The organism is Micromonospora sp. NPDC023956, assembly GCF_040639195.1.
GTDB lineage: Bacteria > Actinomycetota > Actinomycetes > Mycobacteriales > Micromonosporaceae > Micromonospora.
Genome location: NZ_JBEZZN010000018.1, coordinates 1 through 57,671, shown reverse-complemented (window position 1 = coordinate 57,671; position 57,671 = coordinate 1). Strand labels below are relative to the sequence as shown.

At 71.9% G+C, this 57,671-nt stretch carries 51 protein-coding genes, 1 tRNA gene and 2 pseudogenes (1 of these 54 running past the window's edge); 13 read left to right on the top strand and 41 right to left on the bottom strand.

Annotated elements, in window-relative coordinates:
• A protein-coding gene (locus AB0F58_RS26330) for a hypothetical protein (protein ID WP_357148222.1) crosses the window boundary here: on the bottom strand, window positions 1–174 show its 5' portion. 93 nt of this gene lie to the left of the window's left edge; 174 of the gene's 267 nt are visible here — the first part of the coding sequence; the start codon lies at window positions 172–174; its stop codon lies beyond the left edge, outside the window.
• A gap of 421 nt (window positions 175–595) precedes the next feature.
• Between AB0F58_RS26330 and AB0F58_RS26325 the strand changes: the two genes are divergently transcribed.
• Both AB0F58_RS26325 and AB0F58_RS26320 read left to right on the top strand, forming a co-directional pair.
• Window positions 596–943: a hypothetical protein gene (locus AB0F58_RS26325; protein ID WP_357148219.1), complete on the top strand. Its 348-nt coding sequence runs from the start codon at window positions 596–598 to the stop codon at window positions 941–943.
• 558 nt (window positions 944–1,501) lie between these two features.
• The gene (locus tag AB0F58_RS26320; protein WP_357148358.1) at window positions 1,502–1,747 is read left to right on the top strand and encodes a hypothetical protein; all 246 of its coding nucleotides are present in this window, start codon (window positions 1,502–1,504) and stop codon (window positions 1,745–1,747) included.
• A 49-nt stretch (window positions 1,748–1,796) separates the two neighbouring features.
• Here AB0F58_RS26320 and AB0F58_RS26315 read toward each other — a convergent pair whose 3' ends face one another.
• The 5 genes from AB0F58_RS26315 to AB0F58_RS26295 all read right to left on the bottom strand — a co-directional run bounded on the left by AB0F58_RS26315 (window position 1,797) and on the right by AB0F58_RS26295 (window position 4,827).
• Complete coding sequence (locus AB0F58_RS26315; protein ID WP_357148216.1) at window positions 1,797–2,618, bottom strand: SAM-dependent methyltransferase; 822 nt, start codon at window positions 2,616–2,618, stop codon at window positions 1,797–1,799.
• Window positions 2,619–2,980: 362 nt separating this feature from the next.
• The gene (locus AB0F58_RS26310; protein ID WP_357148213.1) at window positions 2,981–3,373 is read right to left on the bottom strand and encodes a hypothetical protein; all 393 of its coding nucleotides are present in this window, start codon (window positions 3,371–3,373) and stop codon (window positions 2,981–2,983) included.
• A gap of 327 nt (window positions 3,374–3,700) precedes the next feature.
• Window positions 3,701–3,829: a hypothetical protein gene (locus AB0F58_RS26305; protein WP_357148210.1), complete on the bottom strand. Its 129-nt coding sequence runs from the start codon at window positions 3,827–3,829 to the stop codon at window positions 3,701–3,703.
• Between the two features lie 111 nt (window positions 3,830–3,940).
• Window positions 3,941–4,363: an immunity 22 family protein gene (locus AB0F58_RS26300; RefSeq protein WP_357148206.1), complete on the bottom strand. Its 423-nt coding sequence runs from the start codon at window positions 4,361–4,363 to the stop codon at window positions 3,941–3,943.
• Window positions 4,360–4,827, bottom strand: coding sequence for a hypothetical protein (locus AB0F58_RS26295; protein ID WP_357148203.1), 468 nt, complete (start codon window positions 4,825–4,827; stop codon window positions 4,360–4,362). Before AB0F58_RS26295 ends, AB0F58_RS26300 begins: the two co-directional genes overlap by 4 nt.
• Window positions 4,828–4,957: 130 nt before the next feature.
• Here AB0F58_RS26295 and AB0F58_RS26290 point away from each other — a divergent pair, with 130 nt between their 5' ends.
• From AB0F58_RS26290 to AB0F58_RS26265, 6 genes and pseudogenes are all read left to right on the top strand, one after another.
• Window positions 4,958–5,158, top strand: coding sequence for a hypothetical protein (locus AB0F58_RS26290; protein WP_357148200.1), 201 nt, complete (start codon window positions 4,958–4,960; stop codon window positions 5,156–5,158).
• Window positions 5,159–5,281: 123 nt separating this feature from the next.
• Entirely contained in the window at window positions 5,282–6,763 is a 1,482-nt protein-coding gene (locus AB0F58_RS26285; protein ID WP_357148197.1) for a fibronectin type III domain-containing protein, read from the top strand.
• 105 nt (window positions 6,764–6,868) lie between these two features.
• Window positions 6,869–7,105: pseudogene (locus tag AB0F58_RS26280) on the top strand (aminoglycoside phosphotransferase); the annotation flags it as partial.
• A 952-nt stretch (window positions 7,106–8,057) separates the two neighbouring features.
• Window positions 8,058–9,215: a peptidoglycan DD-metalloendopeptidase family protein gene (locus tag AB0F58_RS26275; protein WP_357148195.1), complete on the top strand. Its 1,158-nt coding sequence runs from the start codon at window positions 8,058–8,060 to the stop codon at window positions 9,213–9,215.
• A 647-nt stretch (window positions 9,216–9,862) separates the two neighbouring features.
• Window positions 9,863–10,144, top strand: a complete 282-nt coding sequence (locus tag AB0F58_RS26270) for a hypothetical protein (RefSeq protein WP_357148192.1) — start codon at window positions 9,863–9,865, stop codon at window positions 10,142–10,144.
• A gap of 37 nt (window positions 10,145–10,181) precedes the next feature.
• Window positions 10,182–10,472 (top strand): hypothetical protein, encoded by a 291-nt coding sequence (locus AB0F58_RS26265; RefSeq protein WP_357148189.1) that lies wholly within the window; start codon window positions 10,182–10,184, stop codon window positions 10,470–10,472.
• A gap of 416 nt (window positions 10,473–10,888) precedes the next feature.
• On the opposite strand, the gene AB0F58_RS26260 is transcribed toward AB0F58_RS26265, so the two are convergent.
• From AB0F58_RS26260 to AB0F58_RS26215, 10 genes are all read right to left on the bottom strand, one after another.
• Entirely contained in the window at window positions 10,889–12,067 is a 1,179-nt protein-coding gene (locus tag AB0F58_RS26260; RefSeq protein WP_357148186.1) for a right-handed parallel beta-helix repeat-containing protein, read from the bottom strand.
• 134 nt (window positions 12,068–12,201) lie between these two features.
• Window positions 12,202–13,953, bottom strand: coding sequence for a cellulose-binding protein (locus tag AB0F58_RS26255; RefSeq protein ID WP_357148183.1), 1,752 nt, complete (start codon window positions 13,951–13,953; stop codon window positions 12,202–12,204).
• An 825-nt stretch (window positions 13,954–14,778) separates the two neighbouring features.
• Window positions 14,779–16,020 carry an ROK family transcriptional regulator gene (locus AB0F58_RS26250; RefSeq protein ID WP_357148180.1) on the bottom strand — a complete coding sequence of 414 codons (1,242 nt, stop codon included), beginning with the start codon at window positions 16,018–16,020 and terminating at the stop codon, window positions 14,779–14,781.
• Window positions 16,017–16,913, bottom strand: coding sequence for a PmoA family protein (locus AB0F58_RS26245; protein WP_357148177.1), 897 nt, complete (start codon window positions 16,911–16,913; stop codon window positions 16,017–16,019). The genes AB0F58_RS26250 and AB0F58_RS26245 overlap by 4 nt, the downstream gene beginning before the upstream one ends.
• Window positions 16,914–17,029: 116 nt before the next feature.
• A complete protein-coding gene (locus AB0F58_RS26240) occupies window positions 17,030–17,914 on the bottom strand; it encodes a PmoA family protein (RefSeq protein WP_357148175.1) in 885 nt (294 codons plus the stop codon).
• A gap of 46 nt (window positions 17,915–17,960) precedes the next feature.
• Window positions 17,961–19,595, bottom strand: coding sequence for a glycoside hydrolase 43 family protein (locus AB0F58_RS26235; protein ID WP_357148172.1), 1,635 nt, complete (start codon window positions 19,593–19,595; stop codon window positions 17,961–17,963).
• The gene (locus tag AB0F58_RS26230; RefSeq protein ID WP_357148170.1) at window positions 19,592–21,004 is read right to left on the bottom strand and encodes a Gfo/Idh/MocA family oxidoreductase; all 1,413 of its coding nucleotides are present in this window, start codon (window positions 21,002–21,004) and stop codon (window positions 19,592–19,594) included. The genes AB0F58_RS26235 and AB0F58_RS26230 overlap by 4 nt, the downstream gene beginning before the upstream one ends.
• A gap of 30 nt (window positions 21,005–21,034) precedes the next feature.
• On the bottom strand, window positions 21,035–21,931 hold the full coding sequence (locus AB0F58_RS26225; RefSeq protein ID WP_357148168.1) for a carbohydrate ABC transporter permease: 897 nt from the start codon (window positions 21,929–21,931) through the stop codon (window positions 21,035–21,037).
• Between the two features lie 9 nt (window positions 21,932–21,940).
• Window positions 21,941–22,894 carry a sugar ABC transporter permease gene (locus AB0F58_RS26220; protein ID WP_357148165.1) on the bottom strand — a complete coding sequence of 318 codons (954 nt, stop codon included), beginning with the start codon at window positions 22,892–22,894 and terminating at the stop codon, window positions 21,941–21,943.
• 31 nt (window positions 22,895–22,925) lie between these two features.
• Window positions 22,926–24,206 carry an extracellular solute-binding protein gene (locus tag AB0F58_RS26215; RefSeq protein ID WP_357148162.1) on the bottom strand — a complete coding sequence of 427 codons (1,281 nt, stop codon included), beginning with the start codon at window positions 24,204–24,206 and terminating at the stop codon, window positions 22,926–22,928.
• A gap of 516 nt (window positions 24,207–24,722) precedes the next feature.
• On the opposite strand from AB0F58_RS26215, the gene AB0F58_RS26210 reads away from it, so the two are divergent.
• The gene (locus AB0F58_RS26210) at window positions 24,723–25,775 is read left to right on the top strand and encodes a pectinesterase family protein (protein WP_357148160.1); all 1,053 of its coding nucleotides are present in this window, start codon (window positions 24,723–24,725) and stop codon (window positions 25,773–25,775) included.
• Window positions 25,776–25,811: 36 nt separating this feature from the next.
• The gene (locus tag AB0F58_RS26205; RefSeq protein WP_357148157.1) at window positions 25,812–27,416 is read left to right on the top strand and encodes a LamG-like jellyroll fold domain-containing protein; all 1,605 of its coding nucleotides are present in this window, start codon (window positions 25,812–25,814) and stop codon (window positions 27,414–27,416) included.
• 551 nt (window positions 27,417–27,967) lie between these two features.
• Here AB0F58_RS26205 and AB0F58_RS26200 read toward each other — a convergent pair.
• From AB0F58_RS26200 to ald, 10 genes are all read right to left on the bottom strand, one after another.
• Window positions 27,968–28,552, bottom strand: a complete 585-nt coding sequence (locus AB0F58_RS26200; RefSeq protein ID WP_357148154.1) for a DinB family protein — start codon at window positions 28,550–28,552, stop codon at window positions 27,968–27,970.
• A gap of 477 nt (window positions 28,553–29,029) precedes the next feature.
• Window positions 29,030–29,103 (bottom strand) — tRNA-Pro (locus AB0F58_RS26195).
• Between the two features lie 193 nt (window positions 29,104–29,296).
• Entirely contained in the window at window positions 29,297–30,697 is a 1,401-nt protein-coding gene (gene der / locus AB0F58_RS26190; protein WP_357148151.1) for a ribosome biogenesis GTPase Der, read from the bottom strand.
• Complete coding sequence (gene cmk / locus AB0F58_RS26185) at window positions 30,694–31,374, bottom strand: (d)CMP kinase (protein WP_357148149.1); 681 nt, start codon at window positions 31,372–31,374, stop codon at window positions 30,694–30,696. The genes der and cmk overlap by 4 nt, the downstream gene beginning before the upstream one ends.
• A 194-nt stretch (window positions 31,375–31,568) precedes the next feature.
• Window positions 31,569–32,339, bottom strand: coding sequence for a pseudouridine synthase (locus AB0F58_RS26180; protein ID WP_357148146.1), 771 nt, complete (start codon window positions 32,337–32,339; stop codon window positions 31,569–31,571).
• Window positions 32,326–33,342, bottom strand: coding sequence for an SMC-Scp complex subunit ScpB (scpB, locus tag AB0F58_RS26175; protein WP_357148144.1), 1,017 nt, complete (start codon window positions 33,340–33,342; stop codon window positions 32,326–32,328). Before scpB ends, AB0F58_RS26180 begins: the two co-directional genes overlap by 14 nt.
• The gene (locus AB0F58_RS26170; protein WP_357148141.1) at window positions 33,339–34,391 is read right to left on the bottom strand and encodes a segregation/condensation protein A; all 1,053 of its coding nucleotides are present in this window, start codon (window positions 34,389–34,391) and stop codon (window positions 33,339–33,341) included. Before AB0F58_RS26170 ends, scpB begins: the two co-directional genes overlap by 4 nt.
• Before the next feature lie 34 nt (window positions 34,392–34,425).
• Window positions 34,426–35,349 (bottom strand): AAA family ATPase, encoded by a 924-nt coding sequence (locus tag AB0F58_RS26165; RefSeq protein WP_357148138.1) that lies wholly within the window; start codon window positions 35,347–35,349, stop codon window positions 34,426–34,428.
• 318 nt (window positions 35,350–35,667) lie between these two features.
• Complete coding sequence (locus AB0F58_RS26160) at window positions 35,668–36,642, bottom strand: site-specific tyrosine recombinase XerD (RefSeq protein WP_357148353.1); 975 nt, start codon at window positions 36,640–36,642, stop codon at window positions 35,668–35,670.
• A gap of 23 nt (window positions 36,643–36,665) precedes the next feature.
• The gene (ald, locus tag AB0F58_RS26155) at window positions 36,666–37,781 is read right to left on the bottom strand and encodes an alanine dehydrogenase (RefSeq protein WP_357148135.1); all 1,116 of its coding nucleotides are present in this window, start codon (window positions 37,779–37,781) and stop codon (window positions 36,666–36,668) included.
• Between the two features lie 288 nt (window positions 37,782–38,069).
• Between ald and AB0F58_RS26150 the strand changes: the two genes are divergently transcribed.
• Window positions 38,070–38,324, top strand: coding sequence for a TM2 domain-containing protein (locus AB0F58_RS26150; protein WP_357148132.1), 255 nt, complete (start codon window positions 38,070–38,072; stop codon window positions 38,322–38,324).
• Window positions 38,325–38,406: 82 nt separating this feature from the next.
• Here AB0F58_RS26150 and AB0F58_RS26145 read toward each other — a convergent pair whose 3' ends face one another.
• From AB0F58_RS26145 to AB0F58_RS26085, 13 genes are all read right to left on the bottom strand, one after another.
• A complete protein-coding gene (locus AB0F58_RS26145; protein WP_357148130.1) occupies window positions 38,407–39,006 on the bottom strand; it encodes an NUDIX hydrolase in 600 nt (199 codons plus the stop codon).
• Window positions 39,003–40,760 carry a CTP synthase gene (locus AB0F58_RS26140; RefSeq protein WP_357148127.1) on the bottom strand — a complete coding sequence of 586 codons (1,758 nt, stop codon included), beginning with the start codon at window positions 40,758–40,760 and terminating at the stop codon, window positions 39,003–39,005. The genes AB0F58_RS26145 and AB0F58_RS26140 overlap by 4 nt, the downstream gene beginning before the upstream one ends.
• 137 nt (window positions 40,761–40,897) lie before the next feature.
• Window positions 40,898–43,228 carry a hypothetical protein gene (locus tag AB0F58_RS26135; protein WP_357148124.1) on the bottom strand — a complete coding sequence of 777 codons (2,331 nt, stop codon included), beginning with the start codon at window positions 43,226–43,228 and terminating at the stop codon, window positions 40,898–40,900.
• Window positions 43,228–44,388: a glycosyltransferase family 4 protein gene (locus AB0F58_RS26130; RefSeq protein ID WP_357148121.1), complete on the bottom strand. Its 1,161-nt coding sequence runs from the start codon at window positions 44,386–44,388 to the stop codon at window positions 43,228–43,230. The genes AB0F58_RS26135 and AB0F58_RS26130 overlap by 1 nt, the downstream gene beginning before the upstream one ends.
• Window positions 44,385–46,049 (bottom strand): lipid II flippase MurJ, encoded by a 1,665-nt coding sequence (locus AB0F58_RS26125; protein ID WP_357148119.1) that lies wholly within the window; start codon window positions 46,047–46,049, stop codon window positions 44,385–44,387. Before AB0F58_RS26125 ends, AB0F58_RS26130 begins: the two co-directional genes overlap by 4 nt.
• Window position 46,050: 1 nt before the next feature.
• Entirely contained in the window at window positions 46,051–46,926 is an 876-nt protein-coding gene (locus AB0F58_RS26120; RefSeq protein ID WP_357148116.1) for a hypothetical protein, read from the bottom strand.
• 61 nt (window positions 46,927–46,987) lie between these two features.
• The gene (locus AB0F58_RS26115) at window positions 46,988–47,920 is read right to left on the bottom strand and encodes a copper transporter (RefSeq protein ID WP_357148114.1); all 933 of its coding nucleotides are present in this window, start codon (window positions 47,918–47,920) and stop codon (window positions 46,988–46,990) included.
• Between the two features lie 27 nt (window positions 47,921–47,947).
• Entirely contained in the window at window positions 47,948–49,126 is a 1,179-nt protein-coding gene (steA, locus tag AB0F58_RS26110; RefSeq protein WP_357148111.1) for a putative cytokinetic ring protein SteA, read from the bottom strand.
• 118 nt (window positions 49,127–49,244) lie between these two features.
• Entirely contained in the window at window positions 49,245–51,002 is a 1,758-nt protein-coding gene (gene recN / locus AB0F58_RS26105) for a DNA repair protein RecN (RefSeq protein ID WP_357148109.1), read from the bottom strand.
• 94 nt (window positions 51,003–51,096) lie between these two features.
• Window positions 51,097–51,981, bottom strand: coding sequence for an NAD kinase (locus AB0F58_RS26100; protein ID WP_357148350.1), 885 nt, complete (start codon window positions 51,979–51,981; stop codon window positions 51,097–51,099).
• Between the two features lie 111 nt (window positions 51,982–52,092).
• The gene (locus AB0F58_RS26095) at window positions 52,093–52,965 is read right to left on the bottom strand and encodes a TlyA family RNA methyltransferase (protein ID WP_357148106.1); all 873 of its coding nucleotides are present in this window, start codon (window positions 52,963–52,965) and stop codon (window positions 52,093–52,095) included.
• A gap of 19 nt (window positions 52,966–52,984) precedes the next feature.
• Window positions 52,985–53,296 (bottom strand): hypothetical protein, encoded by a 312-nt coding sequence (locus tag AB0F58_RS26090; RefSeq protein WP_357148103.1) that lies wholly within the window; start codon window positions 53,294–53,296, stop codon window positions 52,985–52,987.
• 25 nt (window positions 53,297–53,321) lie between these two features.
• On the bottom strand, window positions 53,322–53,879 hold the full coding sequence (locus AB0F58_RS26085) for a hypothetical protein (RefSeq protein ID WP_357148100.1): 558 nt from the start codon (window positions 53,877–53,879) through the stop codon (window positions 53,322–53,324).
• 114 nt (window positions 53,880–53,993) lie between these two features.
• Here AB0F58_RS26085 and AB0F58_RS26080 point away from each other — a divergent pair, with 114 nt between their 5' ends.
• Window positions 53,994–54,332 carry an SCP2 sterol-binding domain-containing protein gene (locus AB0F58_RS26080; protein WP_357148097.1) on the top strand — a complete coding sequence of 113 codons (339 nt, stop codon included), beginning with the start codon at window positions 53,994–53,996 and terminating at the stop codon, window positions 54,330–54,332.
• Between the two features lie 142 nt (window positions 54,333–54,474).
• Here the strand turns inward: AB0F58_RS26080 and AB0F58_RS26075 are convergent, their stop codons facing one another.
• Window positions 54,475–55,500 (bottom strand): HAD-IIA family hydrolase, encoded by a 1,026-nt coding sequence (locus AB0F58_RS26075; protein WP_357148095.1) that lies wholly within the window; start codon window positions 55,498–55,500, stop codon window positions 54,475–54,477.
• Window positions 55,497–56,486, bottom strand: coding sequence for a Replicase polyprotein 1ab (locus AB0F58_RS26070; protein WP_357148348.1), 990 nt, complete (start codon window positions 56,484–56,486; stop codon window positions 55,497–55,499). Before AB0F58_RS26070 ends, AB0F58_RS26075 begins: the two co-directional genes overlap by 4 nt.
• Here AB0F58_RS26070 and AB0F58_RS26065 point away from each other — a divergent pair.
• Window positions 56,388–57,671, top strand: a pseudogene (locus tag AB0F58_RS26065) (hypothetical protein); the annotation flags it as partial. The gene AB0F58_RS26070 and the pseudogene AB0F58_RS26065 overlap by 99 nt on opposite strands.

The window sequence follows — 57,671 nt, the reverse complement described above, 5'->3', positions numbered from 1 at the left end:
CGACGAGCCCTGCCGGTTGGTGAGGCCACCCTCGCACTGGAGGGTCACATCCTCGCCGAGGTCGCGCTTGACCGCAGTGGCCCCGTCCTTCTGTAGCTGCTCGTTGGACCAGTCGCCCTCGTGTCCGCCACCACAGCCAGCAAGAACGAGGGCCATGCTAACGGCAATGATCACGCGCGATGTTCTCATGACAGCTCCTTCAGACGGGGACGGCTGATCTTAACGATCAGGTCCGACATGACCGTGCGCCTCGAACCCCGCATCAGGACAACCCACGACCAGACACCACTGCCACCCATCTCAACACCGACTCAACCTTTTCAGCGGAGCCGACAAGGCTGCCGACGGTGAACCGGTGATGACCGCAATCGGCATTGCTCTGATTGCTCTTGCACCTGCAATCGTCTTCCTGCTCTGGCGGTCGTACCGCAGGACATGGGCGCGCGGGCACCCAGGTTGTACTGCTTCGAAGCTGGCTCCGGCGCGGCACGCCGACCACGAAGACTATCCGTTGACCATCATGGATGAGCTGCTCTAAGCTCTTGGAAAGCGCTTTCCCCGCACTGCCGTCGATCCGGCCAAGGAAGGAAAACCTGTGGGACGCGTACTCTCATCGGCACTGACCGCAGCGCTGGTGGTCGGCACCGTGGCCATCGCCCAACCCGCTCAGGCCGCCCCCTACTTCACGACGACCCCGCCTGACGGCTGCTATCTCGACGTCTACACACACCAGGGCTTCGTCTACAGCTCGATGACCTCCTGCACGAGGGGGCACGGCTTACACAGGGCGGCGGCGCGGTGCGCCGACGGGCAGACTGTCTACGGCTTCACCCAGGAGATGGAGTACTCCCGTACGTCCATCGCCGAGTGTCGGTCCTCCGTCTATCCCTGGGAACCGAAGCCGGCCGTCGAGGTGTGGGGCGAGTACTTGATCGACTTCTGAGCGGCTCGAGGCTGCAAGTATCGCTGCCCCGACCCCCCGCGACGATCTGGAGGTCGACTCACCCCCATGCACCCCGAGCGCCGGAAACGCCGTCGCCCAGCGGATAACGGTGGCGCCGGTGTCACCAGTACTGGTGACACCGGCGTCACCGTTCCCGGGTCGTCCCTGACGCCGAGGGTCGGCCAGCCGTGGCGGGCTCATGGGCGGGCATCCGGAGCGAGTTGGGTCTAGGGGTCACCACCCTGCCGCCGAAGGTGACGACGAGGCGGCCGTCGGAGACGAAAGACCAGACAAGGACGCCGGTGTACTGGGCGCATCGGGATCCGTCGGAGCCGGACCAGAACTCGTTCGAGCTGTCGGAGTTGCCGATGATCTTTAGCTGACCCGGCACCACGGCTCGGTCTGGCCGGTGGTCTGGCGGCCGGACCAGGCCCAGGTGGCGACCAACAGCAACGACGGCACCACCCGGCTCTGGGACATACGGACCGGGCAGCTTCAGCCCACCCTTCGCGGACACGGACGGCGGGTCACCTCGCTGGCTTTCCGGACGACGGCGAGGTGCTGGCCGCCTGCGGCAACGACGGCGTGGTGCACCGCCATTGGCACGTGGTGCGCCTCACCGACAGCGGCGCCGAGCGTCTCAACGAGGCCGAGTGCCCGCTGGCCGCCGCGGAGGACGAGGTGCTGGGCGCGCTGGATCCGGCCGAACGCGACAGCCGCTACGAACTGCTCCGGCGGGCCACCAGCGGAGCGTCGGTGACGTGCGTCGAGCCGACCAGAGACGACCCGGGCACCGGCTGCTGACCCGGCGGCGCGGGGCCAGCGCCTCCGCCGGCCCGGCCCGGGTGGGCGCTCAGGGCTTGCGGGCGACCCCGCCGAGAATGGTGTGGTAGGTGTCGGTCTGCCGGGAGCCCTCATCGCCGTCCGGGCGCCAGTCAGCGAGGGGGACCAGCCCGGGAGGCAGCAGCTCCAGGCCCCCGAAGAAACCGGTGATCTCCTCACGGGTGCGCCACCGGCCGGTGCCCAGAGTTTCGTTGAAGACCTTCTCCACCGCCCGCGCCCGCCGTGAGACCTCGGGCTGTGCCTCGCCAGGGTCGTGGAAGTGCGAAATCGCCAGGTAACTCCCGGCGGGCAGGGCGGCGGTGAGCCGGCGGGTGATGCCCCGTGGGTCGTCGTTGTCGTGCAGATGGTGCAGGATCGCCAAGAGCAACAGCCCGACCGGCTGGTCGAAGTCGATCAGTTTCCGCACCTCAGGGTGCGCCAGCAACTCCTCCGGCTGCCGGACATCGCCCCCGACCACGGTGGTGGTCCGGGCGTCCGCGAGCAGGACCCGACCGTGCGTAAGCGCCATCGGATCGTTGTCCACGTAGACCACCCGCGCGGTCCGGTCCACCTGGTGGGCGATCTCGTGCACATTGCCCTGGCTGGGCAGCCCTGAGCCGAGGTCGAGGAACTGCCGGATGCCGGCCTCCGCGGCCAGGTACCGCACCGCCCGACGGAGGAAGGTCCGGCAGGCCCGAGCCGCTTCCAAGCCGTCCGGCGTAACCTGCAACGCCATCTGAGCCGCCTGCCGGTCGACCGCGAAGTTGTCCTTACCGCCCAGGTAATAGTCGTAGATCCGGGCGATGCTGGGCCGGGTGGTGTCGACACCGGGCGCAGGAACCTTGCTCGTCAACGCTTCGATCCTCCGTACGGCAATGTCGTTCGCCGGCTGGCGCGAGCGACCACAGCAGGGGCAGCGCACCGACACCGGACCAACCCACCACTGTAGACATGCCTGAGGGTAGATGAGGCGTTGCCGGCCGAGCGATCCCGTGCCGCAGCAGGGCCGCGCGGCCGCACGACGACACTGCCTAAACGGCCGACCTGCACGAGGGCGCTGATCCGCCGCGAGCAACTGGCAGCGTCGAGCGCACAACGGTGGACCACCGGTTACGACACGGACTCACCCTTCACGTCATCCACCGACGACCCTCTGGCGAGGACCCTCAGACCGTCTACAAACCCGCAGTGGACATACGCTCTCAAATCACCCACTCAGGCATGTCGGGCGCTGAGTCGTCGCGACACGGTCAGTCGTTGTGCGGGGCCGATGCCGTTCGAGGCGACGAAGCCGGAGAAGACCAGCAGCCCGTCCGGCCGGACGGTCAGTGTTCCCTGTACGTCTCGGTGCTCGATGAAATAGAGCGCGATGTCGTAGGCGTCCAACGCCTCGTCGTCGACCGTCAAGGTCATGGTGTCGCCCGCGGTGGTGAGGGGCACGCCTCGGAAATACAGAAGCGGCGGCGCGAGAGCCCACTGCGACGTTCCGGCGGGCGTTGCCGCAGCGCTCAGCTCGGCGGTGAGCAGGCCGGAATCGCCGATCACGACCGAACTGCGGTCGCCGTCCACCCCCAGATCAACACCGCCCAGCCGAAACTCTTCCCTCACCGACGCAGCGTATCCGCCGTGAGCGGCTGAGCCGAAAGTCGCGGCCAACTGTCGGGCGTTGCCCGTTTCGCGGCCCTTGCCGCGATCAGGATGGCATCAACCGCGGCGGTTGCGTTGCGTTGCACGTACACGCGTCGTTGATCGATCGAAGTCTCACCGACCTTCTCTCCCTCGGCTACGTGGAGTTCCTTCCAGCCGACCCGGAGAAGCCCGATCCTCTCGCCCGCCAGCTCGCGCCCCTCGCTCCGCTCGGGCTCCCCATGATCGCCACCGGCTTCGTGCTCGGAAGGACGACCTCTCCCTGCTCGAGCATGGCTCCCACCTCGATCAGCTCGCCGCCGCAGGAGCGCGCATCCCCAAGCCGCGCTCGACTTCGTCGTAGACATCGAGTTCCGGATCGGCCCTGCCAGCGGAAGCGGGATCGCGGATCGCCTGGCCCGCTTTTCCGGTGCTCATCACCGATACCTTCACCGCCCTGGATGTCGGGACCGGTCTGGGGAAACCGGCGCGTACCTCGAACTCGGCGACGGACGAACCCGGCCGCAGACCTTCGCGTTCTCCGCCGCGCTACGCCTGCTGCGGTCCCGCTGAGAGCCACAGGGCGGCACGCTGTTTGCAATACGGGTACGCACCGAGGAACGCCAGCAGGGCGGATCCGGAGACCAGCGCCGCGCTCGCGTCGAAGTCGTACACGAGGTACACGCTGTTCGCCTCCGGGAACCGTCGGGCGAGGTCCACGTCCGCGGCCGCCGCGAACGAGCCGCCGTAGCTGTGACCGGCCAGCGAGTACGCGCCGCCGGCGAACCAGGCTGCCTCCGCCTGGTCCTCGTCCACCCACCCGAGCCCGTGATCGCGGGTGAACGGACTCCAGCTCTCACCGTCGGGCGGGTAGCGGAAGCTCACGTAGTCGTCGAGGGCACCCTCGTCAGATAGCCGGCCTGCCCAGATCGACACGAGCCCCGGGACCTGGAGGGCACCGTCCTTCCTCATGTCAGGCTCTCGTCCCGCACGAGCGACTCGAAGTCCGGGGCCACTGGGCGGTGGTCTTCCGGGTGCCATCCGAGGCTGCCGGAGTGGGACCACACGACCGGCTGCCGTCCGTTGTTGTGACCGGCGCGCGCGTCCAGCAGGTAGAGGCCACCGCCGCCGTCGAAGGCGAGCGGTACCGCCGCTGGCATGTACTCGGCGAGCTCATAACCGCGGAAGGCCTCGGCCATCTCGGCGCCGCACCAGCCGAACTCCGCATACCGGTCACCCGCAGTGCGGGAACACCAGAGGACACCCGCTCCGAGCATCTCGGCGAGCAGAGGCGGCAGAACGAACGGCTCGGCGAAACCCAGACCGCTTCCGAGCTCCGCTCGGGCTCGCGCGACACCGGCCGCGTCGGGCGCGGCCGCATCGATCCGCACGGACGCGAAACGGGTGTGCCACCAGGGATACGAGACAACACCCACGCGTTCATCGTATCCAGCGGCCCCGACGGGCTCGCGGGTAACCTCATGGCGTGCGCGCCACCCGGCCCGCCCGGCTTGACCACGGACGAGATCCCGGATCCCCCACCGGAGCGGGACAAGGGTTAGCTGGTTGTGGGTTGTGGGTTGCGGGGCGGGGTTCGGCATCGAGCAGGCGAACTACGGTGTCGAGCAGCTTCCGTCGGGCGGCGGCGAACTGCGCGACGCCGACTTCTTCGAGACGACCACGCTGACCGGCGCCCGCCTCTACGTCCTCGCGGTCATCGACCATGCCACCCGCCGGGCGGATGGGCCACAGGAGCCTACGTCCTGACGGCGGACGCGCCGGAGGTCCGGCACACCGATACCAGTGGAGCGCTCCCAATGGCCAATTGACAGGGCGTCACGGCGCGGCTTCGATGAATTCATCGAACTTCGCAGATCTGAGAGGATCTCTGTGAGCCCACCGCTCCGTCACCGTGGCACCGTCCTGCTCGCCGTCGTACTCGGCACCGTGGCCACCACCGCACCCGCCGCCTCGGCCGGCTCCTCCGGCCCCGCCACGCCTGCCGCCCTCTGGGCGAGTACGACCGGGAGCAGCATCTCGCTCACCTGGGAACAACCGCGTACCGGCTCCCGGGCCGTCGCCTTCCGGGTGTACGAGGACGACCAGGTGGTGGCGCGGACCACGACGACCGCCACCTACCTGGAGGTCCCGTTCGGCTCCACGCACACCTACACCGTCACGGCGGTCGACCGCCGGGGCCGGGAGTCCGTCCGCGCCACTCCGGCCACCGGGCGGTCCTGGCAGTACGGCTACAACCCCGAGTGCATGCCCGATCCCGGGGTGTCGATCTCGGTCCGGGAGGTCACCGCCTCGGCGGTCGCCGTCGCCTGGACGCGGCACCCGCTCGGCGGTGACCTGGAACTGCGTGTCGACGGCCGTAGCCTCGGCCCGGTCTCGGGGACCAGCGCCCGTGTCGGTGGCCTGGCACCGGCAGCCTCCCACCAGTTCGCCCTCTACCGCTACAGCCGGTGCCCCGGCAGCGGCGGCCCCCGGCTGGCCGGCTCCATCACCGCCACCACCGCACCGGGTGACCCGGCCCGGCTGGCGGCGCCCACCGGGCTCACCGTGACCGGTCGGACCGACTCCACCGTCGGCCTGTCCTGGACCGCTCCGCCCGGCACCCCGCCGACCCGGTACGCGGTCCACGACGGCGCGACGCCGGTCGCCGTCACCACCGGGACGACCGTCACGGTGGACCGGCTCTACCACGCCACCTGGCACCGGTTCACGGTCGCCGCCGTGGACGCGGCGGGCAACGAGTCCACCCACAGCGCCGCCACCACAGTCGCCACCGAGACCTGCCTGACCGAACCGCCCCGGCCGGTGGACCTGCGGGTCACCGGGGTGTCGCCGTCGTCGGTGCGCCTCGCTTGGATCTTCGCCTCCACCGCCGCCTCGTACACCGTGCTCGACGGGGACACCCCGGTCGCCACCACCCGGTACCCGGAGGTCGTCCTCACCGGACTGCCCTCCGCGTCGGCACACGCGTACCGGGTGGTCGCGAACCTCGCGCAGGGCTGCGGTGAGAGCCCCCGCAGCCGGCGGGTCGGGGTGACCACCCCGGACGGTCCGGCCACCCGACCGGCGGCGCCCGCCTCCCTCGTCGTCTCCGGCAACGTCCCGGCCGTGTGGCCGTCCTCGGCACAGGTGACCCTGACCTGGTCTCCCCCGACCGGAGGCGAGCCACCGACCGGCTACCGGTTGTACGAGGGAGCCACGGTGGTCGGCGAGACCGCCGGCACGTCGCTGACGCTTCCCGTGGGAGCGGGCACCACCCACGAGTACGTCGTCCTCGCGGTCGACGCGGGCGGCCACGAGTCGGCGCCCAGCCCACGCGTCACCGTCCGGGCCATGTACCTGCCCCCGCCGTAACGATCAGCGGCCGGGGGCCGTGACAGCGCCGTGCTGCGGCCCCCGACCGCGAGCCCGTGGTGATCCCGTCGCCCGGCGGCACCGCCGGCGTCCGGTGGGAGCGCCGACCGTCGCTTCGGTCGACCTGGCGCCCACACCCGTCTCGCCGCAGCCTACGGCTACGACGTCACCACCGACCCCGCCTGGCCGATCCTCAAAGAAACCCGCGAGCTGAAGATGGTCGCCGCCGCCGTGCCGCTGCTCGCCTCGGGGCCCCACATCGCACGGGAGTTCACAGTCCGGCTGCAATCCATCCACCAACGCGACGACACCGCACGCTGGACCCCGTTCGCCGACCTGTAACGATCGCCAGCGGTCGGCGGCAGCAAATCCGCGACCAGCGCGTCACCACCGCCTTGATGCTGGCCGTACCAGCGACATTGGTGGGCCCAAGGCCCATCTGGCCAGGAGCGAGGGGCCGTGTGAGGGCTTGTCTACGGTCGTGTGTGGTCCAGCGATGGGTGGGGCCATTGCCTTCGCTTTGGAAACCTTCAACCGCAGTGACGTCACGAGACTCTATGGCATCGCGGTCCAGGTACACCGGCTCGGTGACGGCCTCGGCCTGCCGGATGCCGGCCACCGGCGCGGGCAGGTCCAGTCAGGCCCTGACGCATCCCCAGCTATGGATTGGCGGCGTCGCACCCAAGCGATAGATGCACATGTATCGTGTGCCCGGCGCTGGACGCTCCCGCGCGTTGGACTCGTCACACAAGGGCGGCACCGTCCGACCCGGCAAGGGACCGAATGATCAATCCTTTGACACCTCAGCCGGTAGCCGGGCGGAGTCCGAACGGCCGGTGGCTGTGGCGCTGCTCGACGCGAACCCGCCGCCGCAGGGCCGGTAGGGCAACCGCACCGTCGGCCCGAGGTGCGCCACCTCGGGCCGACGGCACAGGACTTCCACGGTACGTCCGCGCTGGGCGGCGGTGACCGCGCCGTCCTCGGCCGGGCGTCATCGGAGCCACCCTCGCCGCTCAGCCGGACCTCTGCCGGATGCCACAGGGCAGCGACCCCGGTTGACCGACGTTCGGCGACCGTATCGATCAGCTCGAACCCGGGCTCGACGCGCTCCATCAGAATCGACGACCGCGCCGACACCTCCACGGGTGCCGGCTGCGGACGCGGACCGGACGAACCGCCAGACCCTCGCCGCAGAACCGGTGAGACCACGTTCCGGGGCAGCGGCCCGGGACCCCTGAGGAGACGAACAGTGACAACAACACGATGGCGGCGCGCGGTCGCCGGAGCCGTGTCGGTGGCAATCATGACGGTCGGCGTGATCGCCGCCGTCGCATCGCCCGTCCAGGCGGCTCACGGCACCCGCCTATTGGGCCCTGGCGAGCGACTCACCGGCGGGCAGCATCTGGTCTCCAGCAACCGGCAGCACAGGTTGGCCATGCAGTCCGACGGCAACCTGGTCCTCTACCGGCCGGACGGCTCGTACTCGTGGCAGACCGACACTGATGGCCATCCGGGCGCCTACCTGGACATGCAGACCGACGGCAACCTGGTCCTGTACCGGGCCAACGGCACGTTCATCTGGCAGACCAACACGCCCGGCCGGGCCGGAGCCCGCCTCGAACTGCAGGACGACGGCAACCTCGTGCTACTGCAGTCCGGCCGGGTGCTGTGGCAGACCGACACCTGGATCCCCAAGAGTGTCCTGTCGGCGGGTGAGCGGTTGACGCCCGGTCAGGACATGTATTCGGCGGACAGGCGCCACAAGCTGGCCATGCAGACCGACGGCAACCTGGTCCTGTACCGGCCGGACGGCTCGTACTCGTGGCAGACCGACACTGATGGCCATCCGGGCGCCTACCTGGTCATGCAGACCGACGGCAACCTGGTGATGTACCGAGCCAACAACACGTCCCTCTGGCAGACGAGCACACCCGGCCGGGCCGGAGTCCACCTCGTACTGCAGAACGACGGCAACCTCGTGCTGTACCAGGGCGCCACGGCGATCTGGTACACCAACACCGTCGTGGGGCAGCACTCGCTTCCGCTGCCGCGCAGCGCCGCGCCCCGCAGCAAGTACGACGACCCGCATCATGACTACCCGGCCATCGACATCGGGGTCCCGACGGGAACGCCGGCCCTGGCCGTGGCGAGCGGCACCGTCCAGACGTTCTACAACGCCAGCTGCGGCAATGGCGCCACGCTCACCGCGCTCGGCGCGATCTTCACGTACTGCCACTTCTCCGCCCACCGTGTCGGGTCTGGTGCGCAGGTGTCCGCAGGTCAGCAGATCGGCGACACGGGCAACACCGGCAACTCCACCGGGCCACACCTGCACCTGGCGATCCAGGTGGGCGGCGGCCGCCGCTGCCCCCAGCCGTGGCTTCTGGCCGTGTACGACGGGGCCGCGCCCCCGCCGGTGACCAGCCTGCCGACTTCGGGCTGCAGCTACTGACGAGCGACGGTGCGAGCGCCACGGCTCCCGGCCCTGGCGTTCGCGCCACCGACTCGCCCGGTGAGCCGGAGAGCTACCGGGGCAGCCCGCCGTGAGTCTCCCCCGCTTGATGGAGCGGTGGCTACCTGCTGCCGGTTGGTGCAGGGGTGATGACGTCTGGCTCGGCCGGGTTGGTCTGTTGGTGGTGCCAGGCGGTCTCGTACTCGTCGGGGCTGCGGTCGCCGAGTTCCTTTGGACACGGCGGGCGTCGTACCAGCCGTCAACGTAGGCGAAGATTGCGTGCTCGGCCTCGTCTCACTGGACGTTTGTTTCGCCTTCGCGGCAGTAGCGACCGATCTACGTCTCAGCCTCGGTAGTGCAAGATGCCGGACCTGACCTGGAATAGACGTTTCTCGTAGCGGGTGGCCAGGGCTCGGTTGCGTTTGAGCTGGTGGATACCGCACTCCACGGCATGGCACCGCAGTCCAGCAGGGTGACCAGGTCACGGGCTCATCACACCGGGAGGTTCCTCCGGTCGAGGCTTCCAGTCGCGGTTCGTGTGGGTGCCGCGACAAGGACACCGGAATCCTCGCACTGCGGCACCAGATCATGGTCCTGCAACGACAACTGCACCGTGACCGGGTCCGGTTCACCCCAGCCGACCGGGCGTGGCTGGCAGTCCTCCTACACCCGCCCGCCTCTACGTCCTCGCGGTCATCGACCATGCCACCCCCCGGGTCCGGGTCCTCGGTTCGACCGCGCACCCGACCGCGGCGTGGGTGGCCCAGATCGCCCGCAACCTGGTCATGGACCTCAAAGACGCGGGCTGCCCGGTGAAGTACCTGATCCGCGACAGGGACGGCAAGTACCCGGCCGCGTTCGACACGATTCTCGCCGACGCCGGCAGATCAGGTACTCCGTTGGGACTTCGGTGGGTGGGGTTTCGATAGGCTGAGGCCCGTCCTGCCGTCGATCGCTGGAGACGACATGTGGTGGTCGGGCGTTGGCATCCTGGCGGTCATCTTTCCCGCCGTCACGGTCGCCGTGGGATACCAGCTCGGCGGCTACCCCGGCGTACCCTGCGGCTTCCTCGTGGCCGGTATCGCGACGTGGTTCGTCGGGCGGCGGATGAACCGCACCGACGACCCGAAGGCCTACCACAATGAACACCGCTTGTACTCGATCCCCATGCAGTACTGGGCGTTCCTCTGGGCGTTCTTCGCGCTGACGCAGACCGTTCTGGGGCTCCTGGGAAAGGCGGGCTGGCAGCAGGAGTGACGGATAAGATCACTTTCCTGCGGACGATGGGGGCCGCCGGCAACCACTCGGCGACTGTCGGTCCTTTGCGGCAACGGCGGGCTCTTCCTCGACTTCGAACTCGAACGCGGCGCGGACGGCGCGATGACCGGGTACTGCTTCCCCGGGCTGTTAGTCGACCTGGTCGCCCTGTTGGGCAAGGGCCGACGCGACGAGACCCACGACCTGTTCGACGCACACCTGCCGCTGGTGCGCCACGAACAGCAGCCCGGAGCCGGGCCGGCCGTCCGTTCCGGGGACGGTGCGAGAAACGGGCCGCAGCGACAGACCGGCCGTATGGAGCCGGCCGACCGCTGCGGCCCGATCGCAGACCGCCCTCGGCGGCGGTCACCGTGGTACGGGTACGGATCACCGTGGTACGGGTACGGAGAGGATGCCTACGGTGTCACGTCGACCACGCCGACGCCGGTGTTCTGAACAGCCTGCGTCCTGGCATCCTGCGGGCTGAGCGTGTCGTAGGCGTAGGGGACCGTGAAATCGGTGGTCGACCTCAGGTGCGCGTTCGGCGTGTTCACGTAGACGTTGTCCACCAGGTTCCAGTACCCGGTCGTGTTGCTGCCGTAGAACCAGCCGACCGGGCCGTGGATGTCGCCGGTCACCTCGTCGACCGCCCCGGTGCCGACGTTCTCGAAGTAGTTGCCCTCGACCAGCACCTGCGCGCCCATCCGGGCGTTGATCGCGGTGTCGGCCACGTCCTGGAAGTAGTTGTTCAGCATGTGCACGTGCGAGCGGCGGATGAGCGGGACGCGGGAGTTCACGTTCTGGAACCAGTTGTTCGCGTACGTGATGAAGTCGCCCGCCGAGCTCTCGCTGTCGCCGCCGGCGGTCAGCCCGGTCTTCCACGAGTCGTGCAGGTGGTTCCACGAGACGGTGACGTACCGCGCGCCGTCCTTAATGTCGATCAGGCCGTCGTAGTAGTCCTTGTCGACGCCCTGGAACACGTTGTAGATCTCGTTGTGGTCGATCCAGACGTTGGAGCTGTGCTTTTGGACGGTGATCCCGTCCCGTTCCCCGGTGTCGACGTGGTGGATCTTCAGGTTCCGGATCACGACGTTGTGGGAGTTGCGGAGGCTCAGCCCGACCCCGTCGAACTCGCCCTGGGTGCCGACCCCGAGGATGGAGACGTTCTCGACGTCGTTGACGTGCATCTTGGCGTCGCTGAACTCGGACGACCTGATCGTCTGGTCGACATAGATGACCAGGCCCTCGTTGGACGGCCGGTCGTCGTGTTCCTTGATCAGGTCGTACATCGCGTCACCCGGGTTCGAGTATCCGGCGCTGGGCCAGTACTCGCTGAGGGTGTACTCGTGGACCACCTTGGCCCCGAATCCGCCGGTGGTGCCACCGTTCATCGAGGCGTACCCGACCGGCTGCTCGGTCTGCGCGGGAGACGTCGGGCTCGCGCTCAGCGAACCGCTCTCCGGGTTGCCGCTGAGCGGTGTGGCAGCACTCGTGGACGGGGCGGACATGGTGACGGCCACGACAGCCAGGGTGGTGATCCCCGCTGCCAGGGTGGCCGGGCCCCGGCGTTGCCGGAAGGTGGCAAGCAATCTCACGGGTGGGCTTCCTTTCGGGAGGAGGTACGCGCGGGAAACTCGGGGGAAGGTACGTGCGGGAACGAATCCGGCTCTCCCGGGCCGGACGGGCACCGTTCCGCGGTGCCCGTCCGGCCCGGCTCGGCCAAGAGCGGCTAGGGCGTCACCGGCTTGCCGCCGAAGGTCACGACGAGGCGGCCGTCCGCGGCGAAGGACCAGCCCAGCGCGCCGGTCAGAGCGGAGCAACGGGATCCGTTCGAGCCAGCCCAGAACTGGTTCGACCCGTCGGCATCACCGATCACGCGGTCGTTCGTGCCGCTGCTGCTGAAGCAGGAGACGTTGTTGCGGAACACCGACGTGCCGCCGTCGAACTGGAAGTTGCGCTCACTGTTGTCGATGCTGATGTTGTTCGACACGGACATCGTGCCGAGGTTGCGGTTGTAGGTGAAGCCGTGTTTGCCGTTGTTGTAGGCGATGTTGCGCCGGATGACGTGGTTGACCCCGATGTCCTCGCCACCGAGCTTGTAGCCGTTGCGGTCACCGTTGCCGGCCTGGCTGCCGTCGCTGAGGGTGCCGTTGTCGTAGCTGAGGGAGTCCTCGATGGTGACGATGCCGATGGGACCGGTGTCCGGCTTGGTGAAGAGATCCCAGCCGTCGTCGATGTTGTGGTGCGACACCGCGTAGCGGAAGACGTTCCCGGGGCCGACGGTGAGCTTGGGGGCGAACCCGTCGGCGTCCTCGCCGTCGGAGTCGGCGTTGTCGTGCGACTCCGCGCTCAGCACGAGGTTGTTCGCCGGCCACTGGTCCTTGGGGGTGTCAGCGGTGGCCCGCGAAATCTGCAGCCCCGAGTCGCGGTTGAACCGCGTCACGGTGCGCTCGAAGATGTTGTTGCTGCCGCCGACGAAGATCCCGTTGTCGCCGGCACGCTCGACGACGATGCCGTGGACGTGCCAGAACGACCCGTTCACGGCGAGCCCCCGGTTGGCCGGGTCCTCGCTCTGCGCCGAGAAGTTCAGCACCGGGGTCTCCCCCGGGTAGGCGGACAGCTTCTTGCGGGCGGTCGAGGTGCCGTTGTTGCCCTGCGCGATGGTGACCGTCTGGGCGAACCGGTAGGTCCCACCCCGCAGGTAGATCGTGCCGCCGGCACCGATCCGGGTGATCGCCGTGGTGAGCGTCGTCGGGTCCGACTCCGTTCCGGATGCGCTGTCGCTACCGGTCGGGGACACGTACAAGGTCTGGCCGGTGGGCGGCGGGGTCGTGGGCGGTGGAGTGGTCGGCGGTGGAGTGGTCGGCGGCGGAGTCGTGGGCGGTGGGGTGGTGGGCGGGGTGGTGCCGGAGTCGGTGACCGTGATGTCGTCGAAGCGGGCGCTGGCGTAGCCGGTGAACAGACCCACCCGGCCGGCCGGGATGGCGGTGCTGGTGGCGGTCCCAACCAGGGTGCCGTCGAGATAGCCGGAAACAGTGCTGCCGGTGGTGTCCAGCCGCAGGGTGTACCAGGTGTTGGTGGCGACGGGCCGCGACACCGAGGCCAGAACGGTGATGGCGCTACCGTTCATGTACTGCAGCTCGACGCGGTTGGTGCCGGTCAGGGCCAGGCGGTACATCTTGGTGGAGCCGGCGGCCCGGGAGGCCAGCGCGGCGACGCCGCCGGAGCCGAAGGCCAGCGGCTTGACCCGACCCTGTACGGAGTAGTCCGTCCAGCTGGTGGAGCCGGCGAACTGGCGGGCCCGGTCGGTGCCAGTGTTGGTCTGCTGGAGGGCCTTGGACCCGTCGGCGACGACGGTCCAATCGCCACCGGACTTCGACCAGCCACTGATGCCGGACTCGAAGTCGGCGCTGAACAGCGTGGCGGCGTTGGCGGGTGTGGTCGCGATGGTGGCGGTGAGTGCCGCCAGGGGGAGGGTCATGGCTGCCGCCACGAGGCTCCCGACGCGGCGGCGCCGCGAAGGTGTCGACGTCTTCATGGTGTTGGTGGGGTCCTTCCTGCGGGTGGTCTCCGGTGGTGCCGCTACGCGGGTAGGTCAGGGCCGATGGAGCTGGTGCCGTGATGAGCGGGGGTGGCTGCTGGTAACGACCACGCCCGGTCCGGTGGGCGTACGCGAACGAGCGAGCACCGCGTCCTTCGACCGGACCGGACGGGGGGGGGTGGGACCAGGGCGCAGTGGGTGGGCATCGACGGCGTGCCGACGGCTGCCTCAGCCGCCGCGTGGCGCTCGACCTGGTGGGGGCACGGTTCCCGGCCCGGCTCTCCACCGTGGAGTGGCTGTGGGGCACCACTGTAGGGAGCGGCACCGATTACAGTCAATGGCTTTCGGTAACTCCGCCGCTTTTTTGTTTCACGGATTGACGTAAACGGAAATGTGGTCGTAACCTGTCCGGCAACGTCGGGCCGGCGCCCGAGTCGTCGCGTCGAACGAGGAGGTGCGATCACCCGATCGAGGGAGCGGCGTCCCAGTGCTCGACTCCCCCGCCCACCCACCACCACCGCCACCGGCCGCCGACCATCCCCGGCCCGGGTCACCCGCGCTCGACGTCACCCGTCCGCGCCGCGACCACCGGCCCCGGCCGCGCATCCACCCCGGCCACCGGGCCGTCCGCTGAAACGTGACAAACATTGACAATGCCGGCTCGTCCGGCTACTGTCCGGGATGCGGAAAGCGCTTTCCGAGAGCAGCCGTCGGGACGACGGGCAGCGTTTCGACAGCGCCTCCCGAGGCGCACCGCGCACCCGATCAGGCGTGGTTCGACGGTGCCGCCCGAAGCAGCCAGATGCCGGGGCGCTGGCGGATCTGGTCGATAGAGGTCAACGCGGCCCCGATGACTGCGCCGTCGGGGCCGAGGAGTGCGGGTCGGACGCTGACCGGAGCCCAGTCGGTGGTGAGGACGCGCCGGCTGATCTGGTCCCTGGCTCCGTCGGTCAGCCAGGACGCGAGGAGGGCGAAGCTTCCGCCGAGCAGAACGGTGTCGCTGTCGAGGATGTTGAGGGTGTCGGACAGGGCGACACCCAGGGCGGTGCCGGCGGTGTCGAGCGCGGCGAGCGTTTCGGGTTGGCCGCTCTCGGCCCGGATGGTGATCGCGGTTTCGGGGGTGGTGCCGGCCGGCGCTGGCTCGTCGCCGAGGATGGCCTCCAGGCTGGCGTACGTTTGCAGGCAGCCCTGGGAACCACAGGGGCACGGTCTGCCGTCGGGGTAGACGGTGACGTGCCCGAGTTCGCCGCTCCAGCCGCGCATGCCGCGCATCAGCCGCCCGTCGAGGACGATGCCGGCACCGATACCGAGGCCGCCGGAGACGTACACGAAGCTGCTGAGCGTGTTGTCGCTGGCATAGAGTTCGCCCAGTGCGGCGAGGTTGGCTTCGTTGTCGACGGTGATGGGCAAGTCGAGGTGCGCGGTCGCTTCGCGCAACAGGGCGCCGGCGTCCACGTTCCGCCACCCCAGGACGGGGGCGGATCTGACCAGGCCCGAGTCGACCGGGCCGGGCACCGCGAGGGTGGCGGTCACCACCGTCAGGTCGGCGGCGGCTGCGGCTTCGACCGCGGCGTCGGCCATCCGGGCGAGGTCGGCCAGCACGGCCGGTGCGGTGGGATCGGCGTAGGTCGTCGGGGTGAAGGCGAGGTGCCGAAGGGTGCCGGTGAGGTCGACGATGCAGGCGGCGAGGCCGTCGGCGCGGATGTCGAGGCCCAGCCCGGCCGGTCCCTTGTCGGACACGGTCAGGCCGACGCGGGGGCGGCCGGCGCGTCCGTCGTGGGTGTAGCCGACCTCGCTGACGAGCTGGCCGGCGATGAGTTCCTCGACGATCCGGGTGATGGTCGGTCTGGTCAGGCCGGTGACCGAGGCGAGTTCGGTGCGGGAGATCGGCCGGGCGGCGGCCAGGATGTGGCGGAAGACCAACTCGATGTTGAGGGTACGCAGGCTCTCCTGCCGGGCCGGTTCGACGCGCGACTGAGGGCTGCTGGGTCGGATGGGCGGGGTCATGGCGCCTGCCGCACGCTGTCGGCAAGCTCGGTGGCTGCCGCGAACGACGGGCTGCCATCGACGATCAGGGTGGTGACGCGTTTGATGATCATTTCTCCGGGTGCGAGGACCAACGGTCGGTCCCACGTTACTGAGGAACAGACGCCGAGGTAGTCGCGGGCTCGGACGAACCAGCGGTCGTGCACGGTGGTTTCGTCCGGGTGTACGAACAGCATCGTCCAGGAGCCGTCGGCGCCGGTGCCGGTGACCGCGACCCAGGCGGCGGTGCTTCCGTGGACGGATCGGACGTCGGTGCCGGCCGGGCTGAGGATACGGACCCGGTCGGCGGTGGGGCCACGCCAGAAGAAGCCGCCGTAGCCGGCGCCGACGCGGCCGTGCGCGATCGGGCTGCGGATGGGCAGCGGCCCGTCGGTGGCGTTGGTGAGCTGGGTGTGGACGCTCAACGACCAGGCGGTCCGGTCGATCGGACGGCAGGTGATCGACCGGCGCTCGTGCAGCAGGACGGTGTCGCGCGCGTCCGTCCAGCGCAGGGTGTGAGCGAGTGCATCCGGAGCGTGGCGGAGCCACCGCTGGTGGTGTTGGATGCCGTGGTTGTCCAGCCAGGCGGGGCCGTGGCCGGCGACGAAGGTCCGACCGCCCCAGAAGTTGCGGCCGGCGACGTCGGGGGCGGCGATACTGATGCCGAACTGGTGCCGGTGCGAGTCGGGCGCGGCATCGGTGACGGTGATACCGGCCAGCGTCCGTACGGGGTGCAGGTAGGGGCGTGGGGACATGGCCAGGGGCACGTCGGGCTTCCACACGTACCGGGCCACGTCGTGTCCCTGGCTCCGCAGGACGGCGGTACCGCGTGGCTGGTCGGTGAGCACCGAGTGGGGTACGTCCGAACCCGCCATCGCTTCCTCGCTGCCTCTCGTCGCCTGGCCGCCCTGGTCGGTCCGCCGCCACGATCCGCGTCCGAGCCGGCTGGCTGCGCCTGTCGGGTCCACTCGACGCCTGGCGGTCATCGCAGCTAGTCCGCGTCGGCCGCGAATTCCGCGACGGCGGTGGCGAGGGCGGCGACTTCTCGAGAGCGTAGCCTGCCGTCGGCCACGATGGTCAGGACCCGGCGGCGCACCCGTTCGCCGGGGCCGACCAGCAGGGGCTGGGACCAGGCCAGCGACGAGCCGACGCCGACGTAGTCGCGGCTGCGCACGAACCACGGGTCGATCGGCTGTGGTCGCCCGACCGGGACGAAGACCAACGTCCAGGGTGCGGGGTTGCCGCCGGTCAGGGCCAGCCAGGCGGTCCGCCGGCCGTGCAGGTGTCGTTCGCCGGTCCGGTCCGGCCCGAGCACGTTGACCTGCCGGTCGCCGCGCCGGGCCCGCCAGAAGAAGCCGCCGTATCCGGCACCGGGTCGGCCGTTGGTGGCCGGGCTCGCGAAGGCGAGTGGCTCGCTGGTCACGTTGGTCAACTCGAAGCCGAAGTCGAGGGTCCAGGCGTCGTCGCGCAGCGGCCGGGCGGCGATGCGGCGCCGTTCGCGTACCAGGTCCTTGCCGGCCGGACCGATCCACCGCAACTCGTGGTCGACGGCGGTGTCGGTGCAGTCGGTCCACTGGTGATGCTGCTGGATCCCGTGGTTGGGCAGGTGGGTCGGTCCGCGACCGCTCACGAAGGTGCGGCCGCCCCAGAAGTTCGCGCCGTCGAGGTCGGGGACGGCGACGCTGACCCCGAGGTGGTGCAGGTGGTCGGCGGGCATCGACTCGGTCACCTCGGTGTCGGCGAGGGTGCGCACCGGATGGAGGAACGGCCGTGGGGACACGGTCTTGGGCAGGCTCGGCTTCCAGACGTAGTCAGCGACCGGGCGCCCGTCCACGGTCATGCTGATCGTGTCGGAGAGTGTGGCCAGTTCGTGCATCGGTGGCCTCCTAGTGGACTGGTGGCTGGTGGGGCCGGCGGCGCGCCTACCCGGCCCGGTGGAAAGCGTCCTCGCGGATCGTTGGCGGAGCGGTCACCCGGAACGCGCCCACCTCCGCGGTACCGGCGGCGCCCGCCGTCGGGGGTACGGTCGCGAACAGTCCGAGGGTGGCGCCAACCCACCGCCCTTCGGTCGCGGTGAACGCAGGCCCGATCGGGCGCGGCGGCTCGAGCCGGGCGGAGGCGAGGAACTGGCACCGTCCGTCCCGGTCGACCTCGACACCGACGGACACGGCCGCGCACGTCCCATCCCCGAACGTGGGGACGGGTACGGGGGGCGCGGCGTCCGCTTCGGGGGCTCCGTCGGCTGCCGTGCGGTGGACCAGAGCGATGCCCTGCGGGGTGCGTTCCAGCCCGGTCCAGGCGTAGCTGTCGCCGAGGACGGTCAGGCCGGCCCGCGCCCCCACGGTCGCGCCGGTCAGGCGCAGGGTGGTGGTGACGTGGAACCGTTCGGCGGGTAGCCGTTGGCCGAGCAGGTTGGGTAGCTGGCGCAGGTCGCCGGTGTCGTCGTCGGCGGGCACGCAGGTCAGCCGTAGGCCCTGGCCGGGCCGCAGGGTCCACCAGCCGGGTCGCGGGTTGGCGGCCCACGTCCACTGCGGGCCGAGGGTGGGTCCGGTGAAGTCGTCGCCGGCGGCGGGTGCCACGGGGGCAGCGGTGCTGGGCACCGGTTTCGGGTGGCACAGCACCGGTTCGCCGGGCCCGGCGCCGGTGTGGGTGCCGATCGCGGGCCAGCCGTCCGCGCCCCATCGCATCGGTTGCAGATGCACGACCCGGCCGTACGCGCCCTTGTCCTGGAAGTGCAGGAACCAGTCCTGACCGCTCGTGGTGGTCACCCAGGCGCCCTGATGGGGGCCGTTGACCGTGGTGTCGCCCTGGACCAGGACGATGCGCTCCTCGTACGGGCCGAAGACGTGCCGGGACCGGAAGACGGACTGCCAGCCGGTGGCGACCCCGCCGGCCGGGGCGAAGATCCAGTACCAGCCGTCCCGTCGGTGGAACTTGGGGCCCTCGAGGGTGCGGTAACCGGGCAGGGCGTCCCCGTCGATGATCTGCCGGCCGTCGTCGAGGAGCGTGGTGCCGAGCGGGCTCATGCGGTGGCAGGTGAGCCTGTTGTTGAAGCCGGCCCGGCTCTTGGCCCAGGCGTGCACGAGGTAGGCCGAGCCGTCGTCGTCCCACAGCGGACAGGGGTCGATGAGGCCTCGGCCGGCCTTGAGCAGGTGGGGTCGGGACCAGGGACCGGCGGGGTCGGTGGCGGTGACGACGAAGATGCCGCGGTCCGGGTCGGGGTAGAAGATCCAGAACCGGCCGGCGTGGTGCCGGATGGCCGGCGCCCACACGCCGCAGCCGGGTTGCGGGCGGCGGAACACCTCCTCCGGCTCGAGGCGGGGCAGGCCGTGGCCGATGATGGTCCAGTTGACGAGGTCGCGGCTGTGCAGGACCGGCAGCCCCGGTACCCGGTGGAAGCTGGAGGCGACGAGATAGAAGTCGTCACCGACCCGGATGGCGTCCGGGTCGGACCAGTCGGCGTGCAGGACCGGGTTGCGGTAGGTCCCGTCGCCGTTGTCGGCGAGCCAGGGCGGCCGGCTCGCCGTTGACGCCTCGGGGCTCGGGGTCGGGCTCATGCCGCAGACCCGTGACGGTCGGCGGTCGTGGCTGCCAGCGGCACCCCCAACTCGTCCAGGTAGACAGCCTGACCGGTCCGCAGGGACCGGTTGCCGGCAATGCCGACCAGCACGCTGGCGGCGCCCTCGGAGAAGCCCGCCTGCCGGCCCAGTGGGTCGCGGCCCGGTCCACGGAACACGTCGTCAAGCAGCATCGCGTCCCCGCCGCCGTGGCCGCCCCGGCCGGTCGGGATGGGTATCTCCCGGGCCGGTTCCCAGTGGCGTTGCAGCAGCAGTCGCGCTCCGGACGGACGCAACTGGCCCGCACCGTCGAGGTGGGCGTCCTCGTCCGCGGTGGGATCGACGACGGCCGCCGCGGTGGCCGCCCCGATCGTGGCGGCCGGCGCGGCGGCCGTGACGTGGCCCCTCTCGACGACGTCGAGTTCGATCCGCCCCGCCGTGCCGTTGATGGCGACCCGGTATCCCTCCCACGGGCTGTGCGCGTGCAGGGTGTACGACATCGACGCCCCGCCCCGGTAGCCGACGACGACGTTGAGGTTGTCCTCGATGGTGATCCCGCCGGAGAAGACGTCCCGGTCCCGGACGTAGCCGTCGAGGTACTCGCCGTCGTAGTACAGCTGCCGGAGCCGGTCGTCGGCGGTGATGTCCAACCGGAACGGGTCGTCGACCCCGACGGCGTCCCGGCTGCGGTCCGGACGCGGCGCCAGCCCTCGGCGGCGGGCGTTGTCCGCGCCGTAGAACCGGAGGCCGCCCCGCGCGAACACGACCTCCGGCCGGTCGGCGAGCCACCAGTTCACCAGGTCGAAGTGATGGCTCGCCTTGTGGACCAGCAGCCCGCCCGAGATGTCCTTGTCCCGGTGCCACCGCCGGAAGTAGTCGGCACCGTGCACGGTGTCCAGGCACCACTCGAACGCCACCGAAGTCACCTCGCCGATCGCGCCGTCGGCGACGAGCTGACGCACCAGGCTGTTGCGCGGCGAGTACCGGTAGTTGAAGGTGACGGTCAGGCCGCCGGTGCCGGCGGCCAGCGCGTCGCCGATCTGCCGTAGCCCGGCCACGTCGGTGGTCATGGGCTTTTCCACCACCACGTCCGCGCCGTGCCGCAGCGCCGCGTCGACGTACCCGGCGTGGGTGGCGTCCGGGGAGGTCACGACCACCACGTCCGGCCGTTCCCGGGCCAGCAACGCGGCGAAGTCGCCGGGCGCGTAGTGCGGCACCGTCAGGTTGCGGTGGGCCTGGCGCACGATCCGGTCGTGGTACGCCATCCGCACCTCGTTCGTGTCGCAGAACGCCACCGGATGCCCGACGTCGGCGTGCGTGCCCAGGAGCGCGGTCAGGTACATGCGCGCTCGCGAGCCGGTGCCGACGAACGCGTACCGGCGCCCCGGCAGTGGTCGCTGCTGTCCCATGGGTGTCAGATCCTCGATCTCGTGCTGGGCCTACTTCAGGCCGGTGGTGGCGATGCCTTTGACCAGGTACTTCTGCCCGGCGATGAAGAATCCGATGACCGGGGCGAGAGACAGGAACGACATGGCGAACATCTGTCCCCACTGGGACTGGCCCTCGGAGTCGACGAACTGCCGCAGCGCCAGGGGCACCGTGTACAGCTCGGAGTCGGTCAGGTAGATCAGCGGGCCGAAGAACTCGTTCCACACCGAGATGAACGTGAAGATCGCGGTGGTGGCGAACGCCGGCATGCAGAGGGGCATGATCACGCTCCAGAAGGTGCGGAACGGCCCGCACCCGTCGATCCGCGCCGCCTCGTCCAGTTCCCGGGGTAGCGACCGCATGAACTGCACCATCAGGAAGATGTAGAACGCGTTGGTGGCCAGGAAGTTCGGTACCAGCAGCGGGTAGTACGTGTTGATCCAGTCCAGCTTGGCGAAGACGATGTACTGGGGCACCAGCAACACGTGGCCGGGAAGCATCATGGTGCCGAGCATCAGCGCGAAGAAGAGCTTGCGGCCGGTGAACTTCAGTCGGGCGAAGCCGTACGCCGCCAGCGAGCAGGAGATCAGGTTACCGAGGATGCTCAGCACCACGATCACCAGAGAATTGACCAGGTAGACACTGAACGGTTGCTCCAGGGCGAACCAGCCGTCGGGATAGTTGCCCGGCTCCCATTCGGCCGGCCACAGCGACAGGTCGGTGAAGATGATCCGGCTCGGCTTGAGCGAGCTGGAGACCATCCACAGCAGCGGGTACATCATCACTGCGCCGACGAGGCAGAGCAGCACGTGCCGGGTGAACCGGGATCGCCTGCTGCGGCTGGCACGCTCGAGGTGGTGGTCCTCGTCAGGCTGCGGTGGAGCCGCGGCCGGCGGGGCGATCGACATGGCGTGACCTCAGTTGTCGTAGAAGACCCAGTACTTGGCGGCCAGGAAGTTCAGCGCGGTGAAGGCGGCGATGATGACCAGCAGCATCCAGGCCATGGCCGAGGCGTAGCCCATGTTGAACTGCGAGAATCCCTGCTGGTACAGGTACAGGTTGTAGAAGAGCGTGGACTGCGCCGGGCCCCCGGTGCCGCCGCTCATGATGAAGCCCTGGGTGAACGTCTGGAACGACGAGATCAGGGACTGGATCAGGTTGAAGAAGATGATCGGACTGAGCAGGGGCAGGGTGATCGAGCGGAACTGGTGCCACCTCGTCGCGCCGTCCACCGCGGCGGCCTCGTAGTACATCGACGGGATCTGCCGCAGCCCGGCCAGGAAGATCACCATCGGTGAGCCGAACGTCCAGATGTGCAGGATGATCAGCGTGGTGAGCGCGTGGTCGGGGTCCGACGTCCATCCCGGGCCGTCGATGCCGAACCAGCCCAGGAAGCTGTTGACGATGCCCTCGAGGCCGAAGATGTACTTCCACAGCAGCACGATCGCGACGCTGCCGCCGAGCAGCGAGGGCAGGTAGAAGATCGCCCGGTAGACGGGCAGGCCCTTGATGCCGCGGTTGAGCAGCATCGCCACGCCCAACGCGACGACCAGCGACAGCGGCACCGAGACGAACGTGTAGACGAAGGTGACCTTCAGCGACTGGCGCAGCAGTGGGTCCCGGAGCATCTCCTGGAAGTTGTCCAGGCCGATCCACTGCGGAGCGTTGAGCAGGTTGTAGTCGGTGAAGGCCAGGTACAGGGAGGCGAAGAAGGGGATGACCGTGAAGAGCATCCCGATGAACCAGGGCAGCAGGAAGAGGTACCCGGCCCGGTCCCGGCGACGCCTGGGTCGCCGCCGGGACGGCGGTACGGTTCGCCGGGCCGGGCCTGCGGATGCCGCCGGCCCGGCCGTTGCGCGTGTCGTGCTCACGGTCGACCGCTCCGGAGCCCGGCTGCCGTCGTCACCTGCCGAGCGCCTTCCGACCGGCGTCGACGAACGCCCGGGCGGCCTGCTGCGGCGTCTGCCGTTTGAACTCGACCTCCGTGGCGATCGATTCCAGGCTCGACTGGATCTTGCTGGAGCCCGGCGGGTACGTGTAGGAGCGGGGCAGGTTCTCCTTCTGCAGGTTCGTCAGGTACTCGGTGGCGACCTGGTCTTCCGGCGCGAGCGTGGGCTTGAGCTCCTCGGCGATCTTCGTGCTGGCCGGAACGCCCCGGGTGGTGCCGGTGGCCTTTGCCGCCTCGAGGTCGTTGACCAGGAAGTTCAGCAGCTTCAGCGCCTCGTCCCGATGCTTGGACGCGGCGGCGACCGACCACAGGTGCGGGCAGTCGACGGACTGTCCCCGCCGCTTGCCCTGGGTCTCCCCCGGCAGACGCAGCAGCGTCAGGTTGCCGCCCGCCGCCTCGTCGTACGACAGGAAGTTGTTCGTCGGGATGATCTGCGACGCGATCGAGCCCTTGGCCAGGTACGACTGCGCGGCGGAGGAGCCCACCTCCTCGATGAACCCGGCCGGCGGGAACGCGCCGTCGGTCCGCATCCGGTTGCCCAGCTCGAACCAGGCGGCGACGGTGGCCTCGCTCGCGCCCAAGGTGCCGTCGGCGGTGTAGAAATCCTCACCCTGCTGGCGGGTGAAGGCGATGAGGTTGGCCAGGGTCGCATGGTCGAAGTGGGTGCCGTACACCTTCCGGCCACTGGCCCTGGTGACGTCCCGGGCGAACGCGGCCAGGTCGTCCCAGCTCCACGTGTCGCCGTCCGGGATCCTTACACCGAACCTGTCGGTCAAGGTCTTGTTGACCACGAAGCCGAGCGCGTTGAGGCCGGCCGGTGCCCCGTAGGTCTTGTCGCCGACCGCGGCCAGCGTCCGGGCGCTCTCGCTCAGGCCGGACAGGTCCACCGCGCTGGAGTGCTGGTTCAGGTCGAGCAGCGCGCCGCGGTCGGCGTACTCGCGGAGGCTGTCCATCCGCATCGCCATGACGTCCGGCGGATCGCCGGCCGCGAAGCGGGTGGCCAGCTTGTCCTTGTACGGCCCACTGTCCTGGTACTCGACCTTGACGGTGATGCCCGCGTTCTCGCGCTGGAAGATGTCCAGGGCCGCCTGGGTCTTCGCGGCGCGCTTGGCGTCTCCCCACCAGACCATGTTCAGCTGGACGGTGCCGCCTTCGGGCTCGTCGTCGCCGCCACCGAAGCCGGCGCACCCGGTCAGGCCGAGCCCGAGGCCGGTGAGCCCCGCCATCCTGATCATGTCTCGGCGGCTCACCCGCGACTGGGTGAATCGTGCAGGTAGATCGGTCATCGGGAGTCGCAGCCCCTTCAGTAAAGGCCGGCGGACCGGCGTCACGACAGGTAGTCGGCAAGCTTGATTTCACGGCCGGAGCACGGGCAGCCACACCTCGGTCAGGTGGACGACAGGGGCGAGGCAGACACCCGATTTTGGGACTCGGGCACTGGTCCCGACGTTGCCGGACAGGTTACGACCAAGTTTCCGGTTACGTCAATCCATGAAACAAACAGTGGACGAAGTTACCGAAAGCCATTGACTGTAATCGGCGTCCATCTCTACAGTGGTGCCCCAGAACCACCCATGGTCAAGGACCGCGCCGAGAGCCGCGCCCGCACCAGGTCACCCCCGCCACACGGCAGCCGTCGAGCACCACACGACAACCGAGGCCGTCGTCGGCGGACCGTACGCCACCGATCCCCCAGCCGGCCGCGCCTGGTCCCGCCGTCATTCGTCGCGGCCCTGTCGAAGGAAGCCCCCGTGAGCCCTCTGCTGCCGTACGCCCGCCGTCGCGCCGTCGCGCTCGCCGTAGGAACAGCGTTGCTGCCACTGGCCACGATCGCCACCGTCGCCGTCCTGACCCCCCGGCCCGCCGCCGGCCACACCCCGCCCGGACCGACCATCGTCGTCGCCGCCGACGGCTCCGGCGACCACCGGACCGTCCAGGCCGCGATCGACGCCGTCGCCGACCACGGCACGGTCCAGATCACCATCCTGATCAGACCGGGCACCTACCGGGGAGCCGTCACGCTTCCGGCCAGCAAGACCAACGTCCGACTGCGCGGCGCCGGACGAGAACCGGCCGCCGTCGTCATCGTCGACAACCGGTCGGCGGGAACGACCAAGCCGGACGGCACCACCTACGGCACCTCGGGCAGTGCCACCGCGACCATCGTCGGCAACGGCTTCGTGGCCGAGAACCTCACCATCGCCAACGACTTCGACGAAGAGGCACACGCCGACCAGCCCGGCCACCAGGCCGTCGCCCTCAACCTCAGCTCCGACCGCGCGCACCTGCACAACGTCCGGCTCCTCGGCAACCAGGACACGTTCTACGTCAAGGACGCCGCCCGCGTGTACGTCACGCAGTCGTACGTCGAAGGCGACGTCGACTTCGTCTTCGGTGGCGGGATCGCCGTCTTCGAGCGCAGCCGCATCCACACGCTGCCCCGGGGTGGTGCCATCACCGCCGCCAGCACACCGGCCGACCGCGGCTACGGCTTCCTGTTCACCCACTGCCGGTTCACCGGCACGGCCAGCACCGGATCCACCCACCTCGGCCGGCCCTGGCGGCCGCACGGTCACGTGGTCGTGCGGGAGTCCTCCCTCGACCGGCACATCGCCGCCGCCCAGCCCTGGACCGACATGTCCGGCAATCCGTGGACCGGCGCCCGGTTCTTCGAGTACCGCAACACCGGTCCGGGCGCGGACGTCAACGCCAACCGCCCCCAACTCACCCAGGCACAGGCCCGCACCCACACCCCCCGGCACTACCTCGCCGGCACCGACGGCTGGAACCCCACCCGGCCCTGACCCACCGCACCACCACACACCAGAAGGGAACAGACCGTGAGAACGTCCCCACCCTCGCGGCGTCGCCGCATCACCGCCCTCACCGCGGCCGCGCTGACACTGCCACTGGCCCTGGTCGCCGCCACCCTGACGACGACCCCGGCCAGCGCCGCCACCGTCTTCACCGAGGACTTCCAGAGCGGAAGCCTCTCCGCCTGGTCCAAGTCCGGCGGCGACTGGAGCATCACCACCGACGGCTCACAGGTCGTCCGGCAGACCAACACCACCAGCGGCAACGCCCGGTTCTTCGCGGGCGACACCACCTGGACCGCCTACACCGTCCAGGCACGGGTCAAGCCCATCACCCTCGGCGCCAACGGCCACGCCAGCCTCCTCGCCCGGGTCACCGGCTCCACCAAGTACTACCGACTCGCCCTGCTCCCGGCGAACCGGGTCCAGTTGCAGGCCGTCGACGGCAGCACCGTCACCACCCTCGCCAGTGCCACCCGCACCGTCACCACCGGCACCTGGCACACCCTCGCCATCGACGTTTCCGGTACCACCATCCGCGCCAGCGTCGACGGCACCACCATCGGCCAGGGCACCAGCACCCTCGTCGGCACCGGCCGGATCGGCCTCCAGACCGGCTACTCCTCGGCCGCCTTCGACGACATCACCGTCACCACCAACACCACCACGCCGCCCACCACCACACCTCCCACCAGCCAGCCCCCCACCACGCCTCCGCCCACCACGCCTCCGCCCGGTGGCGTTCCGTACTCGAACGCGCCGGACGGCTTCGCGCAGGGCGTCACCGGTGGTGCCGGCGGACAGACCGTCACCGTCACCAACCAGGAACAGCTCAACCAGTACGTCACCGCCGCCGAGCCGTACGTCATCCGCGTCGCCGGCACGATCACCATCAGCCCGAAGGGCACCGAACTCCGCGTCTCCTCGAACAAGACCATCATCGGCGTGGGCACCAGCGGCCACATCGTCGGCGGTGGCTTCTTCCTCCGCGCCGGGGTCTCCAACGTCATCATCCGAAACCTCACCATCCGGGACACCCTGATGCCCGACGACGACCCGGGTGACGACAGTTACGACTACGACGCCATCCAGATCGACACCGCGGAGCGCATCTGGATCGACCACAACCGGCTCTCCCGGATGAACGACGGTCTGCTGGACAGCCGGAAGGACACCACGAAGATCACCGTGTCCTGGAACCACTTCGACACCAACAACAAGACCTTCGGCATCGGCTGGACCGACAATGTCACCGCGCAGATGACCGTGCACCACAACTGGTTCCAGAACACCAGGACCCGCAACCCCAGCGCGGACAACCTGGCGAACATCCACTTCTACAACAACTACCTGCAGAACACCGGCAGCGGCCACTTCGTACGCGGCCTGACCAAGGCCGTGGTCGAGAACAGCTACTTCGACACCGTGCCGGACCCGTACTACGTCGAGGCGGGCGAACTCGTCCAGCGCGGCAACGTCGTCGTCAACAGCAGCTGGGGCAGCGGGAAGGTCAAGGAGAAGGGCACCGCGTTCGACCCGCGCAGCTTCTACTCCTACACGCTCCACCCCGCCGCCGACGTACCGGCACTGCTGCGCACCTACGCCGGCCCCCAGGCCAGCATCGGCAACTGAAGACACCACGCACCAACATCGCGCGGGCCGGCCGGCGGGAAGTCCCCCAACGACGGTCGGCCCGCCCGGTCGCCGGACGGGATGCGGCGGGCTTTACGTCTGTCGGGACGGCCGGATTCGAACCGACGACCCCTTGCCCCCCAGGACGATTCGCCACACGTCCACGCACGCTATCCCCAAGATCAGGCCGTGCGGTCGACGTCGTGCCGCGCACCATCGCGCAGGCCGTGTGGTCCCTACGTGGTCCCCGGGACGCCGACACGCTCGATGACTGCAGGGCGCGGTTGAGGAAGTGTGGACACAGCCAAAAGTCGCGGGTCGCTGGCCTGGCTTGACCTGCGCCACCACGTCGGCCACCACGTCTAGGAGGTGACCGCCGTCGACCCTCGATCCCGGTCCCGACGGGCACGCAACGGCACGGCGACCGACGGATTACGAGGTCAAGATGGGCGACCTGTCGAGCTGCCCATATGACCTTCTAGCAGCGAAGACACCTCTCGGCACCTCTCATTACTTTCCCGCCGGCCGCTTGCGGACCGAATGCTGACCGCTCACCAGCGAGCAGCGGCCTCCCGCGCATGCTGCTCCACCATGTCTCGATGGGCGGCCCATGTCGTCGCATCCGACGGCGGCATATTGGTCGACGTGCTGAGAAGGCCGACCGAGCCATCGATCAACTCTCGGACGATGTCGGCATGACCAGCATGGCGCTGCGTCTCAGCAGTCATGTGGACCAAGATCTGATGCAGCGTCACCTCGCCGCCATCGCCCCACCACGGCACCCGGCCGGCCGCATCCAGCGGCAGCGCCTCGATCGTCGCGTCCGCGTGGGCCCAGGCCTGGCGGTATAGACCGATGATGGATTCGCGCGACTCTGTCGGCCGGGCCCACGCCTCCCAAGCCTGCTCGTCCTCCGGCCACCGTGCTACCGCGTCACTTGGGCGCCCGAAGGCTTCGCCGAAGTACCCGAACTCGCCACGTGCCAAATGCTTGACCAGCCCCAGCAGGTTGGTCCCGGTGGACGTCAGCGGGCGCCGGACGTCGTACTCGGTCAGCCCTTCGAGCTTCCACAACATCGCACCGCGAGCCCCTTGCAGGTAGTCGCGCAGGTCTGCCTTGGGGTCGGAGATCGTCATGGGCGGACATCATGCCAGGGCCCAGCTAAACCACGCCGCCCGTGAATGCCCCCGACGATGCCGCCCCTTGTCGCACGCGGACTGCACGCTGGATTTGCCTTGCTTCCTCAACGCGAATGATTGGCCGAGCTAGTCACTCTGCCCCGAATCGCTGCTGTCGCCTAGAAGCGGATCTTTGAGGAGGGCCGGGGTTCGGGCCGGAGCCCTGAGGTCTTCACGATCGTGTGTCTCATAAGCGTGGCCGGCCGGCCCGGCCGCTGCCGGTCGAAGGTCGCCAGCAGGACGGGGCCGGGCCGGCTCGGCCCGCTTGCGGGCCGCCTTGATCCAGAGAACGAACAATTCGGCAAATGACCCGGGTAGCCACCTGAAACTTGACCAACGGTCAAGGAGCGCTACTGGGCGGCGCAGTTGACCGGCGTGGTCCCCAGAACGCCAATAAGGGCCGACCCGATATCCGGATCAGCCCTCTGACCTGCGTCGGGACGGCCGGATTCGAACCGACGACCCCTTGACCCCCAGTCAAGTGCGCTACCAAGCTGCGCCACGTCCCGATGCCACCGCCAAGTCTCCCCTGCGGCAGCCGGTACAGCTTAGCGCAGGATCTTCCCGATGCACGCACAGGCCCCTCCGGCTCCGGCGAGCACGGCCACACCCCCTCAAGCTTCCTAGGAGGGTGGGTGGTGGCGGGAGAGACGAACGCCGGGTCGGGAGATCCCGGCCCGGCGTTCGTGGTGCTGCGGAGCGTCAGCCGTGCGCCTTGCCCCGGCCGCCCGGGCCGAGCTTCTTGCGCGGGCGTACCGAGATTTCCACCGGACTGCCCTCGAAGCCGAACTCCTCGCGGAGCTTGCGCTCGACGAAGCGCTGGTAGCCGGCGTCCAGCGGCGCGGTGGTGAAGAGAACGAACCGCGGCGGGCAGGTGCCCGCCTGGGTGGCGAAGAGGATCTTCGGGGCCCGCCCGCCGCGCACCGGGTGCGGGGTGGCCTGGACCAGCGCGGTGAGCCACGCGTTGAGCTGCGCGGTGGGCACCCGCGTCTCCCAGCTCGCCAGGGCCTTGCGCAGCGCCGGGGCGAGCTTGTCCACCGCCCGGCCGGTCATCGCGGAGAGGTTGAGCCGGATCGCCCACGGGATCCGGCGCAGCTCCCGCTCGATCTCCTTGTCCAGGTAGTACCGGCGGTCGCCGTCGACCAGGTCCCACTTGTTGAAGGCGATGACCAGCGCCCGGCCGGTTTCCGTGACCATCGACAGGATCCGCTGGTCCTGCTCGCTGATCGGTTCGCTGGAGTCGAGCAGCACCACCGCGACCTCGGCCGCCTCGATCGCGGAGGCGGTGCGCAGGCTGGCGTAGTACTCGGTGCCGCTGGCCTTGCCGACCCGCTTGCGCAGCCCGGCGGTGTCCACCAGGTGCCAGGTTTCGCCACCGATGCGCACCAGGCTGTCCACCGGGTCGACGGTGGTGCCGGCGACCGAGTCGACCACCGCCCGCTCCTCGCCGGAGAACCGGTTGAGCAAACTCGACTTGCCGACGTTGGGGCGGCCGACCAGGGCCACCCGACGTGGGCCGCGCGGCCGGTCCTCCACGATCTTCGGAGCATCGGGCAGCGCGTCCATGATGGCGTCGAGGATCTCGCCCGCGCCTCGACCGTGCAGCGCCGACACCGGGTGCGGCTCGCCCAACCCGAGCGACCAGAGCGAGGTCGCCTCCACCTCGATGGCCGCGTTGTCGGCCTTGTTCGCCACCAGGATCACCGGTTTGGCGCTGCGCCGCAGCATCCGTACCGCCGCCTCGTCCACGTCGGTGGAGCCGACCACCGCGTCCACCACGAAGAGGACCACGTCGGCGGTGGCGACGGCCGTCTCGGCCTGCGCGGCGATGGCCGCCGCCCGGTCCTTGGCGTCCGGTTCCCAACCGCCGGTGTCCACCACGGTGAACTCCCGGCCGGCCCACTGGGCGTCGTACGGTACGCGGTCCCGGGTGACCCCGGGGACGTCCTCGACGACCGCCTGCCGCCGGCCGATGATCCGGTTGACCAGCGTCGACTTGCCCACGTTCGGGCGGCCGACCACGGCCACCACGGGCACCGGTCCGGTCTGCTCCTCGTCGACGTCGGGCTCGCGCAGCTCGACCCAGCCGTTGTCGTCGGTCATGCCACTCCCCGCTCCACCAGCAGTGCCCGCAGCCGGGCCACCACCTCGTCGATGCCCAGCTCGGTGGTGTCCAGCACGACCGCGTCCGCCGACTGCTGCAACGGGTCGGCCTTGCGGGTCGAGTCCAGCCGGTCCCGCCGGGCCAGGTCGGCGGCGGTGGCCGTCACGTCGGCGGCGTCCTGCGCGCTGCGGCGCTGCGCGCGGGCGGCCTCGGAGGCGGTCAGGTAGACCTTCAGCTCGGCGTCGGGAGCGACGACCGAGCCGATGTCGCGCCCCTCGACCACGATCCGGCCGGCGTGGGTGATCATGTCGCGCTGACGGGCCACCAGCAGCGCCCGGACGGCCGGTACGGCGGCCACCGCGGACACCGCGCCGGTCACCTCCGGGCCCCGGATGTCGGCGTCGACGGTGTGCCCGTCGACGGTCACCCCGTACCCCTGGGGGTCGGTGCCGATCCGCAGGTCGATCTCACCGGCGACCTTCGCGACCGCCTCGGCGTCGGCCGGGTCGACCCCGCTGCGCAGCACTGCCCAGGTCACCGCCCGGTACATGGCGCCGGTGTCGAGATAACGGGCGTCGACTCCGACGGCCAGCCGCCGGGAGACGGTGGACTTACCCGAACCGGATGGCCCGTCGACAGCGACCACACATCGCCCGGTCCGTACCTTCTCCGCCACCGCGTGTCCTCCTCAGCCCGTACCCCGCCGACCGTCGTCGTTGCGACGTTCCGCGAGCGGTTACCCATCGTGGTCCATCATGCCCGGCGGTCCGATCCGCCCCCACCGGCATCGCCGCCGGGCGCGGGTGCGCCTCCCCGGCGACCCACGGGTCGCCTGGGAGCCTACCGGGACCGCTTTCCCGAACCGCCGGGTCAGTCACCCACCGCGCGGAACAGGGCCGCGACCTCGGCGTTGGTGAGCCGGCGGGTCCGCCCGGACCGGAGGTCGCCCAGCCGGATCGGCCCGATCGAGGTACGTACCAGCCGGCTCACCGGGTGCCCGGCCTCGCCCAGCAACCGCCGCACGATGTGTTTGCGCCCCTCGTGCAGGGTCACCTCCACCTGGGCGGTCTTGCCCAGGGTGTCCACCACCTTGAACGAGTCGACCTTCGCCGGCCCGTCCTCCAGCTCCACCCCGGCCATCAGCCGCTTGCCCAGGTTGCGCGGGATCGGCCCGGCGACCTGGCAGAGGTAGGTCTTCTGCACCGCGTACGACGGGTGCATGAGCTTGTGCGCGAGGGTGCCGTCGTTGGTGAGCAGCAACAGGCCCTCACTGTCGGCGTCCAGCCGCCCGACGTGGTAGACCCGCTGCTCGACCCGGTTGCCGAGGAAGTCGGCGAGTGCGGTGCGCCCCTTCTCGTCGGCCATCGTCGAGACCACCCCGCGCGGCTTGTTCATCGCCAGGTAGACCAGCCGGGTGTCGACCTGGAGGCGTTCGCCGTCGACGTGGATGACGTCCTGGGTCGGATCGGCCCGGTCACCGAGCTGGGCCACCTGGCCGTTGACGGTGACCCGGCGGCGGAAGATCAGGTCCTCGCAGGCCCGTCGGGAGCCCACACCCGCGGCGGCGAGCACCTTCTGGAGGCGTTCGGGCCCCTCGTAGGCGGGCGCGTCGGGGCGGGGGGCGCGGTCATCGCGTGGCATCGGCAAACTCTTCTACGTCGTCGGGGAGGAACGGGGCCAGCGGCGGCAGATCGGCGACGCTGTTCAACCCGAGCTTCTCCAGGAACAGGGTGGTGGTCCGGTAGAGGAACGCACCGCTTTCCGGCTCGGCGCCGCACTCCTCGACCAGGCCGCGAGAGACCAGGGTACGGATCACCCCGTCACAGTTGACACCCCGGATGGCGGAGATCCGGGACCGGGTCACCGGCTGCTTGTAGGCGACCACCGCCAGGGTCTCCAGGGCGGCCTGGGTGAGCCGGACGGTCTGCCCGTCGAGGATGAACCGCTCCACGTGGGCGGCGTACTCGGGTCGGGTGTAGAGCCGCCAGCCGCCAGCCGCCCGGCGCAGCTCGAACCCGTGCCCGGCCTCGGTGTAGCCGGTCGCGATCCGGTCGAGGACGGGGCCGATCCGTTCGGCCGGTTGCTGCAGGACCTGGGCGAGGGTCAGCTCGCTGACCGGCTCGTCGACGACCAGCAGGATCGCCTCCAGCGCTCCGCGCAGTTCCTGCTCCCCCATCGGATTCGACGCCCCGACGCTCTCCCGCGCCGCCCCGGCGTCCCGCCGGGCACCCCTGGCCGGGGTCATGGTGGCGACCGGCCCCTCCAGGGCCCGTTTCCCACCATGGTCCGCCGCCGCCTCCGCCGGGGCGGGCCGCGCGGTCGGAGCCGGGAGGTCCGGTGGCACGGCCGAAGCCGGAAGATCCGGTGGTACCACCGGCGCCTCATGCGGTGCGGCCGGGGGTCCCGCGTCGGGTGGTGCCGCCGGGGTGGACGGTGCAGCGTCGGTGCCGGCGTCGTGGGTCGCGTCGAGGGCGTGGGTCGGGTCGACGTCGTGGATCGGGTCGACGTCGTGGATCGGGTCGACGGCGGGGGTCGGGTCGACAGCAGGAGTCGGGTCCGGGGTGGGGCGGGGCCGGCGTTCCCACGGGGGGACCCACGCGGCGGCCTGGTCGGCGAGGGATTCGCTGCGGTCCTCGTTGCTCATCCCGGTCCCTCCTCCGTCGTCGTCCCGGCACCGGCCGCCTGACCACCGGCGTCCACCGGTGCGGCCACGTCCGCTGATCCGGCGGCGTCGACCGGTACGCCTTCACCGACCGGTGCGGCTCCACCGACCGGTTCGGCGGCGTCGACCGACGGCGGGGCGTCGGCCGGGGAGGGTGCGCCGGCGTACTCGTCGACCTGGAGGTCGGTGTCGCCGTCGGCCGGGCCGGTCCAGCGTACGGTCAGCTCGCCGAGCGCCTGCTCCTGGGTGAAGGCGACCAGCCCTTCCCGGTACAGCTCCAGCAGGGCCAGGAACCGGGCCACCACCTCCAGGGTGGCCGCACAGTCGGCGCAGAGCAGGGAGAAGGTGGCGATGCCGGCGCGACGCAGCCGCGTGGCCAGAATCTGCGCGTGTTCCCGGACACTGACCCGGACCATGTGCACGTGGTCGATGGAGACCACCGGGACCGGTTTCGGGGTCATCGCCTTCACCGCGAGGGTGAGCAGCCGCTCCGGGCCGATGCCGAGCACCAGGTCCGGCAGGGCCTGCGCGTACCGGGGTTCCAGGGTGACCGCGCGGGGGTAGCGCCGGCCGCCCTCGGCCTCCAACGCGGCGATGTACGCCGCCGCCTCCTTGAACGCCTTGTACTGCAACAGCCGGGCGAAGAGCAGGTCCCGGGCCTCCAGCAGGGCCAGGTCCTCCTCGTTCTCGACCTCGGCGGAGGGCAGCAGCCGCGCGGCCTTCAGGTCGAGCAGGGTGGCGGCGATCAGCAGGAACTCGCTGGCCTCGTCGAGGTCCCACTCGTCGCCCATCGCCCGGATGTACGCGATGAACTCGTCGGTGACCCGGTGCAGGGCCACCTCGGTCACGTCGAGCTTGTGCTTGCCGATCAGTTGCAGCAGGAGGTCGAACGGGCCGGTGAAGTTGGCCAGCCGCACCGTGAAGCCGGTGCTCTCCTCCGTGGGGACCGACTCGACGCCGGACGCGGGCTCGACCGGCGTCGCCGGGTCGGCCGGCGCGGGAGCGGCGGGGTCGAGCGGTGGTGCGGTCACCGGACGACCGTAGTCCACGCCCCGGACGCCCGGACTATCGCTCCGCCTGTGCGGCGATCACCTCGCGGGCGAGCTGACGGTAGTTGCGCGCGCCGGACGAGGCCGGGTCGAGGGTGGTGATGGGGGCGCCGGCCACCGTCGACTCGGGGAACTTGACCGTCTTGGTGATCACCGTCTGGTAGACCTTGTCGCCGAACGCCTCGACGACCCGCTGGAGCACCTGCCGACAGTGGGTGGTGCGGCTGTCGTACATGGTGGCCAGGATGCCCTCGAGTTCGAGGTCGAAGTTGAGCCGCTCACGCACCTTGTCGATGGTGTCCAGCAGCAGCGCCACACCCCGGAGGCTGAAGAACTCGCACTCCAGCGGGATCAGCACGCCGTGCGCGACGGTCAGCGCGTTGATGGCGAGCAGGCCGAGCGAGGGCTGGCAGTCGATCAGGATGTAGTCGTACTCCTTGCGGACCGTGCGCAGCACCCGCGCCAGCGCCATCTCTCGGGCCACCTCGTTGACGAGCTGGATCTCGGCGGCGGAGAGGTCGATGTTGGCCGGCAGGATGTGCAGTCCGGCGACGTCCGTCTTGATCAGGACGTCCTCGGCGGTCACGTCGTCCTGCATGAGCAGGTTGTAGACAGACAGGTCGAGGTTGTGCGGGTTGACCCCGAGGCCGACCGAGAGCGCGCCCTGCGGGTCGAAGTCCACCAGCAGCACCTTGCGGCCGTACTCGGCCAGGGCCGCGCCCAGGTTGATGGTGGTGGTGGTCTTTCCGACGCCGCCCTTCTGGTTGGCCATCGCGATGATCCGGGCCGGGCCGTGCCGGTCGGTGGGCATCGGCTCGGGGATGGGTTTGCGCATGGTGTACGCGGCCGGGTCCGCCGGACCGAGGTCCGCGCCCAGTGTGGCCTGCTGCTCACGGAGCTCGGATGTCCACGTCTCGGCACGGTCGCTGTTGCCAGCCATGTCCTGTTGCCCCCTCCCGACGACCACCCGGCGTCGGAGCCGTCCGACGTCCTTCTGCGGCGCCGCCGCGCACCCCGGTTGTCGCCCCAGGAGGTCCGCGCCGATGCCGACTGTACGGCACGTTCGAGCAGGCCGGTCGGCACCGGGTCGGCGTGTCGGGCCCGCCGACGGTCGCCACCGGCCCCGGGTGGGCGGGGGTGACGATGGCCACAGTGTCCCGCCCCGGCCGCCGGTCGTCACGCACCGCGCGCGCGGCCCGTCCGGAGCCGCCGCCGGCGCGCCACGCCCCCGCCCGGTACGCCGGGGAGGGGCCGCCGCTCAGCCGAGCGCCCGGGGGTGGGCGGTGGCGTAGACCTCCCGTAGCCGTTCCACCGTGACCAACGTGTAGACCTGGGTGGTGGTGACCGAGGCGTGGCCGAGGAGTTCCTGCACCACCCGGACGTCCGCCCCGCCGTCGAGCAGGTGGGTGGCGTAGGAGTGGCGCAGGGTGTGGGGGCTGACCGCGTTCGGCCCGTCCACCGGCAGCCCGGCCCGCTCGGCGGTGCGCCGCAGGATGGTCCACGCTCCCTGCCGGGAGAGCGCACCGCCCCGGGCGTTGAGGAAGACCGCCGGGGTGCCCCGCCCCGCGGCGACCAGACCGGGGCGGGCCCGGACCAGGTAGGCCCGGAGCGCCTCGGTGGCGTACCCGCCGATCGGCACCAGCCGGGACCGGCCGCCCTTGCCGCGCAGCAGCACGGTGCCCTCTGCCGGGTCCAGGTCGTCGACGGCCGCGCCGACCGCCTCCGAGATCCGCGCCCCGGTGCCGTACAGGAACTCCAGCAACGCCCGGTCCCGCAGGGCCAGGGGCGCGTCCGCGCCGGCGGCCCGCACCGACCCGGCCGTCTCCAGCAGCCGGACCACGTCGTCGACCGGCAGGGCCCGGGGCAGCCGGCGCGGCGGGGTGGGCGGCCGGACGTCCCGGCTGGCGTCCGCGCCGACCAGCCCCTCGCGCAGCGCGAAGCGGTGCAGGCCGCGCACCGCGCTCGCCGCGCGGGCCGCCGAGGAGACGGCCAGTGGCGGGTGCCCGTCCCCGCCGGCCCGCAGCACGGCCAGGTGCGCCTCGACCTGCGCCGGCCCGACCGAGGCGAGGTCGGTGACCCCGGCCACGGCCAGCGTGACCAGGTAGCGCTCCAGGTCCCGCCGGTACGAGGCGAGGGTGTTCGCCGACAGCCCGCGCTCGACGGTCAGGTGGTCGAGGTAGCCGCGTACGGCCCGGCGCAGCGCCGGGGCGGGTGACGGGGCGTCCGCGACCACCACCGGGGCGTCCGGGGTCCCGCTCAGCCGAGGACCTCCGCCAGCGGCAGGGTGGTCATGCCGTGCGCCTCGGCGACCGGGCCGTAGGTGACCTGCCCGGCGTGGGTGTTCAGGCCGAGGGCGAGGGCGGGGTCGCGGCGCAGTGCCTCCCGCCAGCCGTGGTTGGCCAGTTCCACGGCGTACGGCAGGGTCACGTTGGTCAGCGCGTACGTGCTGGTGTGCGGGACCGCGCCGGGCATGTTCGCCACGCAGTAGAAGATCGAGTCGTGCACCCGGTAGGTGGGCTCGGCGTGCGTGGTCGGCCGGGAGTCCTCGAAGCAGCCGCCCTGGTCGATGGAGATGTCCACCAGCACGCTGCCCGGCTTCATCCGGGAGACCAGCTCGTTGGAGATCAGCGTCGGGGCCTTCGCGCCGGGCACCAGGACCGCGCCGATGACCAGGTCCGCGTCGAGCACGGCCCGCTCGATCTCGTACGCGTTGGAGGCGACGGTCTGCAGGTGGCCCCGGTAGATGGCGTCGGCCTGGCGCAGCCGCCCGACGTTCTTGTCGAGCAGCAGCACCTCGGCCTGGAGGCCGAGGGCGATGGCGGCGGCGTTCATGCCGGACACGCCCGCGCCGATCACCACGGTCTTGGCCGCGTAGACGCCGGAGACGCCGCCCATCAGGATGCCGCGCCCGCCGCCCTGCCGCTGGAGGTGGTACGCGCCCACCTGCGGGGCGAGACAACCGGCGACCTCGGACATCGGGGCGAGCAGCGGCAGCGAGCGGTCCGGCAGCTCGACGGTCTCGTAGGCGATGCCGGTGACCTTCCGGTCGAGCAGCGCGTCGGTGCACTCCTTCGAGGCGGCCAGGTGCAGGTAGGTGAAGAGCACCTGCCCCTCGCGCATGCGGTGGTACTCCTCGGCGATCGGCTCCTTGACCTTGAGCACGAGATCCGAACTGTCCCACACCTCGTCGGCGGTGGACAGGATCTTCGCCCCGGCAGCGGCGAACTCCTCGTCGGTGATGCTGGAGCCGACTCCGGCGCCGGACTCGACGAGGACCTGGTGGCCATAGCGGGTGAACTCGTTCACGCCCGCCGGCGTGATCGCCACGCGGTACTCGTGGTTCTTGACCTCGCGGGGGATTCCGACCTTCACGACGACACCTCTCCTCGGGGCCGCACCGCCCCGACCCAGCTCGGTGCGCGACGGCTCCGTTGCCGACGCGGCCCACCGCTCCTGCCGGCCGCAGTCTAGGGCCGCCGACCCGCGGTGGAGAGCCGACACAGTGACAGCCCGTACGCGCCTCTCCTGACGGTGTGTCAGGCATACCCTGGCCGACAACGTGAGCCGACCTCGGCCGTTGGGGCAGTGTTCGCCCATTATCGTCCGATCGGCCCCCTGGCGCTGCGGACAGCAGGAAAGTCGATCACTAGGGTTCGCCTCATGACCTACCCTCCTCCGTACCAGTACCCCGGCGGCGTCTCCGACAAGAGCAAGGTCGTGGCCGGCGTGCTCCAGATCGTGCTCGGCGGCTTCGGCGTCGGCCGCTTCTACATCGGCGACACCAAGACCGGTGTCCTCCAGCTCGTCGTGACGCTGGTGACCTGCGGCATCGGCAGCCTCTGGGGCTTCGTCGACGGCATCCTGATCCTGATCAACGGTGGTGTCGACGGCCAGGGCCGGCCGCTGCGCGACTGATTGTGTCCCACCGCGAGGGGCCGTGCGGCGTTCCGCACGGCCCCTGCTGTCGGTGGGTGGTGTCCCGCACCCCGCGTCGGGGTCAGCCGGGCAGCGGGGAATCCGCCGGGCGCAGCGGGGCCCAGCCGGCGTCCCGGGCCCGGACGGCGGCGAGCAGACCCGCCACGCAGGCCGCGTTGGTGATCCCCCCGGCCAACACCCGGGCCACCGCCTCGTCCAGGTCGAGGCGGACGACCTGCATGTCCGCCTCCTCGTCGTGCCGCTCGTGCCGGTGGGCGGCCGGCACCTCGACGAGGTCGCGGGCGAGGAACACCCGCACTCGCTCGTCGGAGAATCCGGGTGAGCTGTGCAGGTCGACCAGGAGGTCGACCCGACCGGCGGTCAGGTCGGCCTCCTCCGCCAGCTCGCGCAGCGCCGCCGTGGCGAGGTCCTCACCGTCGACGTCCATCAGCCCGGCCGGCAGCTCCCACAGGTAACCGCCGACCGGGTGCCGGTACTGGCGGACCAGCACCACCCGGCCGGCGTCGTCCAGGGCGACCACCGCGACCGCGCCGACGTGCCGTACCACGTCGCGGGTGGCGGTACCGCCGCCCGGCATGGCCACCTCGTCGGTGACCACCCGGAACACCCGGCCGGCGTACCGCTCGGTGCGGGCCGTCAGCGCGTAGTGGTGCCCGCTCACGAGGTGGCGGCGGTCGTCGCGGCGTCGTCCCGGGACGCCTTCTCCTCCGGCGGGACCGGTCGGTGACCCGCGTCGCCGTCCATCTCCACCGGCAGCTGGTCGGCCTCGGAGTAGGTGACCGCGGCGCGGACGAACGCGGCGAACAGCGGGTGCGGCCGGGTCGGCCGGCTCTTCAGCTCCGGGTGCGCCTGGGTGGCCACGAAGAACGGGTGCAGCGCACGGTCGAGTTCCACGAACTCGACCAGCCGGCCGTCCGGCGAGGTGCCGGAGATGTGCAGCCCGGCCCTGGTGAGCGTGTCCCGGTAGGCGTTGTTCACCTCGTACCGGTGCCGGTGCCGCTCGCTGACCTCGGTGGTGCCGTAGGCCTCGGCGACGATGGAGCCCTCGGCCAGTTTCGCCGGGTATGCCCCGAGCCGCATCGTCCCGCCCAGGTCGCCCCGGCCGGCGACGATGTCCTCCTGGTCGGCCATGGTGGCGATCACCGGGTGGCGGGCCTCCTCGTCGAACTCCAGCGAGTTCGCCCCGTCCAGGTCGCCGAGGTTCCGGGCCACCTCGATGGCCATGCACTGCAGGCCCAGGCAGAGGCCGAGCAGCGGGACGCCGTTCTCCCGGGCGTACCGGGCGGTACCGATCTTGCCCTCGATGCCGCGCACCCCGAACCCGCCGGGGATGACGATGCCGTCCACGCCGGCCAGGGCCGCCGCCGCGCCGGCCGGGGTGACGCAGTCGTCGCTGGGCACCCAGCGCAGCTGCACCCGGGCCCGGTGGTGGAACCCGGCCGCCCGGATCGCCTCGCTGACCGACAGGTACGCGTCGGGCAGGTCGACGTACTTGCCGACCAGCGCGACGGTGACCGTGTGCCGGGGGTGGTGCACCCGGTCCAGCAGGTCGTCCCAGCTCGTCCAGTCCACGTCCCGGAAGGAGAGCCCGAGCCGGCGCACCACGTACGCGTCGAGGCCCTCCCGGTGCAGCACCTTGGGGATGTCGTAGATGCTCGGCGCGTCCGGGGCGGCGGTGACCGCCTCCCGGTCGACGTCGCAGTAGAGCGAGAGCTTGAGTTTGAGCTTGTCCGGGATGTCCCGGTCGGAGCGGCAGACCAGCGCGTCCGGCTGGATGCCGATGTTGCGCAGTTGCGCGACCGAGTGCTGGGTCGGCTTGGTCTTCAACTCCCCCGACGGCGCCAGGTACGGCACCAGGGAGACGTGCAGGTAGAAGCAGTTGTCCCGGCCGAGGTCGTGCCGGACCTGCCGGATCGCCTCCAGGAACGGCAGCGACTCGATGTCGCCGACCGTGCCGCCGACCTCGGTGATCACCACGTCCGGGACGTTGCCGTCGGCGTCCGGGTCGGCCATCGCCAGGATGCGCGACTTGATCTCGTTGGTGATGTGCGGGATCACCTGGACCGTGTCGCCGAGGTACTCGCCGCGCCGCTCCTTGGCGATCACGTCCGAGTAGATCTGGCCGGTGGTGACGTTGGCCTTGCCGGAGAGATCCTGGTCGAGGAAGCGCTCGTAGTGGCCGACGTCCAGGTCGGTTTCCGCGCCGTCCTCGGTGACGAACACCTCACCGTGCTGGAAGGGGTTCATCGTCCCGGGGTCGACGTTGAGGTACGGGTCGAGCTTCTGCATCACCACCCGCAGTCCCCGGGCGGTGAGCAGGTTGCCGAGGCTGGAGGCGGTGAGCCCCTTACCCAGCGAGGAGGCGACGCCCCCGGTGACGAAGATGTGCCTGGTCGTCCGTGCTGATGGGGCCAAGGCCTGCTCCCGTGTCGTCCGTCGCGGTCGTGCAGACCGCCGTGCCGATCAGCCAAGTGATCACGCGATCCACGGGATTCCACGGTAACACCTCACCCGGGTGGGTCCCGGAGCGCACCCGCCGGGCCCACCGGCGGCTACGCGGTCGCGACCTCGCTCGACGTCCGGGACGACCGGTCGGCGGCGTCGCCGGCCCGCACGTCCCCGACCCGCGCGGACGCGGCCGGTCCCGTCCCGCCCGGACGCCCCGCGTCGCCGCTGCGCCCCACGTCGCCCGTGCTCCCGGCGTCGCCCGTGGCCGCGTCGTCCGCTCCGGCGGTCTCCCCACCGACCGGGGCGCCGGCGACGAAGTCCTGGGGACGGTTCCCCGGCGGCTGGGTACGGTCGGCCGCGTGGTCGAGCACCCGTAGCGAGGCCAGCGCCGCCATCGGCACCACCAGCGCGCCGGCCGCGCCGGCCACGTCCAGCGCCGCACCGCCGAGCATGCCGCCGGTCACCGCCGCCACGGCGGTACCGGCCATCGCCGCCCGCATCGCCGGATAGATACCGAACAGCCGCATCAACCCGCCCCAGGGCTGGAAGAGGGCGAACCACACCAGCACCGCGCCGACCACGGCGAGGATGGTCAGCGGGCTGCCCACCAGGGTGTCGAAGTTGGCGGTGCTGGACCGGTGCACGGTCAACCCGGCCCGCCCCTCCCCGAGGGCGGCGAGGAACCGGCCCAGGCTGCCCCGCTCGGTCGGCGGCCGACGCAGGTCCAGCAGGCCCAGTCCGATGGTCACCGCCAGGCCGGCCATGCTCGCCCAGACCAGCCGGCTCAGGGTCAGCCACCCGCCGGTGCAGATCACGGCGGCGACGGTCACCCCGGCGGTCAGCGCGATCGCGCCGACCGAGTCCGAGCCGAGATACGGGCTGCCGACGATCACGACGGCGGCGGTGCCCACGGCCACCACCACGGTCGGTCGCCAGCGCCGGCTTACCCGCTGGGCCAGCCAGCCGGCGGTCAACAGCACCCCGGCGAGGAACGCGCCGAGCCCCACCGTGCCGAGGCCGGCGTACCGGCCGCCCTCCAGCGCCGAGTACCCCACCACCCCGTTGAGTTGCAGACGGGCTCCGGTGAGCACGTCCGCGCCGACGACGAGGGTGGTCAGGGCGGCCACCGCGCCCAGCGGACCGAGGGTGCGGTCGTGGCCGGGCGCGAACCGGACCAGCGCGGTCGCCCCGGCGAGCAGCAGGGCGGTCACCACGGCGAAGTACCCGCCGGCGTGCTCCCCCCGCCACCAGGGCACCAGGTCGGCGACCAGGGCCGCCGGAATGGCCAGCGCGGCGGCGACCAGCAACACCTCGACGGTCGCCACCACGGACCGGGGCACCGGGGTCGGCCCCACCGGACCGGCGTGCCGGCGGGCCCGGCGCAGCAGCGGCAGAACCGCCACGGCGAGCAGCACCTGGAAGCCCGCGAGCAGGATGAAGAACCACCGGGCCACGCGTCGCTGGGCGTTGGCCTCCCGGTCGGCGTCGGCCGGCGCGTCGACGGCGGTCGGCAGGTCGGCCGGGCGACCCTCGACCGGGACGGCGGCCCGGCCGATGAAGTTGCCCTCCGGCAGCGGACGGCCGAGCACGGTCAGCGCGGTCGGGGCCAGGTCGACCAGTTGCAGGTAGCCGTCGCGGCCGGTGCTGGCCGAGGTGAGCCAGCCCCGTTCCCAGCCCGGCCCGTCGGCGACCGCCACGTGCAGCCGGGCCGGCGCGGCGGTGTCCGAGACCCCGGCCACCAGCACCAGGGAGCGCGGCGGCCGGGCGGCCAGTACCCGGGCCAGGGTGGCGTCGGCGCGCCGCGCGGCGGCGTCCCGGGTGGCCCGGTCCTCGCCGCTGACCGTGCCCAGGTCGACGATGCTCAGCACGCAGGAGCCCAGCAGCGGCGCGGGATCGGCGGGCAGGACGGGTGCGTACCGGTCGACCCGGCCGAACGGGCGGGCGGCGGCCACGGCGGCACCGGGGCCGACCGCGACGGCACAGCGCACCGACTCGGCCAACGCGCCGGGCACCGCCCCCCAGGAGAGCCGCTCCTGGTTGTGCAGGACCACGCTCTCCTGCTGGGGCAGGTTGGCCCCGAACCCGTCGGGCTGCTCCACCTTCACGTCCACCGCCGGGCAGGTGTCGACCGGTCGGGTGGTGTTCCAGGCGGCGAAGGTGCCCGCGCCGAGGGTGAGCCAGCCGTCGACCGGACAGGTGGGCCGGCGGGCCGACCGGGCCGACAGCGAGCCGATCGACCCGTTCTCGGCCATCCGCCACAGCGTCGGCGTCGTCTCCGGGTCCACGTCGTCCCAGCGCAGGCCGGGCACACCGGCGATGACGACGAAGTCGGCGTCCGGTCGGCGCGGCGCATCGTCCGGCTCGACCGCCAGCGCGGCCACCCCGAGCAGTACGACGAGCAGGGTCACCAGTAGGGGAGCGAGACGGCGCAGCATCAACCACGCCCCGTCGCGGCCCCGGCGTCCGGGGCGGCCGGGCCGGCGGCGTCGCCGGTCAGGTCGGCGTAGAGGTCGGCCAGGGCGGCGACGGTGTCCGCCTCGGCCGGCCAGGTCGCCGCCCGGACGGTGCCCCGACGGGCCAGGTCGGCCCGGCGGGTCTCGTCGTCGAGCAGGTCACGGACCGCCCGGTCGACCGCGTCGACGTCGCCGGGCGGGACCAGCACCGCCGCGTCGCCGACCAGTTCCGGCAGCCCACCCACGCCGGTCGCCACCAGCGGTACGCCGGCCCGCAGCGCCTCCTGCGCGAACAGCTGCCGGGCCTCCCAGTCGCTGGTCACCACGGCCAGGTCGGCCCCGGTGAGCAGGTCCGCCACGTCGGTGCGGTGCCCGAGCAGGGTCACCGGGGCGCGGGCGGCCGAGATGCGGGCGGCCAGCGGCAGGTAGGCCGGGCCGCTGCCGGCGATCACGACCACCGGTGGTGGGGTGCGGTTCCGCCACCGGGCGGCGGCGTCGACCAGCACGTCGTAGCGCTTCTGCGGGTGCAGCCGCCCGACCGAGAGGATCAGCGGCTGCCCGGGGGTGACGGCGAACTCGGCCCGTACGGCGGCGCGCCGCCGGCGCGGCGGGGGCAGGGCCGGCGCGGCCACCGGGGCGAGCCGGGCATCGGCGGCGCCGAGCGCGGTGATCCGGGCGACCAGGTCACTCGACGCGCCCAGGGCGACCCGGGCCCGCCGGGCGACCATCCGTTCGGCCACCCCGGAGAGGCGGCCCCGCAGCCCTCCGGCCAGGACGGCGTTGTGCCAGGTGACCACCAGCGGCGCGGCCGGGCGGGCGAGGACGGCGACGAGACCGGCGCGCAGCCCGTGCGCGTGCACCACGCCGACCGCCTCGGCCGCGAGGGCCCGACGCAGCGCGAGCACCGCGCGGGCGTCGGCCGGGGTGGGACTCGCCGGGATCTCCACCGGCGCGAACCGGGCGCCCGCGCCGACGAAGTCGAACTGCTCCTGGGTGGCGGCCGGCCCGCAGACCAGCACGGACGCGCCCTGCGCGACCAGTCCACGGGTCACCGACCGGACGTGCTGTCCGACCCCGCCGGTGCTCGACGCGAGCAGCAGGGCCACCGTGCCCTGCCACCCGGCCCCACTCCTGGCACTCACCGATCCACCCTTCCGTCGTCCGGGGCCGCTCGCCGGCGGCCGGCGCGGCCCCGACCGGGCAGCCGGCGGAGCACTCCCGCCAGCAGCGGCCGTACGTCCCGCCGGTCGGCCGGGTACGCCACGGCGAGGAACACCACGCCCACCACGGCTGCGGACAGCATGCCCTCCAGCACCGCCCGGGATGTCGTCGGGGTCCCGGCACCCGTTCCGGCCAGCGTTCGCGCCAGCTGTGCCCCGGCCAGTGCGGCGACGGTCGCCGCGAGCACCCCGGCGGTGCCGGCGCGCAGGCTGCCGGCCAGCACGGCCGGTCCCGCCGCCCGGCGTACCGCGCCCAACAGCAGCCCGCCCAGCAGCAGCATCCCGGCGCTGTTGGCCAGCGCGACGGCCAGCACCCGGTCGCCGACCGGCAGCACCGCCGCCAGCGGCAGCGCGACCACCGGCACGGCGAGCCAGCCCAGGGTGATCGCCACCGTGGCGGGGCGGGTGTCACCGCGCGCGTAGAGGGCCCGGGAGAGGACCGCGAACAGCCCGTACCCGAGCAGACCCGGCGCGAACCCGGCGATGGCGGCGGCGGTGCCGTCCGGGTCGGCCGGGTAGAAGAAGGCGGCCACCGGCCGGGCGGTGCCGACCAGTGCCGCCGCACCGAGACTGCTGAACAGCAGCACCCCCCGGACGGTCGGCGCGAGGGTCCGCCGGTAGCCCTCCTCGTCCCCGCCCGCCGACGCCGCCGCCAGGGTCGGGTAGGCGGCCACCGCGAGCGGCACCGCCAGCACCGCCCAGGGCAGCAGGTACATCGTCTGCGCCAGGTTGAACACCTGCGGCGAGCCGGTGGGGCCGCCGGTGACCCGGTTGAGGATCACCAGCAGCGCGACCTGCTGCGCGGTGACGGTGACCGCCCCGGCCACGGCCAGCCCTCCGACCCGGGCCCGCGCGTCGGCGGTGAAGGCGTACCCGAATCGGGGCCGTAGCCGCAGCCGGCGTAGCGGCACCAGCAGCGACAGGGACAGCACCACCACGCCGAGGGTGGTGCCGGCCGACAGGATCAGCTCGCCGCCCCGGCTCGCCCCGGCCACCGTGGCACCCCGCCCCTCGGCGCCGCCGAAGGCGAGGTAGACCACGATCACGGTGAGGCTGGAGAGCAGCGGCGCGAGCACCGGCCAGGCGAACCGCCGGTGTGCCTGGAGCACCCCGGTCAGCACGATGCCGACGCCGTAGAGCGGCAGCTGCGGCGCGAAGACGCGCAGCATCCGGGCCCCGGCGGCGAGTTCCTCCGGCGACTGGCGGCCGCTGCTGATCGCCGCGATGATCGGGTCGGCGAGGAGCGCCACCAGCACCGCCAGCGGCACCAGCAGGGTCACCGTCCAGGTCAGCAGGGCTCCGGTGGTGGCGGCCACCGCCGTGCGATCGCCGGCCGCCACCGCTCCGGCCAGCAGCGGAACGACCAGGCTGGCCAGCGCGCCACCGGCGACGATCTCGAAGACGATGTTCGGCACCGTGTTGGCGACGACGTACATGCCGCCGAGGTCGCTCTTCTCCACGACCCAGGTGAAGACGGCGGTCCGGGCGAAACCGGTGAGCCGGGCGGCGACGGTGAGGACGGCGATGAGCGCGGCCGCCCCGGCGACACGGCCCGCGCCGGCGAGGGGTGCCGGTGCGCTCACGTCAGGCGGGGCGTCGGCCCAGCGCGTCCAGCTCGCGCAGCCCGGGGGTCTTCTGGATGACCGCCGTGAAGCTGACCTTCTCGCTGGCCGCGGTGAGCCCGGCGAGCACGGCGAGGATGCCGGCCCGGCCGACCGGCCCGGTCCGGGCGGCCAGGGCGACGCCGAGCAGCGCGCCGAGCGCGTTGGCCCCGCTGTCGCCGAGCATCACCTGCTCGTCGAGGTCGTCACGGATCAGCCCGGCGGCGGCACCGACCGCCCCGGCGGCCAGCCCGCCGTGCGGACCGCGCACCAGCGGCGCACCGAGCAGGATGCCGGACTTCAGCGCCCGACCGGGGCGCAGGTCGAGCAGGTTGAGCAGGTTCGCCGTACCGGCCACCACGCCCGCGCCGAGCAGCACGTCGGTGGTCCGGCCCAGCACGCCCAGCCGCTGCCGGCGCCGGTGGGCGGCGACCTGCGGGTCGGCGGCGAGCAGGGCGGCGGCGGCAAGACCGGCCGCACCCACCCCGACGACCTTCACCATGCCGGCGGTGACCATGCCCTCGCGCAGCGCGGTGAGGTGACCGGCGAAGCCCTTCGCGGCCTTCTGCTCCGGCCGGGCGCCCACCACGTCGTCGTAGAGGCCGACCGCGCCGGCACCGAGCCCGGCCACCAGGGCGGCGGCACCGCTGGCGGGGCTGGCCGCACCGAGCGCACCGGCCGTGGCCGCACCGGCGGCGAGCGCCGGGCCGGCGGCCAGGGTGACCGTGTGCCCCCGGAAGTTGGTGCGCTCCAGCGCCGGACCGGCCGGCGAGCTGCGGACCTGGCTCAGCAGGTGGCGGGCGGCGAGCGCGCCGGCGCCGGCCGCCACCAGCCGGGCGGTACGGCTCCACGCGCTCACACCGACCACCCCCGCTGGTACGCGGGACGGGAGGACACGGGCATCGGGGCGCTGTGTTCGCTCACTGGGGCAGTTTAGGCACCAGCGACGCGGCGTTGTCGCCGACACCGTAGTGCCCCGCCTTCTTCTCGTTGATCTGCTGCACCAGGGCCATCACGGCGACCAGCTGCCCCTGCGGGGTGTTGCCGTTGTCGACGGTGGAGATGGACTGGGACAGCACCGGGTCGCCCCGGACGACGGCCACCACGTTGCCGCCGGCCGAGCCGCTGCCCGCCACCACGAGCGTGCCGGCCCGGTCGAACTGCTCGGCCATCTTCACCACCGACTCGTCCTTGCGGTCGGCGTCCTTGTCCACGTACGGCTGGCCGCTGACCAGCACGACGGCCTCGGCGGCACCGGTGACCGGCTCGGCGGAGGTGACGTAGCCGGCGTTGGCGTACGCGGCGAGCACCGCCTTGCGGTCTGCCTCGGTGACCGCGGGGGTGCGGTCCAGCAGGACGTTGGCCAGCAGCGCACTGGAGGTCTCCACGCCGTGCGAGTTGACCGGCAGGTTGCCGGTCGGCGCGCCGGTGGGACCGGCGGCGGTCGCCGTCAACTCCAGCAGGGCGTTGTTGTTGTCCGGGCTGACGAACTTGTCCTGGAGGTCGAGCCGCCCGGTGACCGTGGCCCCGGCGGTCTGGAGCATCTTCACCACGCCCTCGGTGTGGTCCCGGCCGGTGGGGAGGCCGAGCACCAGCACCCGCTTGCCGGTCAGCGTGCCCGGCAGGAACGCCTGGGCCATCTCCGCCGCGAAGTCCTCCTCCAGCTCCATCTCGCGTTGCAGGTTGTTGACCGCCTGGCGCATCTGCTGGTTGTCCTTGCTGAGCGAGTTGACCCGCTCCTTGAGCGAGTCGGCCACCGGACCGTTCAGGGCGGCGGTGCCGACCACCAGGCCGATCGCCAACGCCAGGAAGACCGCGGTCAGGGACACCACGTGGTAGCGGAAATTGATCACGCTTGCAGCCTCTTGATCGGTCGGGAGCTAGAAGAGCTGGCCGAGCTGGAACACGAAATTGTCCCACCACTCCGAAGCCACGCCCAGGTAGGCCTTGCCGACGGTGGAGACGGCCACCGCCGAGGCCATCGCCGCGACCGCGGAGAGGACCAGGAGCAGCAGGGAGGATCCGGAGATGCTCTGTCGGTAGAGCCGGCTGACCCCCTTGGCGTCGACCAGCTTCCCACCCACCTTGAGCCGGGTCAGGAAGGTCGAGGCCATGCCGCCGCGCCCCTTGTCGAGAAACTCCACCAGCGTGGCGTGGGTGCCGACGGCCACCAGCAGCGACGCGCCCTTCTCGTCGGCCAACAGCATGGCGAGGTCCTCGCTGGTGGCGGCGGCGGGGAAGGTCTGCGCCGGTACGCCGAGCCCCTCGACCCGGGCCAACCCCGGCGCCCGCCCGTCCGGGTACGCGTGGACGATCACCTCGGCGCCGCAGCGCAGCACGTCGTCGGTGACCGAGTCCATGTCGCCGATGATCATGTCAGGGGTGTAGCCCGCCTCGACCAGCGCGTCCGCGCCGCCGTCCACGCCGATCAGCACCGGCTTGAATTCCCGGATGTACGGGCGCAGCACGTCCAGGTCGTCCTTGTAGTCGTAGCCGCGGACCACGATCAGGCAGTGCCGACCCCGCATCGAGGTCTGGATCTCCGGCACGCCCACCCCGTCGAGCAGCAGGTCGCGCTCCTGCTTGAGGTAGTCCATGGTGTTCGCGGCGAACGCCTCCAGCTGGACCGACAGGCCCTCCCGGGCGTCGGCCATCGCCTTGGCCACCGTCTCGGCGTCCTGGAGGGTGCCGTGCGCCACCGGGTCGTCGCCGACGTAGACGGTGTTGCCCTCGATCCGGACCGCGTCGCCCTCCCGGATCCGCTGGAAGACCCCCTCGCCCAGGTCGTCGAGGAGGGGGATCCCGGCGGACACCAGCACCTCCGGGCCCAGGTTCGGGTACCGACCGGAGATCGAGGGCTTCGCGTTGAGCACGGCGGCGACACCGACGGCCACCAGCGAGTCGGCCGCCACCCGGTCCACGTCGACGTGGTCGATCACCGCGATCTCACCCGGCCGCAACCGGCCGACCAGTCGCTTCGTCCGGCGGTCCAGGCGTGCGGTACCGACGAGGGAGCCCGGTTCCGTGCTCCGGTTGCGGCGCAAGGTGGGTAGACGCATCGTCACCATCCTGGCATGGGAGGCGGGGTTTTCCGTCGCGACATGCCTGAGCAGGGCCGCCTACCCAGGGAAGCACAGCTGAGCGCAGCCCGGTGTGGCTGCGCTCACAATCCGTCGGTCACGGGCGCCGTTCCCGGGCCGCCACCGCCAACAACTCCTCCGCGTGGGCGATACCCAGGTCGGAGTCCGGCAAACCCGCGAGCATCCGGGCGAGTTCCCGGGCCCGCTCGGTGTCCTCCACCACCCGCACGCCGCTGGTGGTCACCGCTCCCCCGGTGTCCTTCGCCACCACCAGGTGCCGGTCGGCGAACGCGGCCACCTGCGGCAGGTGGGTGACCACCAGCACCTGATGGCTGCGGGCCAGCCGGGCCAGCCGGCGGCCGATCTCCACCGCGGCCTGGCCGCCCACCCCGGCGTCCACCTCGTCGAAGACCAGCGTCGGCGGGCCGCCGGAACCGGCGAAGACCACCTCGATGGCGAGCATCACCCGGGACAGCTCGCCCCCGGAGGCGCCACGCTGCAACGGCAGCGCCGGCGCGCCCGGGTGGGCCAGCAGCCGCAGTTCGACCTCGTCGGCGCCGTCCGGACCGACAGCGACCTCCGTACCGTCGAGGGCGAGGGTCGGCTCACTGCGCCCCGGCGTGCGGGGCAGCACCGCCACCTCGACCCGCGCGTGCGGCATCGCCAGGCCGGCCAGCTCGGCGGTGACCTGCTCGGCGAAGCGGGACGCCGCCTCCCGCCGGGACGCCGACAGCCGACCGGCCAGCTCGGCCACCTCGGCGGCCAGCCGCTGCCGGTCCCGGTCCAGCTCGTCGAGCACGTCGTCGGAGGTGTCCAGGTCGGCCAGGCGGGTCCGGGCACGCTCCGCCCAGGCCACCACCCCGTCGACGTCGTCGGCGTACTTGCGGGTCAGCGTGCGCAGCGCGGCCCGGCGCTCGTAGATGGTCTGCAACCGGGCCGGGTCGGCGTCCAGCGCCGCCAGGTATCCCGACAGCTCCGCCGAGACGTCCCCGACCAGCGTGGCCGCCTCCTCGATCCGGGCCGCCAGGTCGGCCAGGGCCGGATCCGTGCCGGCCTGCGCCTCCAGGGCCCGTCGCGCCACCCCGAGCAGCGCGGTGGCGTCCGCGACCTCGTCGGTCGGCTCCGCGCCGCCGGCCACGCACTGGTAGGCGGTCTGCGCGGCGGTACGCAGCCCCTCGGCGTGCTCCAGCCGCTGCGCCTCCGTCTTGAGTTCGTCGTCCTCACCCGGCTGCGGGTCGACCCGGGTGATCTCGTCCAGCCCGAGCCGGAGCAGATCCGCCTCCTGGTGGCGTTCCCGGGCGTTGCGCCGCCGGTCGGCCAGGTCGTCGACCACCCGGCGCCACCGGCCGTACGCCTCCCGCAGCGCGTCGAGGAGCTTCTCGTGCTCCGGGCCGGCGAACCGGTCCAGCGCGGCCCGCTGCTCGGCCGGCCGCAGCAGCCGGAGCTGATCGGACTGGCCGTGCACGGCCACCACCTGCTCGCCGACCTCGCCGAGCATGGACACCGGCATGCTCCGGCCGCCCAGGTGCGCCCGGGAGCGTCCCTCCACGGTGACCGTACGGCTCAGCAGCACCGAGCCGTCCTCGTCCGGCTCGCCACCGGCGTCGACCACCCGGGCGTGCACCGACGCGGCGACCCGGCCGGTCAGCCGCAGCCGCCCCTCGACCACCGCCCGGCCCGGCTGGGCGCGCACCCGACCGGCGTCGGCCCGGCCGCCGAAAAGGAGCCCCAGGCCGGTGATGACCATGGTCTTGCCGGCGCCCGTCTCGCCGGTGATGACGTTCATGCCGCCGGTCAAGGGCAGCGTGGTGTCCTCGATGACGCCCAGTCCGGTGATGCGCAGCTCCTCCAGCACAGCAACCGACAGTAGACGCGGCCCCCGACAGTTGACCAGCCGGCGGGGCGCGTCGTCGCCTGAGCTGCGGCGTCGCACCGTCGCCCGCCGGGGCTCAGCGCCGGCCGCCCCGCCAGCCGTGTACGGGCAGCCGGAACTTCGCCACCAGCCGGTCGGTGAAGGACCGCGCCCGCAGCCGCACGACGCGTACCGGAAGCGAGCCGCGCCGGACGGTGACCCGTGCCCCCGGTGGCAGGTCGTACACCCGGCGCCCGTCGCAGCAGAGCACGGCGAGCGTGGTGAACGGGTCCACGGTGATCGAGAAGATGGAGGTGGGCGCGGTGACCAGCGGCCGGCTGAACAGGGCGTGCGCGCTGATCGGCACCAGTAGCAGCGCCTCCACCTCGGGCCAGACGACCGGACCGCCACCGGAGAACGCGTACGCGGTGGAGCCGGTCGGCGTCGCGCAGACCACCCCGTCGCAGCCGTACCGGGACAGCGGCCGACCGTCCACGTCGACCAGGAGTTCGAGCATCTGTGCCCGCTCGCCCTTCTCGACGCTGATCTCGTTGAGCGCCCACGACTCGATGGTCGGCCCGCCCTCGAACTCGGCGGTGACGTCCAGGGTGAGCCGCTCGTCCACCGTGTAGTTGCGCTCGACCACCTCCCGGACGGCCAGGTCGAGGTCGTCGATCTCGGCCTCGGCCAGGAAACCGACCTTGCCGAGGTTGATCCCGAGCAGCGGCACCTTGGCGGGGCGGGCCAGCTCCGCCGCCCGCAGGAACGTCCCGTCCCCGCCCAGGGCGAAGACGATCTCGGCGCCCTCGGCCGCCGCCGGGCCCGCCACCGGCACCACGCCGGGCAGGTCCAGGTCCTCCGCCTCCTCGGCGACGACCCGCACCTCGAACCCGGCGGCGATCAGGTCCGCCGCGACCGCCCGCGCGTGCTCCGTGCTGCGTCGTCGGCCGGTGTGCGTCACCAGCAGCGCCGTCCGGCCCACCGGGTCAGTCACGCCCGCCACGTCACGCCTCCCGTCCGACCACTGTGCTCCTCGTGCCCACCGACCCCGGCCTTCCGTCCCCGACCCCGACCACGCGGGCCCACCCCGCGCTCACTGCGCCGGCCCCTTGGGCCCGACGTCGGCCGGAGCGCCTCCCGCGTCCACCGGAGCGAGTTCCCCGGGTGGTCGCGGACCGGCCAGGACCACCGCCCGGACCCGCTCGGCGTCGGCCGACGGGGCGTCCCGGCGTAACCATACGAAGAACTCGACGTTGCCGCTGGGCCCCGGCAGCGGGCTCGCCGCCACGCCGGCCAGGCCGAGGCCGAGTCCCGCGGCGGCGGCGGCCACGTCGAGCACCGCCTCGGCCCGCAGCAGCGGATCACGGACCACGCCACCGGAGCCCACCCGTTCCCGGCCCACCTCGAACTGGGGCTTCACCATCAGCGCCAGGTCCCCGTCCGGCCGCGTGCTGCCGGCCAGGGCCGGCAGCACGAGACGCAGCGAGATGAACGACAGGTCGGCCACGGTCAGGTCGACCGGCCCGCCGACCGCCTCCGGGGTCAGGGTCCGCACGTTGGTCCGTTCGAGGACCCGGACCCGGTCGTCGGTCCGCAGCGACCAGGCGAGCTGCCCGTAGCCGACGTCGACCGCGACCACCTCGGCCGCGCCGCCGCGCAGCAGCACGTCGGTGAAGCCGCCGGTCGACGCGCCGGCGTCGAGACACCGGCGACCGGCGACCGGCAGGCCGGTGAAGGCGGCCAGCGCACCGGCCAGCTTGTGGCCGCCCCGGGAGACGTACTCGGAGGAGGGATCCGCGCCGGTGACCCGCAGCGCGTCGGCGGGGTCGACCATCGCGGCGGCCTTGCGGGCGACCACCCCGCGCAGCTGGACCCGGCCCGCCTCGACGAGGGCGGTGGCCTGCTCGCGGGATCGGGCCAGACCACGGCGGACGAGTTCGGCGTCCAGCCGGTTACGACGTGCCATGGGGTGGTTCTCCGGTCGGTCAGGTCTGGTCGATGGTGGCGAGGGTTTCCCGCAACGTCTGGTACGCGGCCTCGTAGTGAGGGATCTGGTCGGCGGGGGCGAGCGCGGCCGCGTTGCCGATCGCCCGCACGGCGGCCTCGACCGCCGGGTGGCGGATGTCGTCGTCGCCGTCGTCGCCCGGGTCGATGTCCCGGTGCGGCGGCCGGGGACGGATTCCGGAGGGTGGTCCCGGAACAGGACCACCGCCGGACGGCCCCGGGCGGGGGCCGTCGGCCGGCGGTCCCGGACGGGGGGCGCCCGGCGGCGGACCGGGACGGAAGGGTGCGCTCACGACCGGCCCCGGTGACGCCGCCCGGTCATCCGGACGTCTCCGGCCCCGACTCGTCCGGGGCCGTCGTCTTCCTGACCACGGCCTTCTTCGCCACCGTCTTCTTCACCACGGCCTTCTTCGCGGGGGTACGCACCTCGAGCCGCGTCTCGTCGTCGCTGGTCCGGCTGACGGTCGCTGGGGCCTTCTTCGCGACCGTCTTCTTCGCCACGGTCTTCTTCGCGACCGTCTTCCGCACCACCACGGCGGTGGTCGGCTCCGGTGACGCGATGGGCTCGGACGTCGCCCGTGCCTCGCGCAGCTGACGCTCCAGCTCGTGCACCCGTCGGGTCAGCTCGGCGACCTCGTCGGCGGTGGCCAGCCCCACCGCCCCCAGCGTCCGGTCCACCTCGAACCGGACCAACTTGGTCAGCGACTCCCGGTTCGCCGCACTGGTCGCCACGAGTTCCTCGGCCAGGGCCTGCAACTGGGCGGCGGTCGCCCCGCCGGAACCGACGAGCCGCCGGACGGCGTCCTGGGCCTTCTTCCGGGGCGCCTCCGTGAGGCCCATGGCCAGCTCGAGGTAGGCGCGCCACGCGTCCTGCATACCTGAGTCCTTCCGCGGGGTCGGGATGTGCTGGTGTCACGCTACCGGGCTGACGGGCAGCCGCCGTGCGGTACCGTGCCGGGAGCGGACGTGGCGTGCGGCGAGGAGGCGACGGTGACCAGCGTTGACGAGTGCCGGCAGGCCTTGCGGGACCTGGCCGCGCGGCTGGACGCGAACGCGGACAAGGTCCGCGAGCGCATCGACCTGGACCGCACCCTCGCCTGCCGGATCACCGACCTCGACACGGCCTTCCACGGTCGACTCACCGGTGGCCGGCTGGTCGACCTCGCCGACGGTGACGACCCGAAGGCCAAGATCGCCCTGAGTACCAACGGCGACGACCTGCTCGCCCTGGTCCGGGGGGAGCTGGACATCACCCGCGCGGTCGCGTCCCGCCGAGTGTCCATCAAGGCCAATCCGTTCGACCTGATGAAGCTGCGCAAGCTGCTCTGACCCCGGCCACCCCGACACGGCCACGGGTGGCCCACCGGGTGCGACGGCGCGGACGCCGGTCCTGCCCCGACGCGTCCCCGGTCACGGGGACGCTCCCGGCCACGCCCCGATCAGATCGGCACGGACGCGGCGGCCGGCTGCTTCAGTCGGGCAGGCCGAGAGTTCGCAGGGCCCGCTCGGCCCCGGGCGAGGTCGCCCGGACGGGACGCCGCGCCCCCTGCTCCATGGACCAGGCCACCGCGCAGAGCGCGGCCAGGGCGTCCAACGGCCGACCCGAGCCGCTCACCTCGAGCACGTCGTCACGGGCCGCGACCGACCACCCGCCGGTCGTCGCCTCCCCCGGTACGCGCACCACCGCGTCCGGATCGAAGAGCCCCGCCAGGTCGGCCGAGACGTACGTCGGTCGGGCCTGCGGCGGCGCGGCGAGCAGGTCGGCCACTCCGCTGACCCCGGTCAGCACCAGCAGACTCGGCAGCCCCGCCCGGCAGGCGCCCTCGATGTCGGTGTCCAGTCGATCGCCCACCACCAGACAGCCCGCGCCGTCGGCCCGACGCGCGGCGGTGACGAACAGCGCCGGCTCCGGCTTGCCCACCACCAGGTCCGGATCCCGGTCGAGAGCCGTCCGCAGCGCCGCGACCAACGCGCCGTTGCCCGGCAGCGGCCCCCGCGGGCTGGGCAGCGTGCGGTCGGTGTTGGTGGCCACCCAGAGGGCACCGGCACGGACGGCGACGGCCGCCTCGGCCAGGTCGGCCCAGCCGACCTGCGGGCCGTACCCCTGGACCACGGCGACCGGGTCCTCGTCGGCCCGGCCGACCGGGCGCAGACCCACCGCGCGGATCTCCGCCCGCAACGCGTCGGCACCGACCACCAGCACCGGCGCGCCGGCGGGAAGTCGGTCCCGGAGCAGTTCGGCTGCGGCGGCGGCCGAGGTCAGCACCTCCTCCGGCCGGGCCGGTACGCCCATGCCGGTGAGCAGCTCGGCAACCTCCGAGGAGCGGCGGGAGGCGTTGTTGGTGGCGTACGCGACGAGGTGGCCGCCGGCGCGCAGCCGACCGACCGCCTCTACCGCGCCGGGGATCGGCCGGTCGATCAGGTAGATCACCCCGTCGAGGTCGAAGACCACCAGACGGTACCCGTCGACCAGCCGTTCCCCACCGCCGTCAATCACCGCCGGTCCGCCTCCGGGGCCTCTTCGGACGCCTTCGACTCCGTACCGGCCGGTCCGGCCTCGACGACCGCCTCCGGCCCGTTGGTGTCCGACGCCCGGTCGTTCCGGGCGGATTCCGGCTCGCCGACCCGTCCGGCGTCCTCGTCGGCCACGTCGTCCTCGGCAGCGTCGTCCTCGGCCGCGTCGTCGTCGGCAGCGTCCTCGTCGGTACGTCCGGCCTCGTCGGCAGCCCCGGTCGAATCGACCGCCCCGGTGTCCCGACCCGGCTCGACAGCTCCGGCGCGGGTGTTCTCCCCCTCCGCCCGGACCGGCTCCGACGCCTCCGCGCCGGCCGCGTCCTCGTCGGCGGTGACCTCGTCGCCCTCCTCCTCGTCCCCTTCGAGGACCACTCCGTCCAGCTCCAGCAGGCGCTCGGCGGCGTCGGTCTCGGCCTCGGGGTCCGCCTCGGCGGCGCGGGCGAACCACTCCCGCGCCTCCTCGCGCCGGCCCGCCGCCAGCAGCGCGTCGGCGTAGGCGTACCGCAGTCGGGCCGTCCACGGCTGGACCTGGTCAGCGGTCAACTCACGGACCTGAAGCATCGCCACTGCGGCGTCCTTCTGCCCGAGGTCCCCCCGGGCGCCGGCCGCCACGATGAGCAGCTCGATCGCCATGGCGGGATCGAGGGCGTCCTGGTCGGCACCCCGGAACAGGTCGATGGCCCGTTCCGGACGGCCCAGTGCCCGCTCACAGTCGGCGAGCACCGCCAGGTGGCTCTGCAAACCGCTCATCCGGTGGTACGTCCGCAGCTCGGCGATGGCCGTCTGCCATTCCCCGGCGTGGTACGCGGCCAACCCCACCGCCTCACGGACGGCGGAGATACGCGCGGCCAGGCGACGGGCGGCCAGCGCATGCGCGAGCGCCTCGGCCGGATCCTCGTCGATCAGCTGACCGGTCGCCACGAGGTGTCGGGCGACGGTCTCCGCGACCGGCTTGGCAAGCGAGAGCAGCTCGGCCCGGACCGCGGTGTCGAGGTCGGTCGCCACGATCTCGTCCGGCAGCGCCGGAGCCTCGGCGCGACCGCCCTCCGTCGACTCCCGCCACTCCGGCCGGCTGTCCCGCTCCTCGCGGCGGGGGCCACCGAAGCGGTCCCCCTCGCGCCGACGGTCGCCGAACCGGCCAGCGTCGTCCCGGCGCGCGTCGCGTCCCCGGTCGTCGCCGCCCCGGAAGCCGGTGTCGCGGGACGGTCCGCCCCGGAAGCCACCCTCACGCGGAGCCCGGTCATCGCGGCGGAAGCCACCGTCGCCACGGTCGTCGCGGCGGAAACCACCCTCACGCGGAGCCCGGTCACCACCACGGAAGCCACTGTCCCCACGGTCGTCGCGGCGGAAGCCGCCCTCACGCGGAGCGCGATCCCCACCACGGAAACCACCCTCACGCGGAGCGCGGTCACCACCACGGAAGCCACCCTCACGCGGAGCGCGATCCCCACCACGGAAGCCGCTGTCCCCGCGGTCGTCGCGGCGGAAGCCGCCCTCCCGGCGGTCGCCCTCCCGGGAGTAGCCCTCTCTCGGCGCCGAGCGGTAGCCACCGCCCTCGCTCCGGTCGTCGCGGCGGAAGCCACCCTCACGACGATCGCCACCCCGGAAACCACCCTCACGGGGAGCCCGGTCGTCCCGACGGAACTCCCCGCCCTCTCGACGGAAGCCGCCCTCACCACGGTCGTCCCGACGGAAGCCACCCTGCCGAGGGGCGCGGTCGTCGCGGCGCGCGTCACGTCCCCGGTCCTCGCCACCCCGGAAACCGGTGTCGCGGGACGGTCCGCCCCGGAAGCCACCCTCACGCGGAGCCCGATCGCCACCACGGAAGCCACCCTCACGCGGAGCCCGATCGCCACCACGGAAGCCACCCTCACGCGGAGCCCGATCGCCACCACGGAAACCGCCTTCACGCGGAGCCCGGTCCCCACCACGGAAACCACCCTCACGCGGAGCCCGGTCATCGCGGCGGGGCCCGCTGTCACCGGTTCCCCGGTCGTCGCGGCGGAAGCCACCCTCACGCGGAGCGCGGTCGTCGCGCCGGAAACCACCCTCACGAGGCGCCCGGTCATCGCGGCGGGGCCCGCTGTCACCGGTTCCCCGGTCGTCGCGGCGGAAGCCACCCTCACGCGGAGCGCGGTCGTCGCGCCGGAAACC

What these genes read in the sequence shown, in the direction of transcription:
- AB0F58_RS26305 (WP_357148210.1), bottom strand. Translation starts at nt 3,829, where the DNA reads ATGAGCACCGGAAAAGCGGGCCAGGCGATCCGCGATCCCGCTTCCGCT.
- AB0F58_RS26300 (WP_357148206.1), bottom strand. Translation starts at nt 4,363, where the DNA reads ATGAGGAAGGACGGTGCCCTCCAGGTCCCGGGGCTCGTGTCGATCTGG.
- AB0F58_RS26265 (WP_357148189.1), top strand. Translation starts at nt 10,182, where the DNA reads ATGTGGTGGTCGGGCGTTGGCATCCTGGCGGTCATCTTTCCCGCCGTC.
- AB0F58_RS26255 (WP_357148183.1), bottom strand. Translation starts at nt 13,953, where the DNA reads ATGACCCTCCCCCTGGCGGCACTCACCGCCACCATCGCGACCACACCC.
- AB0F58_RS26250 (WP_357148180.1), bottom strand. Translation starts at nt 16,020, where the DNA reads ATGACCCCGCCCATCCGACCCAGCAGCCCTCAGTCGCGCGTCGAACCG.
- AB0F58_RS26245 (WP_357148177.1), bottom strand. Translation starts at nt 16,913, where the DNA reads ATGGCGGGTTCGGACGTACCCCACTCGGTGCTCACCGACCAGCCACGC.
- AB0F58_RS26240 (WP_357148175.1), bottom strand. Translation starts at nt 17,914, where the DNA reads ATGCACGAACTGGCCACACTCTCCGACACGATCAGCATGACCGTGGAC.
- AB0F58_RS26235 (WP_357148172.1), bottom strand. Translation starts at nt 19,595, where the DNA reads ATGAGCCCGACCCCGAGCCCCGAGGCGTCAACGGCGAGCCGGCCGCCC.
- AB0F58_RS26230 (WP_357148170.1), bottom strand. Translation starts at nt 21,004, where the DNA reads ATGGGACAGCAGCGACCACTGCCGGGGCGCCGGTACGCGTTCGTCGGC.
- AB0F58_RS26225 (WP_357148168.1), bottom strand. Translation starts at nt 21,931, where the DNA reads ATGTCGATCGCCCCGCCGGCCGCGGCTCCACCGCAGCCTGACGAGGAC.
- AB0F58_RS26215 (WP_357148162.1), bottom strand. Translation starts at nt 24,206, where the DNA reads ATGATCAGGATGGCGGGGCTCACCGGCCTCGGGCTCGGCCTGACCGGG.
- AB0F58_RS26200 (WP_357148154.1), bottom strand. Translation starts at nt 28,552, where the DNA reads ATGACGATCTCCGACCCCAAGGCAGACCTGCGCGACTACCTGCAAGGG.
- der (WP_357148151.1), bottom strand. Translation starts at nt 30,697, where the DNA reads ATGACCGACGACAACGGCTGGGTCGAGCTGCGCGAGCCCGACGTCGAC.
- AB0F58_RS26180 (WP_357148146.1), bottom strand. Translation starts at nt 32,339, where the DNA reads ATGCCACGCGATGACCGCGCCCCCCGCCCCGACGCGCCCGCCTACGAG.
- scpB (WP_357148144.1), bottom strand. Translation starts at nt 33,342, where the DNA reads ATGAGCAACGAGGACCGCAGCGAATCCCTCGCCGACCAGGCCGCCGCG.
- AB0F58_RS26165 (WP_357148138.1), bottom strand. Translation starts at nt 35,349, where the DNA reads ATGGCTGGCAACAGCGACCGTGCCGAGACGTGGACATCCGAGCTCCGT.
- AB0F58_RS26150 (WP_357148132.1), top strand. Translation starts at nt 38,070, where the DNA reads ATGACCTACCCTCCTCCGTACCAGTACCCCGGCGGCGTCTCCGACAAG.
- AB0F58_RS26135 (WP_357148124.1), bottom strand. Translation starts at nt 43,228, where the DNA reads ATGCTGCGCCGTCTCGCTCCCCTACTGGTGACCCTGCTCGTCGTACTG.
- steA (WP_357148111.1), bottom strand. Translation starts at nt 49,126, where the DNA reads ATGCGTCTACCCACCTTGCGCCGCAACCGGAGCACGGAACCGGGCTCC.
- AB0F58_RS26095 (WP_357148106.1), bottom strand. Translation starts at nt 52,965, where the DNA reads ATGGCACGTCGTAACCGGCTGGACGCCGAACTCGTCCGCCGTGGTCTG.
- AB0F58_RS26085 (WP_357148100.1), bottom strand. Translation starts at nt 53,879, where the DNA reads ATGCAGGACGCGTGGCGCGCCTACCTCGAGCTGGCCATGGGCCTCACG.